49 protein-coding genes (1 of these 49 running past the window's edge) are annotated in these 57,671 nt (G+C 41.4%); 23 read left to right on the top strand and 26 right to left on the bottom strand.

Features of this window, described 5'->3' with window-relative positions; genetic code table 11:
• On the top strand, position 1 holds a 1-nt sliver of the coding sequence (locus O9316_RS08180) for an FKBP-type peptidylprolyl isomerase (protein WP_298205245.1). 1,013 nt of this gene lie to the left of the window's left edge; only 1 of the gene's 1,014 nt is visible here; its start codon lies beyond the left edge, outside the window; its stop codon straddles the left edge of the window (only 1 of its three bases is visible, at position 1).
• Between the two features lie 30 nt (positions 2 to 31).
• On the opposite strand, the gene O9316_RS08175 is transcribed toward O9316_RS08180, so the two are convergent.
• The 11 genes from O9316_RS08175 to O9316_RS08125 all read right to left on the bottom strand — a co-directional run bounded on the left by O9316_RS08175 (position 32) and on the right by O9316_RS08125 (position 9,532).
• Positions 32 to 751 (bottom strand): DUF4369 domain-containing protein, encoded by a 720-nt coding sequence (locus tag O9316_RS08175; protein WP_298205244.1) that lies wholly within the window; start codon positions 749 to 751, stop codon positions 32 to 34.
• A gap of 81 nt (positions 752 to 832) precedes the next feature.
• Entirely contained in the window at positions 833 to 2,683 is a 1,851-nt protein-coding gene (locus O9316_RS08170; protein WP_298205243.1) for a peptidase M61, read from the bottom strand.
• A gap of 42 nt (positions 2,684 to 2,725) precedes the next feature.
• Positions 2,726 to 3,661 carry an alpha/beta hydrolase gene (locus tag O9316_RS08165; RefSeq protein WP_298205242.1) on the bottom strand — a complete coding sequence of 312 codons (936 nt, stop codon included), beginning with the start codon at positions 3,659 to 3,661 and terminating at the stop codon, positions 2,726 to 2,728.
• Positions 3,662 to 3,704: 43 nt separating this feature from the next.
• On the bottom strand, positions 3,705 to 3,986 hold the full coding sequence (locus O9316_RS08160; protein WP_073365235.1) for a TIGR03643 family protein: 282 nt from the start codon (positions 3,984 to 3,986) through the stop codon (positions 3,705 to 3,707).
• Positions 3,987 to 4,081: 95 nt separating this feature from the next.
• Positions 4,082 to 4,915: a sterol desaturase family protein gene (locus O9316_RS08155; RefSeq protein WP_298205241.1), complete on the bottom strand. Its 834-nt coding sequence runs from the start codon at positions 4,913 to 4,915 to the stop codon at positions 4,082 to 4,084.
• A gap of 5 nt (positions 4,916 to 4,920) precedes the next feature.
• On the bottom strand, positions 4,921 to 5,523 hold the full coding sequence (locus O9316_RS08150) for an alpha-ketoglutarate-dependent dioxygenase AlkB (RefSeq protein ID WP_298205240.1): 603 nt from the start codon (positions 5,521 to 5,523) through the stop codon (positions 4,921 to 4,923).
• Positions 5,524 to 5,739: 216 nt separating this feature from the next.
• The gene (locus O9316_RS08145) at positions 5,740 to 5,946 is read right to left on the bottom strand and encodes a hypothetical protein (protein WP_298205239.1); all 207 of its coding nucleotides are present in this window, start codon (positions 5,944 to 5,946) and stop codon (positions 5,740 to 5,742) included.
• A 61-nt stretch (positions 5,947 to 6,007) separates the two neighbouring features.
• Positions 6,008 to 6,904 carry a DMT family transporter gene (locus O9316_RS08140; protein WP_298205237.1) on the bottom strand — a complete coding sequence of 299 codons (897 nt, stop codon included), beginning with the start codon at positions 6,902 to 6,904 and terminating at the stop codon, positions 6,008 to 6,010.
• Positions 6,905 to 6,968: 64 nt separating this feature from the next.
• Positions 6,969 to 8,135, bottom strand: coding sequence for a DUF1501 domain-containing protein (locus O9316_RS08135; protein WP_298205236.1), 1,167 nt, complete (start codon positions 8,133 to 8,135; stop codon positions 6,969 to 6,971).
• A 1-nt stretch (position 8,136) separates the two neighbouring features.
• Entirely contained in the window at positions 8,137 to 9,093 is a 957-nt protein-coding gene (locus O9316_RS08130; RefSeq protein ID WP_298205235.1) for a DUF1800 family protein, read from the bottom strand.
• The gene (locus O9316_RS08125; protein WP_298205234.1) at positions 9,050 to 9,532 is read right to left on the bottom strand and encodes a DUF1800 family protein; all 483 of its coding nucleotides are present in this window, start codon (positions 9,530 to 9,532) and stop codon (positions 9,050 to 9,052) included. The genes O9316_RS08130 and O9316_RS08125 overlap by 44 nt, the downstream gene beginning before the upstream one ends.
• Before the next feature lie 89 nt (positions 9,533 to 9,621).
• Between O9316_RS08125 and O9316_RS08120 the strand changes: the two genes are divergently transcribed.
• From O9316_RS08120 to O9316_RS08085, 8 genes are all read left to right on the top strand, one after another.
• The gene (locus O9316_RS08120) at positions 9,622 to 10,227 is read left to right on the top strand and encodes a murein L,D-transpeptidase catalytic domain-containing protein (RefSeq protein WP_298205233.1); all 606 of its coding nucleotides are present in this window, start codon (positions 9,622 to 9,624) and stop codon (positions 10,225 to 10,227) included.
• 91 nt (positions 10,228 to 10,318) lie between these two features.
• Positions 10,319 to 11,755, top strand: a complete 1,437-nt coding sequence (locus O9316_RS08115; protein ID WP_298205232.1) for an NADP-dependent isocitrate dehydrogenase — start codon at positions 10,319 to 10,321, stop codon at positions 11,753 to 11,755.
• Between the two features lie 5 nt (positions 11,756 to 11,760).
• The gene (locus O9316_RS08110; RefSeq protein ID WP_298205231.1) at positions 11,761 to 12,006 is read left to right on the top strand and encodes a hypothetical protein; all 246 of its coding nucleotides are present in this window, start codon (positions 11,761 to 11,763) and stop codon (positions 12,004 to 12,006) included.
• Positions 11,999 to 12,166 carry a hypothetical protein gene (locus tag O9316_RS08105; RefSeq protein WP_298205230.1) on the top strand — a complete coding sequence of 56 codons (168 nt, stop codon included), beginning with the start codon at positions 11,999 to 12,001 and terminating at the stop codon, positions 12,164 to 12,166. The genes O9316_RS08110 and O9316_RS08105 overlap by 8 nt, the downstream gene beginning before the upstream one ends.
• Positions 12,138 to 12,410, top strand: coding sequence for a hypothetical protein (locus tag O9316_RS08100; protein ID WP_298205229.1), 273 nt, complete (start codon positions 12,138 to 12,140; stop codon positions 12,408 to 12,410). The genes O9316_RS08105 and O9316_RS08100 overlap by 29 nt, the downstream gene beginning before the upstream one ends.
• The gene (locus O9316_RS08095; protein WP_298205228.1) at positions 12,410 to 13,252 is read left to right on the top strand and encodes a DUF6671 family protein; all 843 of its coding nucleotides are present in this window, start codon (positions 12,410 to 12,412) and stop codon (positions 13,250 to 13,252) included. Before O9316_RS08100 ends, O9316_RS08095 begins: the two co-directional genes overlap by 1 nt.
• A gap of 3 nt (positions 13,253 to 13,255) precedes the next feature.
• Positions 13,256 to 14,215 carry an L-threonylcarbamoyladenylate synthase gene (locus tag O9316_RS08090; protein WP_298205227.1) on the top strand — a complete coding sequence of 320 codons (960 nt, stop codon included), beginning with the start codon at positions 13,256 to 13,258 and terminating at the stop codon, positions 14,213 to 14,215.
• 3 nt (positions 14,216 to 14,218) lie between these two features.
• Positions 14,219 to 15,178 carry a sodium-dependent bicarbonate transport family permease gene (locus tag O9316_RS08085; RefSeq protein ID WP_298205226.1) on the top strand — a complete coding sequence of 320 codons (960 nt, stop codon included), beginning with the start codon at positions 14,219 to 14,221 and terminating at the stop codon, positions 15,176 to 15,178.
• A gap of 84 nt (positions 15,179 to 15,262) precedes the next feature.
• Here O9316_RS08085 and O9316_RS08080 read toward each other — a convergent pair whose 3' ends face one another.
• From O9316_RS08080 to htpG, 5 genes are all read right to left on the bottom strand, one after another.
• Entirely contained in the window at positions 15,263 to 16,072 is an 810-nt protein-coding gene (locus tag O9316_RS08080; protein WP_298205225.1) for a hypothetical protein, read from the bottom strand.
• 42 nt (positions 16,073 to 16,114) lie between these two features.
• A complete protein-coding gene (locus O9316_RS08075; protein ID WP_298205224.1) occupies positions 16,115 to 16,582 on the bottom strand; it encodes a hypothetical protein in 468 nt (155 codons plus the stop codon).
• The gene (locus O9316_RS08070; protein WP_298205223.1) at positions 16,582 to 16,989 is read right to left on the bottom strand and encodes a DUF2721 domain-containing protein; all 408 of its coding nucleotides are present in this window, start codon (positions 16,987 to 16,989) and stop codon (positions 16,582 to 16,584) included. Before O9316_RS08070 ends, O9316_RS08075 begins: the two co-directional genes overlap by 1 nt.
• Positions 16,990 to 17,052: 63 nt before the next feature.
• Complete coding sequence (locus tag O9316_RS08065; RefSeq protein WP_298205222.1) at positions 17,053 to 19,125, bottom strand: prolyl oligopeptidase family serine peptidase; 2,073 nt, start codon at positions 19,123 to 19,125, stop codon at positions 17,053 to 17,055.
• 97 nt (positions 19,126 to 19,222) lie between these two features.
• The gene (gene htpG / locus O9316_RS08060) at positions 19,223 to 21,103 is read right to left on the bottom strand and encodes a molecular chaperone HtpG (RefSeq protein ID WP_298205221.1); all 1,881 of its coding nucleotides are present in this window, start codon (positions 21,101 to 21,103) and stop codon (positions 19,223 to 19,225) included.
• 176 nt (positions 21,104 to 21,279) lie between these two features.
• Here htpG and O9316_RS08055 point away from each other — a divergent pair, with 176 nt between their 5' ends.
• From O9316_RS08055 to O9316_RS08040, 4 genes are all read left to right on the top strand, one after another.
• Positions 21,280 to 21,750: a lipocalin family protein gene (locus O9316_RS08055; RefSeq protein ID WP_298205220.1), complete on the top strand. Its 471-nt coding sequence runs from the start codon at positions 21,280 to 21,282 to the stop codon at positions 21,748 to 21,750.
• Between the two features lie 12 nt (positions 21,751 to 21,762).
• Complete coding sequence (locus O9316_RS08050; RefSeq protein WP_298205262.1) at positions 21,763 to 22,455, top strand: OmpA family protein; 693 nt, start codon at positions 21,763 to 21,765, stop codon at positions 22,453 to 22,455.
• Positions 22,456 to 22,574: 119 nt separating this feature from the next.
• Positions 22,575 to 23,249, top strand: a complete 675-nt coding sequence (locus tag O9316_RS08045) for a TetR/AcrR family transcriptional regulator (protein WP_298205219.1) — start codon at positions 22,575 to 22,577, stop codon at positions 23,247 to 23,249.
• Between the two features lie 3 nt (positions 23,250 to 23,252).
• The gene (locus O9316_RS08040; protein ID WP_298205218.1) at positions 23,253 to 24,563 is read left to right on the top strand and encodes an AarF/ABC1/UbiB kinase family protein; all 1,311 of its coding nucleotides are present in this window, start codon (positions 23,253 to 23,255) and stop codon (positions 24,561 to 24,563) included.
• 73 nt (positions 24,564 to 24,636) lie between these two features.
• On the opposite strand, the gene O9316_RS08035 is transcribed toward O9316_RS08040, so the two are convergent.
• Both O9316_RS08035 and O9316_RS08030 read right to left on the bottom strand, forming a co-directional pair.
• Positions 24,637 to 26,739: a hypothetical protein gene (locus O9316_RS08035; protein WP_298205217.1), complete on the bottom strand. Its 2,103-nt coding sequence runs from the start codon at positions 26,737 to 26,739 to the stop codon at positions 24,637 to 24,639.
• Positions 26,740 to 26,818: 79 nt separating this feature from the next.
• Positions 26,819 to 30,952 (bottom strand): Ig-like domain-containing protein, encoded by a 4,134-nt coding sequence (locus O9316_RS08030; protein WP_298205216.1) that lies wholly within the window; start codon positions 30,950 to 30,952, stop codon positions 26,819 to 26,821.
• A gap of 475 nt (positions 30,953 to 31,427) precedes the next feature.
• Between O9316_RS08030 and O9316_RS08025 the strand changes: the two genes are divergently transcribed.
• Positions 31,428 to 32,348 (top strand): ABC transporter ATP-binding protein, encoded by a 921-nt coding sequence (locus O9316_RS08025; protein WP_298205215.1) that lies wholly within the window; start codon positions 31,428 to 31,430, stop codon positions 32,346 to 32,348.
• A 7-nt stretch (positions 32,349 to 32,355) separates the two neighbouring features.
• Here O9316_RS08025 and O9316_RS08020 read toward each other — a convergent pair whose 3' ends face one another.
• The 3 genes from O9316_RS08020 to O9316_RS08010 all read right to left on the bottom strand — a co-directional run bounded on the left by O9316_RS08020 (position 32,356) and on the right by O9316_RS08010 (position 35,649).
• The gene (locus O9316_RS08020; RefSeq protein ID WP_297516266.1) at positions 32,356 to 32,574 is read right to left on the bottom strand and encodes a helix-turn-helix transcriptional regulator; all 219 of its coding nucleotides are present in this window, start codon (positions 32,572 to 32,574) and stop codon (positions 32,356 to 32,358) included.
• A 2-nt stretch (positions 32,575 to 32,576) separates the two neighbouring features.
• Positions 32,577 to 33,119, bottom strand: coding sequence for a DUF2975 domain-containing protein (locus tag O9316_RS08015; RefSeq protein WP_298205214.1), 543 nt, complete (start codon positions 33,117 to 33,119; stop codon positions 32,577 to 32,579).
• Between the two features lie 124 nt (positions 33,120 to 33,243).
• Positions 33,244 to 35,649 carry a prolyl oligopeptidase family serine peptidase gene (locus O9316_RS08010; protein WP_298205213.1) on the bottom strand — a complete coding sequence of 802 codons (2,406 nt, stop codon included), beginning with the start codon at positions 35,647 to 35,649 and terminating at the stop codon, positions 33,244 to 33,246.
• A 125-nt stretch (positions 35,650 to 35,774) separates the two neighbouring features.
• Between O9316_RS08010 and O9316_RS08005 the strand changes: the two genes are divergently transcribed.
• The gene (locus O9316_RS08005; protein WP_298205212.1) at positions 35,775 to 37,034 is read left to right on the top strand and encodes a T9SS type A sorting domain-containing protein; all 1,260 of its coding nucleotides are present in this window, start codon (positions 35,775 to 35,777) and stop codon (positions 37,032 to 37,034) included.
• A gap of 116 nt (positions 37,035 to 37,150) precedes the next feature.
• Complete coding sequence (locus tag O9316_RS08000; protein WP_298205211.1) at positions 37,151 to 38,158, top strand: 3-oxoacyl-ACP synthase III family protein; 1,008 nt, start codon at positions 37,151 to 37,153, stop codon at positions 38,156 to 38,158.
• Between the two features lie 96 nt (positions 38,159 to 38,254).
• Here O9316_RS08000 and O9316_RS07995 read toward each other — a convergent pair whose 3' ends face one another.
• Positions 38,255 to 42,829 carry a T9SS type B sorting domain-containing protein gene (locus O9316_RS07995; protein ID WP_298205210.1) on the bottom strand — a complete coding sequence of 1,525 codons (4,575 nt, stop codon included), beginning with the start codon at positions 42,827 to 42,829 and terminating at the stop codon, positions 38,255 to 38,257.
• A 198-nt stretch (positions 42,830 to 43,027) separates the two neighbouring features.
• Here O9316_RS07995 and argS point away from each other — a divergent pair, with 198 nt between their 5' ends.
• Entirely contained in the window at positions 43,028 to 44,800 is a 1,773-nt protein-coding gene (gene argS / locus O9316_RS07990) for an arginine--tRNA ligase (protein ID WP_298205209.1), read from the top strand.
• 30 nt (positions 44,801 to 44,830) lie between these two features.
• On the opposite strand, the gene O9316_RS07985 is transcribed toward argS, so the two are convergent.
• The 3 genes from O9316_RS07985 to O9316_RS07975 are packed head-to-tail and all read right to left on the bottom strand — an operon-like array spanning position 44,831 to position 48,824.
• A complete protein-coding gene (locus O9316_RS07985; RefSeq protein WP_298205208.1) occupies positions 44,831 to 47,314 on the bottom strand; it encodes a TonB-dependent receptor plug domain-containing protein in 2,484 nt (827 codons plus the stop codon).
• A gap of 47 nt (positions 47,315 to 47,361) precedes the next feature.
• Entirely contained in the window at positions 47,362 to 48,273 is a 912-nt protein-coding gene (locus O9316_RS07980) for a FecR family protein (RefSeq protein WP_298205207.1), read from the bottom strand.
• 38 nt (positions 48,274 to 48,311) lie between these two features.
• The gene (locus O9316_RS07975) at positions 48,312 to 48,824 is read right to left on the bottom strand and encodes a sigma-70 family RNA polymerase sigma factor (RefSeq protein WP_298205206.1); all 513 of its coding nucleotides are present in this window, start codon (positions 48,822 to 48,824) and stop codon (positions 48,312 to 48,314) included.
• Between the two features lie 89 nt (positions 48,825 to 48,913).
• Between O9316_RS07975 and O9316_RS07970 the strand changes: the two genes are divergently transcribed.
• The 6 genes from O9316_RS07970 (at position 48,914) to O9316_RS07945 (ending at position 54,282) form a co-directional block, all read left to right on the top strand.
• Positions 48,914 to 49,933 (top strand): hypothetical protein, encoded by a 1,020-nt coding sequence (locus O9316_RS07970; protein WP_298205205.1) that lies wholly within the window; start codon positions 48,914 to 48,916, stop codon positions 49,931 to 49,933.
• Between the two features lie 191 nt (positions 49,934 to 50,124).
• The gene (locus O9316_RS07965; protein ID WP_298205204.1) at positions 50,125 to 50,826 is read left to right on the top strand and encodes a hypothetical protein; all 702 of its coding nucleotides are present in this window, start codon (positions 50,125 to 50,127) and stop codon (positions 50,824 to 50,826) included.
• A 39-nt stretch (positions 50,827 to 50,865) separates the two neighbouring features.
• The gene (locus tag O9316_RS07960) at positions 50,866 to 51,327 is read left to right on the top strand and encodes a hypothetical protein (RefSeq protein ID WP_298205203.1); all 462 of its coding nucleotides are present in this window, start codon (positions 50,866 to 50,868) and stop codon (positions 51,325 to 51,327) included.
• Positions 51,328 to 51,458: 131 nt separating this feature from the next.
• The gene (gene ffh / locus O9316_RS07955) at positions 51,459 to 52,820 is read left to right on the top strand and encodes a signal recognition particle protein (protein ID WP_073363642.1); all 1,362 of its coding nucleotides are present in this window, start codon (positions 51,459 to 51,461) and stop codon (positions 52,818 to 52,820) included.
• Positions 52,821 to 52,906: 86 nt separating this feature from the next.
• Positions 52,907 to 53,794, top strand: coding sequence for a bifunctional methylenetetrahydrofolate dehydrogenase/methenyltetrahydrofolate cyclohydrolase FolD (gene folD / locus O9316_RS07950; protein ID WP_298205202.1), 888 nt, complete (start codon positions 52,907 to 52,909; stop codon positions 53,792 to 53,794).
• Complete coding sequence (locus O9316_RS07945) at positions 53,794 to 54,282, top strand: N-acetyltransferase (protein WP_298205201.1); 489 nt, start codon at positions 53,794 to 53,796, stop codon at positions 54,280 to 54,282. Before folD ends, O9316_RS07945 begins: the two co-directional genes overlap by 1 nt.
• On the opposite strand, the gene O9316_RS07940 is transcribed toward O9316_RS07945, so the two are convergent.
• On the bottom strand, positions 54,283 to 56,496 hold the full coding sequence (locus O9316_RS07940; protein ID WP_298205200.1) for a T9SS type A sorting domain-containing protein: 2,214 nt from the start codon (positions 56,494 to 56,496) through the stop codon (positions 54,283 to 54,285). It abuts the gene before it with no gap.
• Between the last annotated feature and the right edge of the window lie 1,175 nt (positions 56,497 to 57,671).

The following is a 57,671-nucleotide window of genomic DNA, read 5'->3' as shown; positions in this document are numbered from 1 at the left end:
GATACAAAAAAAACGGTCATCGACCGTTTTTTTATTGTCCTAATTTTCGGCGCTCCGCGGCATAGGTTCTTAGTTTTTTACCGTATTTCGTTTTACTAATTTTGGGACTCATTGATTTGTCGATGGTGTCCAAATATTTAAGCGAAACGTCGGGAATTTCTGCCAACGCGATATACGGTGCTATTTCATAATTACTATTATTTACAATAAAGTTGGTCGTAATCAAATAGCGTCTCTTCAAGTTTTCATCCTGTTCTTTTTGGATACTATCCAAGCGTGATACGTTATTGTCTTTTTTGGCGATTAACCCCAATTGAATTAATTCTAAATTCTTATCAATCAATCGCGACATCATAATCTTGTATTGGTCATACAACTCCTGGTTTTTCGACCCTTTTATGACGGCATCTGCGGTAAAATAATCCAAAGAAGTTTCCACCGTCATCGAACCGGGTTCTGCGAAAAAAGGAAGGTTGTTGTCAACCGAATTGCTAACACCACGGTCAATAAATAAATAGAGCATTTCGGGGTGTTTCAGGTCAATATGAGTTTTGAATTCAGAAGTTCCTGCAAACATAATGGAATCAATAGGAACGAGGAGGGAATCGTCTTTGATGCGCTGAATATACAAGGTTCCTTTTTTAAAACCTTTGATGGTTCCCGATAATTCCAATCCATCGACTGGTTTTTTCTCTTCGGCACAACTGATGAAAAGGGCAGATGCAAGTAAATAAATACTGATTTTTCGCATGATTTTATTTTTCGCAAAGATGAAAAAAAATCCTCAATTCGATAATCAAATTGAGGACTTTCGCAAAGGGTCTATTCAAGTTTATCCTTTTAGCCAGGATGTTTTTAGTTGGTTTTTTGAAGGGTCAATGGTAATATATCCTTCATTTTCGACATATGAAAACACTGCTTTTCCATTTAGTGTCAATGGTTTACCGCCACGAGTTACGGTTATGGTAACGGAATCATTTTCTTTCCATTTTTGAACGGCATCCATCAAAGGACCGATGGCATCCATCGTATACGATTTACCATCTATTCCTGTGATGATGTCGTCGGCTTTCAGTCCTATACCTTGCATAAACGGCGATAACTCCGTATCATTACGCACAACGATTTCTTTGTTGCTATTGGCAGTAATACAAGGCGTACGTTTTAAAAACAATACATTTTCAGGCTTTTGAATTTTACCTTTACCAACGCCCATTTTGGCAAAATAGCTTGCATAATCAATTGGCGTACTTCCCGATACATGGGTGCGGAGAAAAGTACCTACTTCAGGATAGGTCATCGCGGTAACTTCGTCAAATAATTCAGCATCCAAAAACGGACGAGAGGGCCCGTATTTTTCGGTGAGTTTTTGCATTAAGTCCAAAATACCTCGCGTTCCATTGCTCTTTTCACGAATAATAATGTCGATACACATCCCAATCAGCGCTCCCTTACTATAAACATTTAAGTATTGGGATTTGTAGGGTTCTGTGAGTACATTCTGACTCATTTCGGTAAAGGGCATCGTGTCATTCATTCGTTTGGCTTCACTTATTTTATTGGCCATTCGTTTGTAAAAATCTTCTTCCGAGATAAGTCCTTGATTGACTTGAAACAGGTTGGCAAAATATTCGGTAACTCCTTCATACATCCACAAATGTTGCGACATTTTGGGATTATTGAAATCAAAATAATGAATTTCATGGGAATGTACACCAAGTGGCGTAACGATATGGAAGAACTCATGCGAAACCACATCAATCAATTGCTTTCCAAGGGCTTCTGCGGGCATCATTTCGGGAAATACTACGGTAGTTGAAGTGTTGTGCTCTAAAGCACCAAATCCCCGCGCATCGGGTTTGTCGGTTTCCGATAAGTAAAGAAGGATCGTATATTTTTTATTGTTGTTGACCGGCCCCAAAAATTTCTTTTGGGCGCGAATCATCTTTTCGATGGCAGGTGATAAAACGGCAGCACTGTGTTTGGCATTGGGAGAATACACACTAAATAAAATGTCCATACCATCTACTTGAAAAGAGGTGTAGTCTGGTTTTCCATACATAATAGGATTATCTACCAATTCGTTATATCGTTCGGCGATAAATACATCAGATGTGGCTGAGGCATCGGTATCAAGTAACGAAGTTGCTCCAAACATGCTGTCGGGGTGGGTAATTTTTAACTCGTAGTTGATATCTTTTTTTCCCTCAAAATAACCCACAAAACCATGTTGGTTGATCATGAAATTTTTCCCAGCATTGATATTGGTTCCCGCGGGCGAAAAAATACCACCGCCAAAACCACCGCCGCGTTCGCTATCAAAGGTGTCGTTGACGAGATAGGTTATTTTAGCCAATTTTTGCGCCTCCTTGATTTGCCACGAATTGGTACTTAACGCTTGAACAGGTAGTTCTTTTCCTTGTGCGTCAAAGGCTTTTAATTGCTCTATTAATTTACCATAATCATCCACCGCATAAGTTCCTGGGATGATTTTGGGCAAATGGTATACAATTTCGGCTTCGGTTAAGGTTGGCGGCGTCACACTGACAGCGACTTTGTCATCGGTAATGTTGACCAAATCCAAATGTACGACCACATTGTTTTTCTTGGCTACCGTAGGGGTTGAAGCGCCACAGCCTGCTAGCATCAGCGCGGCCAAAAAGGAAAATAAAAATTGTTTCATCGAAAAATATTTATGCCATTGGTAGGCTAAATCGTTGTTTCGTTACAATTTTTTTATAAAATCCATGATAACTTCCGTCAATTTCGGTTCGATAGGTAACTTTCCGTCTGCATACGATAGCCGATTGGCTTGTTCCTCGGGGGTGTTTTTAAGCACATGATTCATGTTGGGAATAATAGCATAGACCGCATCTGGTTTGGCGGCTTTCAACAAGGCTGCATCTTCTACGGGAACTTGTAAATCTTTATCTCCGTTGATGATCAAAACGGGCAGTTGAAGTTCACGGATGATTTTGGCTGGATTGTGAACAAACCACGAGCATAAGTAGGGGAGCACAGTAGGGCGAAAAACACTTTCCATGCCAGGAATAACTACGTCACATGTCCATTTCTGGGTTGCTTTCAACGCATCGAGACATTGACGCAATGCCTCTTTTTGTTCCGGCTTGTTTCGGGTCAGTTGTTCAATCAAAATCTCATCAGCGGGGCGGCCTGCTCCTGCGAGCGAAACAAAGGCATCGGCCCCGTAAGGTGCAGCCAACATTCCTACCAAAGACCCTTCACTGTGTCCGATGAGAACAATTTTAGCGTACTTTTTCAGATTTGAAAAATGCTGTAGTATAGTTTTCGCATCGGTGACCATGTCGTCAAAACGCAGTGTTTTTTCATCCATTGTTTTTTGAATAACTTGGGCAATGATCCGTTTATCGTAACTAAAAAAAGAAATGCCTTTTTCAGCGAGACTTTGCCCTAAAAATTTATAACAATTGGTCGACATTCCGGGCTGATTTCCATTGCGGTTCGTCGGTCCCGAGCCAGCGATTAAAATGACTAAGGTATTTGAGGTGTCGGGAGAGGCGGGTGTGATTAATGTTCCTTTGAGTAAGGTATTGATTTCAATTTCTTGCGCACTGAAGTTACTTTGGGCTTGTGTCAAAAAAGTGAACAAGCATAATGCGAGGATATACCGTGTTTTCATACTATTAATTTACCTAACGAAGGTAAAAAAATATCCATTTGGTTTAGCGTTTGGAGATTTTATTTCCAGTAATTTGCCGCTGTAAAGTGCATTTAAAACGGTCAATTCCTTTCACACGACGTTGGGCATGTTTGGTAGCTCGACCTTGCACACGCGCACGCCACATACGAAAGCTAGAGGGTTTCATTTCACGACGCATGAGCGTAATTGTCTCCTGTTCAGACAATCCAAACTGATAGGTAATGGCTTCAAAAGGAGTACGGTCCTCCCAGGCCATTTCGATAATGCGGTCAATTTGCGCTTCGGTGAGTTCTTTGTTTTGCATAGTCAAAATTCGGAATACCGTTCAACATGAAACGATGAACAAGCGTTAATTTTTAGGTAAAACAATGCGGTCCCCTTTTTTTTCGATATTGAAATCTATTCCGGTTTATGGGTCGGTTTTCTGAGCGGTTGAAAAGGGATTTGCAGTAAATTTGAAAGTCTATTATGCTCCTTTGGGTCTTGATGGGTATCAATACCATATACAATTTGCTCTCGATCGAGGTGACGATAGGTGCCCAAAATTCGGTCCCAAATGGAAAAAATATTTCCATAATTGCTATCGGTGTAGGGAAGCTGGTAATGGTGATGTACTTTATGCATGTCGGGAGAAACCAAAATGTAACTCATCCAACGGTCTAATTTTTTGGGAAGGCCAATGTTAGCATGGTTAAATTGGGTCATGACTACGGATAAGGATTGGTACAAAAAAACCAACCACATCGGACAACCCATAATCAATACTCCTAAACAGGTAAAGGCAAAACGAATCACACTTTCCCCTGGGTGGTGTCGATTACCTGAAGTGGTATCCAAATATGTGTCGGTATGGTGTATCAGGTGAAAACGCCAAAGGGGATACCAACGGTGCTCGACAAAATGGGCTAAATAGGCTCCAAAAAAATCAAGCCCCAACAAGCCCACAATGAGAAACAGCCAAGAAGGCATTTCGGGCAAAAGGTTGAGCAATCCGATTTCATGGTGAACGCTATAATCCGCCGTGCGAAGCAATAAAAAGGCCAATGCAAAATTGACCAAAATGGTGGTTCCCGTAAAGAATAAGTTGATACCCGCATGTTGCCATTTGGAATAGGTAAAGCGGATAAATGGTGCGGCACTCTCAAAAAGCCAAAAAAGAGCAATTCCACCGGCCAACAATGCGGCGCGGTGTGACGAAGGAATAGTATCAAAATACGCGATGAAATTATCCATAATCATTATTTTAAGGTGCGAAAAGTGAGGTTAATCCTCGGACCCACGGGTCGTGCAGTTTTCGGAATTTGGTGTTTCCAATAATGTTGCGTGGTTCCTTGCATCAGGAGTAAACTACCCGAAGTGAGTGGAATTTTTAATTTTTCTTCTCGCAAGGTATTATGTTGCAAATGAAAAGCGCGCTCGGCCCCAAAACTGAGTGAGGCAATCACGGGATTGCGACCCAATTCTTTTTCATTATCGGCATGCCACCCGTTGCTGTCTTGTCCGTGGCGATACAAATTGAGTAATACGGTGGTAAAATGGGTGTGGGCAATTTGCTCCACTTCTTCTTTTAAAAACGTAAGCAAAGGCGTCCACGGATGGGGTTGCATGACCACATTAGCGTACGCATAGGGTTTTCCCTCATGTCCGAACAATGCCGTTAATCGCGGTTGTGGATAAGTTTTTCCATAAACGGTAATGGGATCATTGCGCCAAGGGGTTTGGGAAAGCAACACGTCATAATATTCTTGCGCTTTATCGCTGGCTATGAAGTTCGGATACAAACAAATATCTGCATCGGGGACTGAAAAATGAATCGGTTCATGTAAATCAAATAAGGACATAGCTACTCTTTGGTGCTCTCAAATTTACAAAAAGAGTTGCTCAAAATCGATATAACTAAAAGCCCAATACATTAATAAAAATTGCAATGGTAAGCGAATATATAGCAACCAAAGCGGCAGTCCTAATCGCCCATCCGAATAGGTCACCATGTAGATGTTGGCTGGAAAAATCAAAATCAATAGAAGAATGATGAAAACTGCTGCGAGACTTGTAAATCACGGGATACACAAGGCGATACCCAACACAATTTCTAAAAATCCCGTCATCTCATTGATGAATTTTTTATTGGTAAAAAAAGGGGGAATGATTTTGTAATACAGATTTGGTTTTCTAAAATGGTTAATTCCAGCCACAATATACAATAGGGCCATACCATATAAATGCCAAGGTTGGGTCATGTTGGGTTGTTTTAGATTTGTCAAAATAATAAAATTTTAACAGTTTTAACAACTATTTTGCCCAGAAAATTACGGTAGTGGTTTGTTATGTCTTCTTTTTAAATGAAATATTCATAAAAATGATGGCTAAAAGGATGAGCAGTATCCCCAACCATTGCAGTCCTACCACACTTTCATCAAGAATATAAAAGGCCATCAATACGGATACAGGTAATTCCAATGCCGAAACAATACTTCCTAAACCAATTCCGGTGATAGGAAATCCAGCGTTCATTAATAGTGGCGGAATGATGGTTCCAAAAAGGGCTAAAACAACACCCCATTTAAGAAAGATACCCCACTGAAAAGGAGTATTCTGGGTGACTAAGGCAAATCCAATCACGATTATTGCGCCCCCGAGAAGCATGTACAAACTGCGTTGCGCCGATGAAATGCCCAATGCTACTCGATTGGCGGTAAACATAGTAGTCGTAAAAGAGGCAGCAGCCAACATTCCGAATAATATCCCGCGCCAATCCAAGGTAAATTCACTATTCATGATATTGGTCGCCCCCAGCGTTCCTAACAATACCATTCCCACCGAAAGGTTTTTTTGTAAAGATGGTCTTCGTTTTTCAATAATCCATTCCAAAAGCACACCCATCCATACGGTTTGCATTAACAGTACAATGGCAATAGAAACATTGATGTATTTGACACATAGATAATAAAAAACGCTGGTCATACCCAATGAAGTTCCCGCCAGCATGAGTTGAAAAATGTTTTTTGGAGTGGCTTTATCGACAGGTTTACGGGACTTGTATTTTTGAAAAGCATTGAGGAGTAGTATCCCAAAGATACCATACCCAAATTGCGAAAGGGTAACTTCGGCCGTGGTGTAATGTTCGCGGTACGCTAATTTTACAAAAGTGGCCAGCATCCCATAACTGGAGGCTCCTAAACCTACTAAAAAAACACCTTTAAGTATTGATTTTCCTGTCATTTTTTTAATTAAAAAGCCGACAAAGATACTCGATTATAGGATATCCCTACAAAAACATTTTTGCTTACCTAAAGATTCCCGAAAGCGGGGCTTGGGTGATGCCAATCGATGTGGGCGGGTGCTGTAATTTTTGCTGTAATAACGTAGCATACACCGATCGAAAGTCCGTTTCAAATTTTAAATCTCCCTGGTCTAAGTCGTCGAGGTTGGGATTGGTGCCCACAATTCTCCCCGTGGTGTTTCCGCCAATCACAAAAACAGGTGCTGCAGTTCCATGATCGGTTCCATTACCGTTGTCCCGTACCCGCCGACCAAATTCCGAAAACACGACCAAGGTGACTTGCTGAAGCAATCCTGCTCGCTTGATTTCGGTGTAAAAAGCATATACCGCTTCATCCAATTCTTTGAGTTTATTGTGGTGAATGGTTTTTTGATTGTCGTGCGTGTCATACCCATTTTGGGAAGTATAGTACACATGCGTGTGTAAATTTCCTTTGATCAAACGTGCAATCCATTCCAGATTTTTCCCTAATGCCGTGGTAGGATAACTAACCTCTGTTTGGGAAGCTGCTATGGCTCGACGGATATCATCGGCACCTTCAACCACTGAGGAAGCAATTTTTCGAACAAAGTCGAGTTGCGGGTTGGTGGAGAGTTGGCTCGCTTCGCCTGCAGCATGACTTCGAAAACGCGCAGGGTCTTTCACGGTAATGCTGTTGGGCTCTTTGCCGCGAAGGGCCAAATTATCAATACTATCAATGTTGACTCCTCCGGTAGGTTGCGTTGTAGTACATTGTAAATCCAAATACCGACCCAACCACCCTTCCGTGAGGTATTCTTGAGCGCCTGAAGCGGTTTGCCAAATTTCTTGACTGCGAAAATGGGATCGGTTGGGTGAAGGATAGCCAACGTTCTGAATGACGGTTAAGTCGCCATTTTGCTGTATAGTATTCCAGTTTTTCAGAGCCGGATGCCATCCCATTCCGTTATTTTTCCCGACAATATCATTTTTGGCAATAGCAATATGAGGCCGTAAGTCATAATAGCCAAGATGATCAAAAGGGATATAGGTGTTTAACCCATCGTTTCCTCCATTGAGTTGGAGAAACACGACACACGAATCTTTCTGATTTTGAGAGGGTTGCGTTCCTAATGCATGGAGAAAATCGGGAAGAACCAATAATCCTCCTGTAAAGGTTCCTGTAAGACTTAAAAAGTTTCTTCTATTCATATTAAATGAGTTGAAATTCAGGGGATTTGACTAGCGTTAAAAACAACCGCATTACGGCTTCTTGAGCGTTGGGATCATGGGCGTTAAAATCATATTTGAGTACCGCATCTACCTGTTTTTGAAGTTCTTCATCCACTTGAAACACCAAGCGTTGGGCCATTTTGCGTTTAATTTCGCCTGCGGAGTCGTTGGGATTAAAGGCCACTTTTGGGATGTATTCTTGCGGTGATTTCGTTTTTGAAAGCGTATCAGGAAGTTCTTTCAATACCCTACGGTTAAGTTCTTTTCCGCGACAAAGCAAGTCGCAAGCGTTCTGACGTTGTAAATAAATTTGGGATGTGAGCCAATTTTTTCCGCCTGTCCATCCTTTTACATTGGGTTGATTGCATAAATCCATGCCCTGTTGCCGTAAGAAAAACACGAGCAGGTTTTCATTGGGATTTGCAATGTGTAATTCGTCATGAAGGTGCAAAATAAACTCCAACGGATTTTTTATCTTGCTTCCAGCCGTGGGTTTGCCAAATTCCTCTACCACGATTTTTTGAAGGAGCGGTTGTATTTCAAATTGAACACTCCGAAAATAGTCCCCATAATACGTTACCAGCTCCTCGGGAGGGGAGTCGTATATAAACCATTGCAATAGTTTTCGGGTAATCAAATAGGGAACGGCGGGTTGTTCAAAAATACGATCCACCAAATCTTCTACTTTAAACGGGCCTGTTTTTCCCAAATACGTAATCGTATCGGGGTCTTCCAATCGGGGACGATACTGGGCTTTGTTTTCGCCGAGATGCAAACCGGCAAGCGCTTTGGCTCCCATTTTCACATCATTTTCCGTGTAATGGCCAATGCCTAACGTAAAAAGTTCGAGGAGTTCGCGGCTGAGATTTTCATTGATAGCCCCTCTTTGGTTATCAACATTGTCCAAATACCGCACCATAGCATTTGTTTGTAGCACGGCTTTGGTTAAGGTTTTTAAAATTTCCAAAAGCCATTTCCCGCAAAAGTTGATTGTGTTGGTAAATCCACCAATTCACCTTTACTTTTTGTTGGGTAGCTACAAAATGATTGTGCCAAAACAGCACCATTTTTTCTCGCAAGGGGAAGGGGGTGTTTTGTATTTCGTTGATCCACCATGCCTTAAAAGCGATACCATTTTGAATTTGTTTTTTGAGAATGGCTTTGGTATCGGGATCTTCTGCATTTTTGATTTGTTGTCGAATTTGACGTAATTCAGCCAACGACTTGGGTTCGCTGGCCAAAAAATCGGGTTGCTTTTGAGTAAAAGGCGCCTTAATAGATGTTTGGAGAAAATCGGCAATTCCATTTTTTTGGATGCTTTCAGCCTGCTGGGCGCTAAATCCCAAACGTAACGACCAAAGAAGGGCGGGTTCCATAGTTAAGTTTTACAAATTAGACTTTATTTAACAGTCAAGGTTTAAATAAAATACGAAAAATGGTGTTACTAAATTATAAATTCAGCGAAATGAAAGGCATTGTTTTTATTCTCGCCATTTTTTTGATTCAGTGTGTAAAAAAAGAGGAAATCGAACCCGTTCAAACGAAGGCAACGTATGCTTCTTATCATCAAGAAGCCTTGTTGTTTTGTCAAAATAAGGGCATGAGTACCCATTTTTACTACCTTTTAGACTTACGAATTCCTTCGGGTAAGAATCGTTTTTTTGTGTATGATTTTGCCAATGATGCGATTACGCATGCCCAATTGGTAACCCATGGAAGTTGCGATGTTTTTGCTCCCAATCCAGAACGATGGGAACAGGCAAAATTTGATAAACGGGTCAACAGCCATTGTAGTATGGTAGGGAAATACAAAATTGGTCGTAGGGATACCAGTGCATGGGGGATTAAAATTAAATATTGGCTGCATGGTCTCGAGTCCTCCAATGCTACGGCCGTCGAACGGGTAGTGGTGCTTCATTCCTGGAATGCCGTTTCCGATGCTGAAATTCATCCTGAAGTGAGTCCTTTAAGTTGGGGTTGTCCTGCGGTTTCCAATGATTTTATGCGCATTTTGGATGCCCAATTGCAGGCCGAACCCAAGCCAGTCTTGTTATGGATAATCGGAAATTAAGCATATAAAATAATTTATACATATTATTTAAAACATAAATAAAAATATATAAACTTTCTTTTTCACCTTTGCCTCGTTAAACAAACTTACTATGACACGAATTACGATTGCAAAAGGTGACGGAATTGGTCCCGAAATTATGGATGCCACTTTGGCGGTATTGAAAGCAGCTGGAGCCGCTTTAGAGTACGATGAGATTGAAGTGGGAGAGAAAGTTTATTTGTCTGGAAACACTTCAGGGATTGCAGCTTCCTCTTGGGATATCATCCGACGTAACAAAGTATTTTTGAAAGCTCCAATCACCACTCCCCAAGGAGGAGGATACAAGAGTTTGAATGTAACTACCCGTAAATTTTTAGGGTTGTATTCAAACGTACGTCCATGTTTGTCTTTGAGTCCTTATGTAGCGACCAAACACCCTCAAATGGACGTGGTTATTATTCGTGAAAATGAAGAAGATTTATATGCAGGTATCGAGCACCAGCAAACCGATGAGGTGATTCAATGTTTGAAATTGATTAGCCGTCCTGGTTGTGAGAAGATTGTTCGTTATGCCTTTGAATATGCGCGTGCTTTTGGACGTAAAAAGGTAACTTGTTTCACCAAAGACAACATTATGAAGCAAACCGATGGATTGTTTCACAAAGTTTTTGATGAAATTGCAGTGGAATATCCAGAAATTGAAAACGAACACTGGATTATCGATATTGGAGCTGCAAAATTGGCCGATACACCCGAGGCTTTTGATGTCATTGTAACCTTAAACTTGTATGGTGACGTTCTTTCAGATGTTGCAGCACAAATTGCAGGTTCGGTAGGTATGGCAGGTTCGGCCAATATTGGAGAATCCTGTGCAATGTTTGAAGCTATTCATGGGTCAGCACCACGTCGTGCGGGTCAAGATGTGGCGAACCCTTCGGGATTGTTACAAGGTGCTATCATGATGTTGCAACATTTGGGTCAGAATTCCATCGCAGAAAAAATTCAAAATGCTTGGTTAAAAACCATTGAAGATGGTATTCATACCTATGATATTTTCAAAGAAGGCGTAAGTGCGCAAAAAGTAGGAACACAAGCGTTTGCTGAAGCGATCATTGCCCGATTGGGTCAGAAACCTTCAGTATTGAAAGCCGTAGAATACCGTGATGGAGCACCGATGAATTTGCCTTCATACAAGCGTCCTGCGCCACAAGTAAAAACGCTTCATGGAGTAGACTTATTTGTACACTGGGCGGGAACTTCAGCCGATACGTTGGCCGAGTCGATTCAAAAATTAAATGATGGTGGACTTCAGTTAAGCATGATTACCAACCGTGGGATTAAAGTTTGGCCTGAAGGATTTGCAGAAACTTTTTGTACCGACCATTGGCGTTGTCGATTCAAAATGAAAGACGGAAGCGAGTTGTCAAAAGCGCATATCATTGGGTTATTGCAACAAGCAGAGACGCACGGTATCGATGTGGTGAAAACAGAGAACTTGTATCATTTTGACGGTACACCTGCATACTCTTTAGGTCAAGGACAATAAGTGTTATGGAACTCCAATTAATCGACGGAAAGTTTGATCCCCAAGAAGCGATTGCTTTGTTACGGGAATTGGTAGACGTGAAAATCAAGTTTCACGAAAAGAAAATTGCCGCAAGTATGTCGGAAGAGGATATCAAGTTTCGCGAACAACGAATCAAAGCGTTGCAAACCGCAGCGCATGAGATGACGGTTGCCCTCCGCGAACAATCGGGATCGGTTCGTATTCACACCCATTTCGGATTTGATGCGTAGCCTTTGGTATCTCATTCTCAGTGGCCTTTTGTTAGCGGCTATCTCTTGGTGGCTTCAAGATATTTTGTGGTCGTCATTGGCTGAGGCGGGAAGTGTATTGATTGGTTTGGTTTTATGTAAAAAAATAGCGCATGGATTTGACACAAGTGACCTTAATTGATGGTGTTTTTCAACCGGATGAAGCCCGCGAGCTATTGACCAAGTTGATTAATCACAAGATTCAGTATCATCAAGTGGATGCGTTTAGTAAAGATATTCGCAACATTGAAGATAGTGCGCACAGCACACAGCGAATCAAAGCCTTAGAAGATGCTTTGGCGACGTTGCAGCAAACGGTAAAAGAAGCCGAAGCCCACCACAAGCGTATTGTCATCAAAAGTGATATCGCTTTAACTTTTGAATAATGAAATTATTTGCGGGTCGAACGGTTGCTATAGCTACTGCCCATCACAAAGAGCGTGTGATGGCTCCCATTCTTGAGCGGGAATTGGGAGTTTCCTGTACCGTTCCGACCGCATTGAACACCGATAGTTTAGGCACCTTTTCTGGAGAAATTCCCCGGGTAAAGGATGTGATAAGTACCCTTCGTGACAAGTGCAACTTGGCTATGAAAAAGAACAATTATGATCTTGTAGTTGCCAGCGAAGGGTCTTTCGGTGCTCATCCCTCGAGTCCATTTCTTCCTGCTAATTATGAAACCGTTTTGCTCATTGATTTTCAAAACAACCGAGAATACACGGGGCGGTATTGGACAAGCGACACGAATTTTACAGGCGCATTTGTAAAGGATGAGGAAGATTTAGACGCGTTTGTTACTCGAGTAGGTTTTCCCCAACATGCGGTTATTGTACGAAAGGACGATCAATCGTATGCCCCTATATACAAAGGGGTTCAAGATTACGATGTATTGGTAGAGCATTTTCAAAGTTTGAAACAGGAATTTGGAAGTTGTTACGTGGAAACCGATATGCGGGCCCACTTCAACCCAAAGCGGATGACTGCCATAGCTAAAGCGACACAAAATTTAGTAGATACATTGTTATCGCTATGCCCGCAATGCCAAGCCCCCGGATTTTCAGTGCAACACATGGAATCGGGATTACCTTGTGGCTGGTGCAATCAACCCACGCGTTCGCCGTTGTATGCGCTTTATCATTGCGATACTTGTTCGTTTGAAGAAAAACGATTTTATCCCCTGCAAAAAGAAGTAGAGGACCCTCAATTTTGTGATTATTGTAACCCATAACCCATGCACACACCCGATATTCAAATAGCTCAATTACTGCTTGAAAGCGGAAATGTAGTCGCGATTCCAACCGAGACGGTGTATGGTTTGGCAGCCAATATTTACCATCAAGAAGCGATTGAAAAAATTTACACGTTAAAAAATCGTCCGCGTACCAGTCCTTTGATAGTGCATGTAGATTCGGTGGCACGGTGTGAAACGCTGGTGGCTTATCTTCCCGATAAAGCGAAACAATTGATGGATCATTTTTGGCCAGGACCACTTACGGTTTTGCTTCCTAAAAGTGATCAAGTGCCTGACTGGATTACCGGTGAAAGCAATCGCGTAGGGATTCGGATGCCACAACATCCTTTGACTTTAGCATTGATAAAAAATTGTGATTTTCCCTTGGCAGCTCCTAGCGCCAATCCTTTTTCCAAAATCAGTCCCACTTCAGCCGAAATGGTTCGCCATTATTTTGAAGATCAGGACGTTTTTGTATTGGATGGCGGCCCGAGTCAAGCCGGATTGGAGTCAACCATTGTTGGATTTGAAGATGAAAAAGCCATTGTGTATCGTTTGGGGGCCCTTTCATTGGAAGATATAGAAGCGGTAATTGGCCCGGTAGACTATGCCGATAAACCCAACAAGGTATTTTTTACTCCAGGACGTTTTCCAAAACATTATGCGCCCAATACACCTGTCATTCTAACGGATGCGCCCGAGGCTACAGCAAAACAATGGGTTGCGGAGCATGCTGGAAAAGCGGCGGTTTTGTCGCCCACATTCTCCTTTGTACATGAACGTTTACACCCCATTCAATGGCCCGAAAGTGAGGCATTAGATCGAGTAGCTTCGCATTTATACCGAACCCTTTTTGAATTGGATCAACAAGGATTTGATTGTTTAATTATTACCCCTTTTCCTGAGGAAGGTTTGGGGAAAACCATGAACGACCGTCTAAAACGTGCGGCGACAAAATAACCTATGGATTTACATCTACTTGCAGACAATTTGACCAATCCAGCGCTCTTGTTTTTTTTACTAGGAGTCTTAGCGGTACAATTGAAAAGTGACCTTCGAATTCCTCAAAATTCGTCGAAGTTCATTTCGATTTACCTCTTGTTCTCCATTGGATTTAAAGGAGGTCAAGAATTGTCACACAGTACGTTTAATGCTGAAATTATGGGCGCCGTTGCACTCGGATTGCTCACGGCAGTTGCCATTCCCTTGTACACATTTTTTATTCTTAAACGCAATTTTTCGATTTATGATGCTGGTGCGATTGCCGCCGCTTACGGTTCGGTAAGTGCGGTTACGTTTGTTACGGCAGGTAGTTTTTTGGAAATGCTCGATTATAAATTTAATGGGTATATGGTTGCTGTTATGGCATTGATGGAGGCGCCTGCTATTGTGGTAGGTGTGATTTTGATTCGCTTTTTTACAACCGAACGCGAGGGCCCCAAAATTGGAAGCATTATCAAACACTCGCTTACAAACGGGAGTGTTTTGTTGATTCTTGGGAGTTTGTGTATTGGGTATTTAGCCAATGAAGAGCAAGCCCAAGGAATTAAACCCTTCACCAATGATTTGTTTAAAGGATTCTTAGCGGTATTTCTGCTCGATATGGGGATTAGTAGTGGAGAAAAGTTGAATGATTTTATCAAACATGGAAAGTTTGCCTTATTGTTTTCGCTTTTTATCCCATTGCTCAATGGATGTGCGGTGGCCTGGTTGTCGGATTATTTTGTAGCCGAAGTAGGGAATCGTTTTATGTTGGCGATTCTGGCAGCAAGTGCCTCGTATATTGCCGTACCCGCTGCGATGAAAATTGCTGTTCCCAAAGCCAATCCAGGCTTGTTTTTACCCATGGCATTGGCGGTAACGTTCCCATTTAACATTACCATCGGTATGCCTGTTTTTCTTACTATTATTGAAAGTACTTAGTTTTTTCTATACTTTGTTAGGTTGGTGAGCACTTGCACTGCTCAAAAAATCCCGCTCAAAAGGCGGGATTTTTCATTTAAACTTTTATCGTCTTCGACCCGTTTGGGTTCGGTTTTTTCGAATAACTGTAGTCCCTCGCGGTGAAGTCGTGCGCACCACTCGCGTTCCTCTTCGGTTATTGACAATAACGGTGGTGTGCCGTCGATTGGGGCGATACACCCGATGCGCTACTACAACCGTTCGTGTGGGTACCCGCCGATAGACTAGTCGATGGGGTGCACAACGGGTTGTAAATACGCTAAAGGTGACCACACGCCACGGACGCCATCCTTGTGGATATATGCGCCAACGCCAAGGCGAACGCCACACGACATAACCCGGGCGGTACATAAAGCGAACGGCAGGCCAGAACCAAACATTGACAGCCAAAGCTTTGGCATCGTAAACAACTCCATTGGGACCTTTACCTTTGATTGTTTCGGAAACGTCTTGGGGTTCTACAATGGTGTTGGGAGCATACAGCGCTTCATCCCCTTCGATTTGTAATTGGGCACTATCGGGTCCTGTTTTTTCTATACCAATCACCGCGACATCTTGTTTTTCTTGATCACTCAAATAAATGCTCAACACCAAGGCATGTGTATCGCCTTCATGAAAATCGGTAACGGTAATGTAATCTACTTGCCCGTCATTGTTTAAATCCAAGTTGTTAACCCCATTGTCTTCGGCATTAATTGCTTGTTCAAAAGCTTCAATAGATTGGGATTTTTGGAAAAGAGCAAGGGCACCCTCCAAACTGAAATTTTCTCCCATAAATTCGGGATTTTCTTGCTCTTGTGCCTTACCTACAGCAAGGCTAAAGAGCGTAACGGTAAAAAGAAGTAGGCGTTTCATAGGTTATCATTTTCGTATTGGATGTTTTTTTAGTGCAAAGGTTTAATCCACAATAAAATCGGCCGTAAGTTTTAACTTATACAACAAATTCGAAAACTGAAGGGCAATATTGCGTTCGGCGAGGGCATTCAAACTCCCATGGTATTGCTTTTGCATGCGTAGGTCTTCTATTTTTTCATCAATATTTTTAAAAAGCCAAGCACAATCCCTTCCAATGTATTTTTGGTTTCTGGGATTAAAAACATGCTTCGCTTTTACTTCCCCTGATTTAATAGTGGAAAATGTAAATCGTTGCTTTCGAGCGGCTTGTATTTGCTCGTTGTGCAATAACTCCAAAAGTTTGTCATAATCCATAGCCTTACTCTTTTGGGCAGTTTCAAACGCTTTTAAATTCAAACGTAGCTCCCGAATAAGTTGATCCTTAAGCACTCGATTGCTTTTGATAAGACCGCTTAATTGTCCTAAAATTTGCGGAAGGTCATGGATTAAATTCAGCCAATCTAATGCCATTATACTTTGTTTTTGGTTTCTTCAAATAGATCTTTTAAGTGAACTCGTAGTGCAGTTACCGAAATGCTAACTTCCCAAAACGAGATGCCCAACGAAATCAGTAAACTCAGTAAACTGGCGCCAAAAAGATAAATTCCCACCAGCTTCCATTCGAGGTACAAAAGCAGCATGGCAAATACCGACAGGAACAGGGAGAGTACCCCAAAAAGTTGCATTGCCCGAATTAACGTAAGTCGTAAATTCAAGTTTTTTATTTCAATCAAAATACTCTTGTTGTGATTTTCATCGTAATTTTTTTTCAAACTACGAACGATTTGCGCAATGGTTAGAAAGCGGTTGGTATAGGCTAACAAAATCAGTGAAGTTGCTGAAAAAAGTAGCGCTGGCGTTTCAATTTGTAAATTCATAATGATCCTTTGCGTAAAGTTCGACATTTTTTAACGATAAAAAAAAAGGCCCGAAGGCACTTTTTAGGATTTTAATTTTTTCAAAAGATAGGTGTATTGCAAGGCATTCCAACGAGCTCTTTGGTCATTGGTCGACGAGCCTCCGTGTCCCCCTTCTGTATTTTCGTAATAATAAATGGGGTACCCAAGGTCAAGCATTTTAGCCGCCATTTTTCGAGCATGACCGGGATGAACTCGATCATCGCGCGTGGAGGTCATAAAAAATACTTCAGGGTATTTCACGCCACTTTTGACATTGTGATAGGGCGAGTACTTTTGAATGTAAGCCCATTCTTCAGGAATATCGGGATTTCCGTATTCTCCCATCCAGCTTGCTCCCGCCAATAGTTTGTTGTAGCGTTTCATGTCCAATAGCGGCACCTGACATACTACGGCGTTGTACAACTCAGGATGTTGTGTAAAAGCCACTCCCATTAGCAAACCGCCATTACTTCCTCCCATGATTCCTAGATGCTTGGGACTCGTAATTTTGCGTTTGATTACATCGCGACTGATGGCTGTAAAATCATCATAAATGAGTTGGCGTTTTTCTTTTAACCCTGCTTGATGCCACGAAGGTCCGTACTCAGCTCCTCCGCGAATATTCGCCAACACATAAACGCCGCCATTTTCGAGCCACAATGCCCCCATGGTTCCGCTGTAAAATGGTTGCATCGCCACTTCAAACCCGCCATAACCGTAGAGTAGCGTTGGATTCTTACCATTCAAAACCACATTTTTTGCGGCGATTACAAAATAAGGTACATTTTTACCATCGGTTCCTTTGACAAAAAATTGTTCTACCTTGTATTTATCGGCAGGGAAATAAGGAGGTAGCCCCTGAACTTTCGTTGATTTCCGATTTTTTAAATTGTAGACAAAAAGTGTTGTGGGTTCGAGGAAATTCTCAAAACTATAATAGAAATCGTCGCTCTCCCGGTTGGCACTAACAATCGAAATGGTGCCGTAAGCTGGGGCATCTATTCGGGTTTGATACCATTTTTCTTTCCCATTTGACAACAGATACAATTCGCTTTTTACATCGTTTAGGACGTTAAGCAATAGCTGATTTTTGGTCATCGCTACCGATTCTAAACTTTGATTCGCTGTGGGTTTGAACAAAAGTTCAACCTGGTGCTTGCCTTCAAGTAATGCTTTGAAATCTAGTGCAATCAAACTTCCTTGGTTGTACGTTTTGGCATTAACCAACCAGTCCGATTTGAGTTCTACAATCGCTTTCCCAAATTTGATTCCAAGTAAAGAAGCGTCATCAGGAATATTTAGTAGGAGATTTTGTCCATTTTGATGAATGTATGATTTACGGGTATAGAAGGAAAGACTTTTGTTTAGGAGTAGGTATGGTGTTTCCCCATCGCGCAAAACAGAACCACTGTTGTAAACGTCTGATGGATCTCCTGAAAGCAAGGTTTTGGCTTCCGAAAGCGGTGTGCCTCGTTTCCACCATTTTACGATTTTGGGATACCCTGATTCGGTCAATGATCCCGGACCAAAGTCGGTAGCAACGATAAAGTTGTTTTCATCCCAATATTGAATACTACTTTTGGCTTCGGGTAAGAAAATACCGTTGGACACAAACTGTTTGGTACGTACATCAAATTCTCGCGTTTCATGGGCATCACCACCGCCATTGGAAAGGTTAACCAAATACAAACCATTCCCAGGATACAAAGGAGTGGCGCCATGAAAAACCCATTTTTTTTGCTCTTTTTCCGACAAGGCATCCAAGTCTAGAAGAATGTCCCAATTGGATTTTCCAGCATTGTAATCGGCTGTGGTCATGCGTCGCCAAATACCACGCACATGGGTAGCATCTTGCCAAAAATTATACACATAATCGCCCGTAATCGAGGGATAGACAATGCGATCCTTGGCATTTAAAATGGTAAGTGCATTTTGATAGAGCGAGGGATAATCTTTTTCCGCCTCTAATACGGAGAAGGTTTTTTGATTTTGAGTATTGACAAACTCAAGGGCTTTTTTTCCATCAATTTCTTCCAAATCAAGGTAGGAATCTTCTTGGGCAGTGGTAGAAAGCGAAGCCATTATCATGAGCAAAAGGGTTATATTTTTTTTCATGTACAAAGTATTACTGGGTTAAATATAGCCGAAGTCGTGCAATAAAAAAAGCTGCCATTACGCGTGACAGCTTTTTTTAACGCTTTTTTTGGAGTTTTTAGGCCAATTGTTCAAAACTACGTTTCACAAAAGCCGTCAATTCTTCACCTTTTAAAAGACCTTGGGCAATTTTAGCCAAATCCAAGGCTTGTTTGATGAGTTTTTCTTGTGTTTCCCCTTCTGTTTCCAACAAACGAGTCGCCAATTCGGCATTGGTATTGACTACCACATTGTACATTTCAGGGAAATTGCCAAAGCCCATCATTCCGCCTCCGGTTTGACTCATTTCTTTCATTCGACGCATGAATTCGGGTTGGGTCAAAATAAAAGGAGCAGCGGTACTGTCCATGGCCTCCAATTGCAAAGTGTAGTTGGCTTTCGGAATCACATTTTCTAAAATGCCTTTTAACTTTTCTTGTTCCTCTTCCGAGAGTTTTGAAGGAGTGGTGTCCTCTTTTTGAATTAATTTATCGATATGATCGGCATCTACGCGCGCGAACGTGAGGTTCTCATTGTCGGTTTCCAATTTTTGAATCAAATGCGACACGATAGGCGAGTCCATCACAAGTACTTGATAGCCTTTTTCTTGGGCAATGTCGATGTAGCTGTGTTGTTGTTCTTTGTTGGAAGTATACAAAACCACCAATTTTCCATTTTTGTCCGTATGGGTATCTTTAAGTGTTTCTTTCAACTCGGCCAAGGTGTAGTAAGTATCATTCACTGTGGGATACAAAACAAAATCGCCTGCTTTTTCATAAAATTTAGGTTCAGTAAGCATCCCGTATTCCAATACGATTTTGATATCGTTCCATTTTTTTTCAAAGTCCTCACGATTTTCAGTAAAAAGGGCTTTGAGTTTATCGGAAACTTTACGGGTAATGTAATTGGAAATCTTTTTTACATTGCCATCGGCTTGTAAATACGAGCGCGATACATTTAATGGAATGTCTGGTGAGTCAATGACTCCACGCAACATGCCCAAAAATTCAGGAACAATACCTTCTACGTTGTCGGTAACAAACACCTGATTTTGGTACAACTGAATTTTATCTTTTTGCATTTGAACTTCCTGCGACATTTTGGGGAAGTACAAAATTCCAGTAAGGTTGAAAGGATAATCAACATTTAAGTGGATATGAAAAAGGGGGTCTTCAAATTGCATCGGGTACAATTCTCGGTAGAAGTTTTGGTAATCTTCGTCCTTCAAATCTGTAGGTTGCTTAGTCCATGCTGGAGAAGGATTGTTGATGATATGGTCTACGTCGATGTATTCTGTTTTATAATCGTCACCGGTATCTTCAGGTTTGGGTAACGCTTCCTTACGGGTGCCGAATTTAATCGGAATCGGCATAAACTTGTTGTATTTACGCAACAATTCACGAATGCGGTTTTCTTCCAAAAATTCGGTGGAATCTTCGGCGATGTGTAAAATGATTTCCGTACCACGTTCAGTTTTGTCGTGGGGTACCAAGGTAAACTCGGGACTTCCGTCACAGGTCCAATGCGCTGCAGGTTCGTCTTTATACGATTTGGTAATAATTTCTACTTTTTCAGCCACCATAAATGCCGAGTAAAAGCCCAATCCAAAATGACCGATGATCCCGGCATCTTTGGCGGAATCTTTGTATTTTTCCAAAAACTCCTCAGCTCCCGAAAAGGCAACCTGATTGATGTATTTTTCAACCTCTTCGGCAGTCATCCCCAATCCTTGGTCGATGATGTGTAATTTTTTACCTTCTTTGTCAATTTTAACTTCAATTTGAGGCGTACCATACTCCACGTTGGCTTCTCCAATACCGGTAAGATGTTTTAATTTTAAAGTGGCATCGGTGGCATTGGACACCAATTCGCGTAAAAAGATTTCATGGTCGCTGTATAAAAACTTTTTTATGAGCGGGAAAATGTTTTCGACGGAAACATTAATTTTTCCAGTTGACATAGTACACAATTTTTGAGTTACACAATTTGTGTTTTTCTAAGCAAAGAAAATACCAACGCCTGTAAAACTGACAAATTGTCGTAGTATTAGTTGCCATTAACATTACGTTAAATTCTACATAATTTTAAGGGGAGCGTTGTATTTTTGCAGGAGTTTTTAACCCTAAAAAGCAACCCATGAAAAAAATGATGTATGCCTTGGTGTTGTTGGTGCTGTTTAGTGCTTGCAAATCCAAATCGGCAACGAATACCCGATTAGACAACAGAACCGAAGTTGCCTTAAAAGGCAATTGGACGTTGACAAAAGTCTCGTATCCTGGCGCGGAGGTTATTAAAATCACTTCGTTTGATTTGGCAGATTCCCAATGCTTTGTGGGAAGTCAATGGCGTTTTATTTCGAACAACAACAAAGGTGAATTTTCGTTAAACAATGCTTCGTGTACGGCATTTACTTCGCCCATCACTTGGTTTGTCAACAAAGAAGGACAATTTGTAATGAAAATTCTAAATGAAACTAAAGCGCGTAAAGTCACTGAGGGCTATGTGCTTCAGGTGGGAACCGTTACAGATGCGACTTTTGAACTAACCGATCGTGTGAATGTAGGCGGTAAAACGGTCACTGTAGTGTATCAATTTTCAAGAAACTAAAATCTAAACATGATGAAAAAAGGAATAGCAATAGTACTCGTGGGACTACTAACTTTTGGTCCTTTGGCCGGTTGTGAGGCTGTTAAAAATACAAACAATACCCAGCGTGGTGCGGCTATAGGTGCAGCAGCGGGTGCTGTTTTGGGAGGTGTCATTGGAAATAATGCTGGAAAAGGCGGTAACGGTGCTTTGGGCGCAGTGCTTGGGGGCGTTGTTGGTGGTGTTGCCGGTGGTGTTATTGGAAATAAAATGGACAAACAAGCCCGTGAAATCCAAACGGCTTTACCCGGCGCACAAGTGGAACGGGTAGGGGAAGGGATCAAATTGGTTTTGGGCGAAAATGCGGTGCGTTTCGATTTTAACAAAGCCACTTTGACTGCAGCGGCGCGTGCCAATTTGGATAAGTTAGTTCCTGTGTTTAGAGAATATGCCGATACCGATATCAAAATTTTTGGCTACACTGATTCTAAAGGGGCCGACGCTTACAATCTCGATTTATCTGAAAAGCGGGCCTTGGCTGTAGAACGTTATTTAGAATCCAAAGGGTTAAACATGTCGCGTTTTCAAATCGTTGGGATGGGTGAAGCTGATCCGATTGGCGATAACGAAACAGAAGCGGGTCGCGCTATGAATCGACGGGTTGAATTTTCGATTGTCGCTAATGAAAAAATGAAACAAGAAGCCCAACGCGAGGCGGGTCGCTAAATAAAAAACAACGTTCGGTAGCCCCGGACGTTTTTTTTGCCCAAAAAATTAACAAAATATTTTGTTTAACAATTTGGTTTAAACATTAAACACTACTTATCTTTACCAAAAATTAGAACATGGAAACTACAACGCCCAAAAAAGGAAGAAAAAAGATCGTTGACGATCAATCCATTATTTCGTTGTTTATGGATTCGGTGTTGAAAAACGACACTGAACCCAAGAATGTTTACCAATTTTGCCACGAAGCGGGGATTAAGGAGTCTGATTTTTATATTCATTTTGGGTCCATAGAGGCGTTGAAGGAAGCCATTTGGACACAGTTTTTTGAGCATGCTGTGGCGACCATGCAAAAGGATGATGCTTACAATTCTTACGTAGACCGGGATAAGTTGTTAACGCTTTACTTCACTTTGTTTGAATTGCTTTCCTTGAATAGAAGTTATGTTCTGTTTCAATTGGAGGGCCATAAACAAGGGCTCAAGAATTTGAAATCCTTACGTGGGATGCGAAACCATTTTAAAGATTTTATCGTAGATAATGTTCAGTTCACCCAGGATACCGCTTGGAATGAGAAATGGGCTAAAATTTCAAAATCAGTCACGGCAGAAGCCGCCTGGGTGAATTTTTTAGTGGTTCTTAAATTTTGGATTGATGATACTTCCAAAGGATTTGAGAAAACAGACATTTTGATTGAAAAAACCGTCAACACCGCTTTTGATTTGATGCAAACGCAACCGCTGGAGCGTATGATTGATTTGGGTATATTTTTATGGAAAGAAAATCAAAAGTAACCGATGAAGACCTTAGACAAAATACCGACGGGTAAAATAGAACGTGCCGGTCAATTGGTTAAAACGGGTCTCAAAGTAGGCACCAATTATGTGGCTTACTATGGTGAAAAATTGGTGAATCCCAGTGTGTCGCGTGATAAATTGAATGAGAATAATGCTGAGGATATTTATGACGGACTCAAAAATTTGAAAGGCAGTGCTTTGAAAGTAGCTCAAATGCTGAGCATGGACAAAAGCATTATGCCCCAGCAATATGTGGACAAGTTTTCGCTGTCACAATTCAGCGTTCCCCCATTGTCTGCCCCTTTAGTTAGAAAAACGTTCAAAAAATATCTCGGTCAATATCCTGAGAACTTATACGATACGTTTACACCCGACGCCACTAATGCTGCGAGTATCGGTCAGGTACACAAAGCAACGAAAGATGGGAAAAATTTAGCTGTGAAAATACAATACCCGGGTGTAGCAGAGAGTATAAGTTCGGATTTGGCTTTGGTCAAACCCTTTGCCATTCGAATGTTTAATTTGAAAGGTAAAGATTCGGAAAAGTATTTTAAGGAAGTGGAAGACAAATTGTTGGAGGAGACCGACTACGATTTGGAACTTCGTCAAAGTATCGAAATGACGCAATTGTGTAGTCATATTGAACATTTGCGCTTCCCGAAATACTATAAAGAATATTCCTCTGCGAAGATTTTAACGATGGAATGGATCGATGGGTTGCATTTGTCGGAATTTGCCAAGCAGAATACCGATCGTGCTTTGGGGGATCGTATAGGACAGGCTTTGTGGGACTTTTATATGTACCAAATGCATGCGTTAAAGCAGGTGCATGCGGATCCGCATCCTGGCAATTTTCTTGTAGACAAACAAGGAAACTTGGTCGCTATTGATTTTGGGTGTATCAAAAAAGTTCCTATGGAATTTTACACTCCCTATTTTGAATTGGCCAACAAGGAAAGTATCAATAATCCAACGATTTTTAATCAAAAACTCTATGAGTTAGAGATTTTACGCCAGGATGATACCCCACAAGAGATTGTTTATTTTACGAAAATTTTCCATGAATTATTGCAACTCTTTACACAACCATTTCACGCCGATTATTTTGATTTTTCGGATGAGGAATTTTTCGGAAGAATTGCAGTGATGGGAGAGGAGTTTGCCAAAGACACCCAGTTGCGCAAAATGAATGGAAATCGCGGTTCGAAACATTTTTTATACATCAACCGCACTTTTTTTGGATTATACAACTTGTTACACGATATCAAAGCGCGCGTAGACACACGCCACTTTGAAAAATACTTGCGATAGGAGCAAGTTACTGTTTGTTTATTTATTGGTTAGGTTGATAAGAGCAATACGTCTATGTATTGCTCTTATTGTTTTACCTAACTTGTTGTATTTCAAAAAAATTTTTGCCTGAAAAACCATCGATAGAAACGCCTGCTTGGTAATTTTCGACATAAATTTCGACATAACCTCCCACAGCCAAATTAACCAAACAGGTTACCGTGCGACTTACCGGACCATTAGCGATGTGGTTTCCTGAATTTTGCTGGTAAAGTACGCCGTTAACATACACGCCAATCGAATAGAACTGACCGTTGCTTTGATTGTCGGTGTGAAACCCCGCATTAATCTCATAAATACCTGCCCGCGTAGCCGTAAAACGATTGGCTGCAAATTCGTTATTACTATCAAAAACTTCAGTAGCAAAAGGAATGATTTGCCATCCCGAGGTGCCTAATGCTGCATTACCGCTTAAATTCGTGCGCACCGCCGAAAGTTGGTTGGTGCCCGAAGGAGAAACCCACGATAATACACCACTACCGTCGGTGGCTAAATACTGATTGGCCGTTCCGCGAGCAACGGGAAAAACATATCCTGTGCCGGCAGGATTACCGATTTGGAAGGTACTATTGGTACGTAAAATGGGTGTTGGACTAAACTCACCATAAATCAAAGATGTTGTTGGGGTTGTATTGGCGTTGGTAATATACAATTTATTGGAGCCTGTTTCGAAAAATCCAGCCTGGTTCCCCAAAGCAACATTGCCACTTCCTGTGTTATTATTAAAAAGAGCGTTGAATCCCAGCGCAGTATTGTTGGTGGCAATATTTTGCGTGAGTGCACTCATTCCTATAGCAACGTTATTGGCACTGGCTCCTGTTGCAATCAAGGCATTATTCCCCACCGCTGTATTGTTTGCTCCTGTAGTGCCTGCTCCTGCTTGAAATCCAACAAAAGTACCTCCTCCAGTGGCATTACTGGCGAACTGACCTGCACGAAAACCAATTAAAGTATTGCCACTTCCCACAGCAGCAAACCCAGCTTCTGTCCCCACGGCCGTGTTATTGTCCCCCGTTGCATTATTGTTCAAAACACTAAATCCGACACCAGTATTGCCCGTTCCACCGCCTATTTGTCCTTGTAGTGCATTGTAACCGACTGCCGTTGCATTGGAGGCCGTATTTTGAAACAAAGCATTAGCCCCTATGGCGACAACATTGGATACATTTCCAGTTCCCGCAAACATCGCTTGGAATCCCAGCGCGGTATTGAATCGCGATGCATTGTTGTTGATCCCTTGCAAAGCACTATGACCGAAAGCGGTATTTTCACTTCCAATATTGTTATTCAACGCAATATGTCCCATGGCGGTGTTGCGACTTCCAGCAGTATTGGCGCGAGCTGCTTGAAATCCAACCGCTGTGTTTTCTGAACCGATGGTATTGCTTATCATCGTTTGAAAACCGATAGCAGTGTTGTTACTTGCAGAAGAATTATTAGATAATGCTTGAAATCCAACCGCCGTACCATTATTTCCCGACGAATTGTTGCGCATCGCTTCAAAACCAATCGCAGTTGAGGCATTTCCTGTATTTAGCGATAAAGCAGCATTTCCTACCCCAGTATTTTGAATTCCTGTGGTATTCGCTGCCAACGTTCCGTTTCCAACAGCCACATTATTGACTCCTGTGGTTAGTCGTAAGGCATTGGTTCCAAAGGCAGTGCTGTTTGAACTCGCTCCATTGGTTAGTGCGCCAACCCCAAAGGAAGTACTAGTGGCTCCGATTTTTCCTGCCGCAATATTGTTTCGTCTAAAAGCGACGTCCACATTGGTGGAAGCATCAGTTCCCAAATAATTGACTCCATCTACGATCCCACTGTTTCCTGTGATTTGCCAACCCGAAGCTCCGGTAGCAATTCGAATCCAAGGTCCCGTTGGAGAACTCAAGTAATAAAAGCCGGGGGTTACATCGCCACTGGTAGCGGTGTTGTAGACAAGCTCGGAAGTGACACCCGTGAGAACTGTCACGGTTGTGGTATTTACCAAAGCTACGCGTGGAATAACTAAACCCTCATCGGTAGCTGTAATGTCTAATGCTCCTTCTGGATTGGTAGTGCCAATTCCAACTTGAGCCATTAATTGGTGCCCAAGAATGGAGAAAAAGAATACGAAAAGTAAAGTATGTAAATGTTTCATTAACGCTGTAATATGAGGAGAGAATTGTAAAAAAAGCCCCTCCGAAGAGAGGCTATTTTCAGTATTAAGATGGATTGAATTATCGTTTTACTATACGAAGTGTTTTTACTTGAGTTCCTTGGATCAGGATAACATTGTACACCCCTGTTGGATAAGATGCACCCACTTCGGTGGTTTCGATAGCATCAGCGTCAACGGTACGCGTTTCGATCGCACGACCCATCATGTCATACACGTGAATGGTGAACGACGCTTGGCTAGCCGTAGCTACTTTGAAGTAGAATTGCTCCGCATATGGATTTGGATATACTTGGGCATCGAAAGCAACACTCGTTACGGATGTGTCTTCAATCGTACGTGCAATCGAAGGAACGACCAAAGTACATGTTTTGCTATACGGACCGAAATCAGGTTGATTTGGCATACGAACAGCGACTTGTACCGAGTAGTTTTCACCAGCAACTAATCCCGGGAAATCACTCAAACGGAAATTGTTTAAAGCACGGTCCACTTGGAAGTTATAGGCCTGTGCGTCATTGAACAAACGGAAGCGGTATTGAGCTGCAAACTGAACCGCGTCTGCAAAAATACGCTCACTGTAGCTGGTTGCTGCATAATCGTTACACTGTGTACCACGAACTTGTGTCGTTGGGTGTTTCGGTGCTTGGATCGTACAATTTGGACCGTAGGGTAAGAAGCTACCATCCGTATTACGCACGGCACACGATACACTGTAATTCGCATCGTAGCGGAAATCCGTTACGGCTGCAAAGGTAAAGTTACGGATACCCGAAGTGATTTCTTGAACAGGCCCCACAGGCTGTAAAGCATTGTCTAATCGTTGCACTCGATAACGGTACCCGTTGCTTCGTTGTACAATAGTACTGAAGATTTGTGTGTTGATTCCCGTTACTTGTGAACCACAACCAAGCATAGTACTTACGGGTGTTGGCGTTAACAAGAAACATGGGGCGCTGTACGTTGGTTGCCATACGTTGTTGAAACGTACTGCCACTTCTACTTTAAACTTCGCGTTGTACTTATAGTTAGACAAGTTATGCAAGTATAAATTACGCAATACCATATCCACAATTACTTGTGTTCCTGGGATTTCAGAATCATCCGCAGGGTTTACTTCGGTCACTCGGAAACGATACCCTTGAGCACCGGTGACCCAGCTTGAGTAAACAATACCACCAAAAGCAACTTCAGTACCACAAGTGGCAGAAGGAATCGTACTGACGATTGGCGTACAACCTCCAGGCTGACCGATGTTGTCAATCACGCCATTACAGTCATTGTCTAAACCGTCGAAACAAACCTCAGGCGCACCCGGACGAACCGATGCACGGGTATCATCACAATCGTTGTCATTCATTACGGCACCGATTTGTTCTCCGATTACTGGTGAAGCCGGATTTCCAAATCCATCACCATCCGCGTCCATGTAGTACGTATCGTTACTGAAGTAAATGTTATCCAAATAGATTTGTAGCGGTCCGGGTTGGTTTTGCTCAAATTTAAATCCATAAACATTGGATAAGTTAGCCCCCGAAAATTCATTCAAGTCAATGGTAATTGAATTCCAACCGGGTTGTAAGTCTACGATGTCTCTTCGTTGATCTCCGTCGGTTAATAACCAGAAGAATAAATTAGAGAAAGCCGTATTCACATAAACATCCAAATGCAAGTGTGTCATGCCCACAACGCTGAAACGTACGGGTTCTGTACTTGTCACATAGCCCAAAAAGCCTAAATTATCAACACGTAAACAAGTATTCGTTCCATTCGGAATTTCAGTCAATGTAGTCGCTGCTGTCCAAGGCGCGCGAATCATGGTGTATCCTACTGGATTTGCATAGGTAGAAGGTGTTCCAGTGTACATCGAAATCACCGTATCAGGATCACGAGCAGGGGGAATAGGCGATGGGCCTGGAGGAGGGAAGTTTACCACAAATAGAGCGGTGGAACTGCTTGGTCCATACGTTCCGTCTTGGGCTTGTGAGGCTGTAATAGTTGTTGTTCCTCCCGATACAATTTGAATTTGATTTCCGTTTACAATAGTAGCTACATTGGTATTGCTACTGGTGTAAGTGAACGGATTAGAGTTGTTAGAAGAGGGTGGAGTAATCGTGAAAGTAGCATCGCCCACATTTTTTGAGGGAACGCTAAAAGATCCCACCGTTGGCGGCAATAAAGTGGCTGGTCGGTAGAAATAGATATTGTCGACATAAACCGTTTTTCCAGGGCCATTCAAACTTTCAAACTTCAATTGGATGATGTTGGCTAAGTTTAATCCATTATTGGCATAGGTAGAAAGTGGAATATCAACACTAAACCATGTATTTAACGTAGGGAAAAATTGCGCATTGCGATCGCCGTTGTTTAATAACCAAATATTAAAACCAGTACAATCGGTAGTATAAATATCCATATGAAGCGTTGTCATTTGCGAAACATTAGTTCCTGCAAAGTTGACCAACTCAATCAAAAAGTTACTCATTTTTTTAGTGTCGTTACCCTGTAAAACTTCATCAGATAGTGCAGACACTCCTTGCCAAGACACGGATGGCAAATTACTATATGCATTGCTGTACAATGAAACAACATCCCACGGATTACGTGCCGGAGGTGTAGGAGCTGCTGTGGTTAATGGCGGAGCTGCCACCACTAATGGCGCAGTTATCGTACCGGCATCATAAATCCCATTGGCGGCTTGCGTTGCCGTGATGGTTGCTGTTCCAATACCGGTAATTGTTATCGTGTTACCTGAAACGGTAGCTACACTTGGATTGTTACTGCTGTAGGTAAATGCTCCGCCACTATTGGATGTGGGTGGCGTGATGGTGAATGGAGCATCTCCAAATACCTTCTCAGGCATAGTGAAATCTGTGATAGTAGGTTCGGTACCACCATTGTAAAAATAGATGTTATCTAAATAAATCTGTCGTAATCCTGGCTGATTGTGTTCAAATTTAAAACCATAAATACTGGCTAAATTCGCATTAGGATAATTGGAAAGATTGATGTCTAATGAGTTCCAACCAGCTACCAACGGCCCTGTATTGTATAATTGATCTCCATTGGATAAAAGGAAAACAAACATATTGGCAATGGGTGTGTTTAAGTAAATATCAACATGCAGTCTTGTCATTCCTACGACACTGAAACGAACCGGTTCTGCGCTACTTACAAAACCAAAAAAGCCAAAATTATCTAGTCGAATACAAGTATTAGTTCCGTTAGGAAAATTCAAATCAGAAGTTATCGAACCCGCTGTCCATGGCGCACGAATCATATTAAAACCTACCGGATTCGGGTAAGAAGCTTCAATGGGATTACCCGTATACATTGAAATCACACTTCCCGGATTTCTTAATGGAGGTGTGGGTGAAGGACCTGGAGCAGGGAAGCTAACCGTTAAGGTGGCAGGGGTGCTACTAGGGCCATAGATTCCATCCGACACTTGAAGAGCGGTGATGGTTGAGGTTCCAGCTCCAACTACAGTTACTGTATTTCCTGAAATGGTGGCTACCGCAGTATTGCTACTGGTATACGTAAACGGACTCGTATTGTTGGAGGTGGGAGGGGTAAGTGTAAATGGAGCCGCTCCAACAGCTTGTGCGGGCACTGTAAATGTACCCACCGTAGGCGGTTGTAACGTTGCAGGTCTCCAAAAGAATAAATTATCAACAATTAAGTTTTGAATATTCCCAGCACCAGCGGGTTGGTCGTATTTTAATTGACGGAAATTGGGACGAATTGCGGCAAACGAAGGTCCTGAAATATCAATATCAAATACATTCCATTGCCCGGGAACCAAAGGCAAAGTGGTTGGGATTTCAACCGTTCCAGCGGTTATCTTAATTAATGATAAACGTATCGATGTCAGGGTAGAGGAATAAATTTCAATGTGAAATCGCGTCATAGCTGAAACATTCACATCGCTTTGTGTCTCTGTCCCTTGATAACTGCCCGTATTTTGGTATTGTCTTACTTCATCACCGCCATAGGAAGGCGTTGTCATGTTATTGGGGTGATTGTTTGTTTGTCCCCAAAATGGGTTAAAATTGGTTCCGGGAAGATCAGAGTAAGCTCCTGAAAACAAGGAAATAACATCCCAGGAGTTTCTTCCGGGATCACCAGGTGCAGCCCCTTGTGATCGTCCTAATGCAAATGACAAAAGGAAAATTAGTAATAATAATTTTTTCATGATTTATTGTTTGATTTTGTTGATTCTCAAATTTATAAGGCAATGACACACAAAAAGTTTTCCCTTAGTGTATAAAAACTATACAAGGTTTGTTTTCTTTTTTAAACACCCACGATTCTTAGTAACCATCCCTAGTGTTGAAGAAAATGTGACAATGCGTTTCTCTTTATATAAGGGTAGGGCAACATTATCCAAAAGCAGGAATGTTGTAATGATGTATAGGTAAAATCAATGTATTTAGTAGGATAAGGCCGCTTAGGTTGTAGATATTCAAATATTTTAAATTAAATAATTGATGTATTTTAAAATTTTAAGTAAAAAAATAGTAAAAATAAAATTTATGATTTCGTAATTTTTGACGGAATGAACATCAATTTAGCAATCCGTGCTGTGATTCTTCAATTTTGTATCTTTGGCAGCTATAAATTGATAGTTGAGGGTATTGATGACTTTCGGTTTATTGTACCTTTGTGTCATGTTGAAAGTTTCTTCTATTTCCTTTTCGTATCAAAACGAACCTACACTGAAAACCATTGATTTTTCAGTTTCTCAAGGAAGTTGTCAGGCCATTATCGGTGAAAGTGGTTGTGGAAAAAGTACCCTTTTACAAGCGATTTACGGGTTGTATGATCTTGATGAAGGTCACATTTTTTGGAATGAAATCGAAATTCTGGGACCCAAGTACCATTTGATTCCTGGGATGGAATTTATGAAATATTTGGCCCAAGATTTTGATTTGATGCCCTACATCACCGTAGCTGAGAATGTGGGAAAGTATTTGTCCAATTTTTACCCTGATCAAAAAAAAGAGCGCATATTCGAACTTTTAGATATTGTAGAAATGACGGAATATGCCCATGTAAAAGCCAAAAATTTAAGTGGTGGACAAATGCAACGGGTTGCTTTGGCTCGTGTTTTGGCCAAAGAACCCGAAGTTTTATTATTGGATGAACCCTTTAGTCATATTGATAATTTTCGCAAAAATAGTTTGCGTAGGAAATTGTTTCATTACCTAAAAAAGCAAGGCATCACTACCCTTATTGCTACGCACGATACTACGGATGTTTTGTCGTATGCCGATGCTGTTTTGGTGATGAAAGCCGGAAACGCCATTGCCCAAGGAACCCCCAAGGAGTTGTACCACACTTCGGATTTATATGTAGCGTCACTTTTTGAGGAAGTATCGCTTTTGAATATTGAAGGTCATATTCATCACGTATACCCGCATCACGTACAAATTTCCTCAAAAGGGATGCCTGCTCAGGTAGAACATTGTTATTTTAAAGGAAGTCATTATTTACTGGCGTTACGCATGGGTTCGGCATTGGTGTATGGGGTTCATTATGAACCTATCGCTGAAGGTTCCCAAGTTTTCATCCAGATAATGTCCCGATAACCACAATTTATTCTGTCTTTTTTTCAGGAGCATATTCCAAAATATCACCCGGTTGACAGTCCAATACCTTACAAATGGCCTCCAACGTTGAAAAACGAATGGCTTTGGCTTTTCCTGTTTTTAATATCGATAGATTGGAAAGTGTCAAATCTACTTTCTCGGAGAGCTCGTTCAATGACATTTTTCGTTTCGCCATCATGACGTCTAAGTTTACAATAATAGCCATCGTTATATCGTAAGTTCGTTTTCTTGTTGCATTTCAATACCGCGTTTTACGACAAGGGACAAAACCAAGAGTATGATGCCCAATAACAGCCAAACATCGGCGCCACCCATAAACAGGCTTTCATTGTCGGGAAGATCAATTTTCATAGCCGTTAGCTGTTTTAAATAACGCGTTCCCCAAGCAGCAAAAAAACTAATCCCAACCGAAAGATAGGCCATATTGGTTAAAAGTTTTTGCAAATGGATGTTAAAAGGTTTCGCTATTTCAAAGCGTTTTTCAGTAAACAATTTTAAAACAATGTAAAATAAAAGCGCCTTAAGTACTGCAACAATTAACATGTGAATCATTAAAACGATAAAATCGCCGGGCGCTACATCGATTAACTGATCAAGAAAAAAATACTGAGCCGCTTTGGGTTGATAACTCACCGCGTACAGTACATTGAATAAAATAGTCCCTGCTTGAATGCATAAGCCAATAAATACAATCCATGTGAGTCCTTTAAAAAGGTGTAAAAGCGTTTGTGTTGAAATTTTTATTTCCATGAGTTAGGTTTTATATTTGGTGTAAAAATAATAAAAATTTATTGATAAACAATAAATAAATAGTTTTTAACATAAAAAAGCCCGATAGATAAACTTCGGGCTTGGCTCTTGTAAATGGGTTAAATTAGTTCTTCAGGTACTTTTCTAAAAATTGATCCTGCTCCCAAAGTAAATGCAAAATGTTTTCCTTGGCAGCATATCCGTGGGATTCTTTGGGGAGTAAAACCAGTCGAGCAGGCGCTCCTAAGCCTTTCAATGCTTGAAAATACCGTTCCGATTGCAAGGTAAATGTCCCCGGATTGTTATCGGCATCGCCATGGACCAACAATAAGGGGGTTTTCATTTTTTCAGCATTCATAAACGGCGACATGGTGTTGTACACGCTAGGAACATCCCAATAATTGCGTTGTTCGCTTTGGAATCCAAAAGGAGTTAATGTTCGGTTGTAGGCCCCACTTCGCGCAATACCACAAGCAAATAAGTTAGAGTGCGTTAGTAAATTAGCGGTCATAAATGCCCCGTATGAATGTCCTCCTACACCCACTTTTTTCGGATTGATATAGCCCAAATCGTTAACGGCATTAATCGCTGCTTCGGCATTGGCCACCAATTGCGGAATGAAAGTATCGTTGGGTTCGTTAGTTCCTTCCCCTATAATCGGGAACGATGCGTCATCAAGTACCGCATAACCTCGGGTTACCCAATACACAAATGAACCGTAGTTGGGGAAAGTAAATTCGTTGGGATTCTTGTCGCTTTGCCCAGCTGAATTTTTGTCTTTAAACTCGGCAGGATAGGCCCAAATTAACAACGGTAACTTTTCTTTTTTAGCTACTCGGTCATAATTGGCGGGCAAATACAAGGTGCCTGAAAGTTCTACTCCATCATTGCGTTTGTATTTAATCACCTCTTTATACACATTTTTAATACTTTCAAAAGGATTTTTAAATTGGGTAATGGGGGTTAATTTCCCCGATTTTAAATTGCGGAAGTAATAATTAGGAAATTCGTTTTTGGATTGAATCATGACAAGCAGTTCTCCTTTTTTGAAGTCTTCAATCGAAAGTAAATCCTCTTTTTTGTCTTTCAATTTAGATTGATACAATCGTTTGGTTTTTAATGTTTTAAGGCTAAATTCATCCACGAAAGGAAATTGCCCTTCTTTGGTGAATCCATCGCCCAGAAGGTATAAATTGTCGTTTTCAATGGCCAAAACATTTCGATTGTATGCATTGCGTTTGGTTTCAAAATTACCCGGATCGGCATAAATGTCTTGTGAGTTTACATCCCAAACAATTTTTGGATTTGTATTATTGATCGAAGGATTGATGAAGTACGTTTTTTGATTTCGGGTATCATACCAATCATCATACACAAAGGCCACTGTTTCATTTCCCCAAGCAATTCCTGCAAAACGTTGTTGGGTTCGCATAAATTCACGGGGTGCTGCTGTAAATGGTGCTTCCCAAACCCATAGTGCGTCGCGGTGTGTTACCGTTTTTCCGGCATCACCTTCATCCAAAGCCTCCACATAAAACAAAGTTGCAGGTTGATCGGGTCGCCAAGTCATGTTTCGTTTTCCCTTGCGAACGGAAGAAAAACCTTTGGGCATAATCTCAGTCAACGGGACTTCGTTTACTCGTTGTACCAAAGTGCCATCGGTTCGATACACCAAGGAGCGTTGTGGAAAACGACTCATGGGTACGATATACGAATAAGGGCGCTCAATTTGCGTAAGCATCAAATAGTTTCCATCAGGTGAAAAGCTCATGCCTGCATAAATGGCAGCCGGTTTAAATAAGGTTTTTTTGCCATCAAGTCCAATCCAATACAACTCCGATTGCACTAAGGCATCAAAGTTGGCCTCGTCGGTTTTGTTTTTTAAAAGGTCTTGGTACGTTCGGTTTTGCGACTTTTTCCCCTCACTCACCGAAACCGTAGGACCCGTAGGCAAGTCCTTTTTTTGGTCAACCAATGCCGCACGTTGGGAGGGCAATTGTAATACCAATAATTGTGAATTGTCGTTTTTCCATAGGAAGGGCGAACCCAAATTGGCATTCAAAACGGCCTCTGTAAGGCGCTTGGCCGAAGCGGTTGCCACATCAATCACCCACAATTCAACGCCCGTGGCCGTCGTATGCGTAAAGGCTATTTTTTGTTCATCAGGCGACCATGTGATAAAGGCAATCTTCGGATTTTCGGGCAATCCTTTGACTTGCATTTCTTGCGTATCTTTTACTTTACGCAGTTTTAAATTGTTTACATAATTGGTCGTACTCGCAATATTAGTGATTGGGTTAATACGTAAACCTGCCAAACGCATTTCCTCTTGATTCAAGTCATCGAGGGATTTGTAGGTATTTCGATACAAGAGCAACATATAGTTTTTCTTGCTATCCATCGAAACCGAAGGAGCGCGTTGGTAATCGGCCAAGGCCATAATTTCGGCGGGTGGTTTTTGGTACGTAACATTTTCCTGAGCCCAAGTGGAGGCCGTTAACAGGAATAAAAAGATAGCTTTTAATTTCATGGTTTTCGGTTTGTTGATTGTCAATTTAAACGAAATGTCTTCACGGAGTTAAAACTCTTATTTTTATTTGAATCGAACGACTAATAAAACGTTAATTTTTTTACTTTTGGTCAAATTCCAACCCGATGAAAACAATGCGATTCCTTCTTTTGTGCTTTTGTTTCCCAATGTATGCACAGTTAACGTGGGCGCCTCTTCCCAACATTACCGTGAATACCAACGGACAACGTTTTGATGATGTGTTTTTTTTAAATGAAACTACCGGTTGGGCTGCCAATGGGTATTATGCCGCGGTGTACAAAACCACGGATGGCGGGCAAAATTGGGTGTTGCAAACCGATAATGCTCTTTTGGGAAGTGATCACTATTTTCGAAATATCGAATTTATAGATGAAAATATTGGATTTTTAGGCACCTTAAATGGTAAGTTTTACCGCACAACCGATGGCGGTATTACGTGGAATTTAGTTTCTATTTCACCCAATCCACAAGCTATTTGCGGCCTTGATGCTGTAGGAACAACGGTGTATGGCTGCGGCGCTTATTTTTCTCCTGCCTACATGATTAAGTCAACCGATAGTGGCCAAACCTGGCAATATACCGATATGGCAACCTATGCCAATGCGTTGGTAGAAGTACTTTTTTTGGATGCACAAACGGGTTTCGCCTGCGGAAATAACGCCGCTGGAGCTTTAATTTTAAAAACCACCGATGGCGGACAATCATGGTCGGTGTTGTACAACGGTACGATTCCCGGCGAATACGTCTGGAAATTACAAGTTTTACCCAATAATCCCAATCAAATCTTTGGCGCAGTGCAATCGTTTGGTCCCCAAAGTGGAAAATTGATTACCTCCAGTGATGGGGGACAAACGTGGACAACGAAAACAGCCCCTGAGACCGGCATTCAAGCGGTGGGTTTTCTCGATGCCAATCACGGTTGGATGGGGGGCTACTCGGCTGGGATTTATGAAACCACCGACGGAGGCGATACCTGGGTGAATACCAATGTGGGTGGAAATTTGAACCGCATTTTTATGGTGAATTCGACCTTAGCTTTTGCTTGCGGCACCACTATTTATAAGCTCTCAGGGAATTTGAGTACTACTACATTGGAAGACCACGAACGGATGCCGTTACAAGTTACTGTGGCTCCCAATCCTATTCGCGATAAGTTGCATCTCACTATCGAATATTTGGGGACCGATCATTTGAACTTAGGATTGTATGATGCCCAAGGCAAATGGTTGAAAACATTGATAGTCGACACGATTCAACACAAAGGACCCAAAGCGTATGTATTTGATTTCCCCTATCCTTCAGGAGTGTATTATATAAATCTGCATACCAATACCGGCCGACAGTCGGTGAAAATTGTAAAATAGGTCATGGATTTAGGGACTTAAATTTTGTCAAAAGCACTATTTTTTGACTGATATTCGGGCCAGTTTTTAACAATTCACTAAATTTGTGGACTTAATTTTGTAAAAAAACGAAGTCTATGTATCGTTCCAAAATAAAAGGCTTAGGCTTTTATGTACCCGATAATGTTGTTACTAATGATGATTTGTCCCAGCGCATGGATACCAACGACGCTTGGATTCAAGAGCGAACAGGGATTCAAGAGCGTCGCCATGTAATTCGTGGCGAAGATACGACCACCTCAATGGGGGTTAAGGCTGCCAAAATAGCGATTGAACGCGCTCAAATTTCAAAAGACGCTATCGATTTTATCATCTTTGCTACTCTTAGTCCCGATTATTACTTTCCAGGACCTGGCGTGCTGGTGCAACGTGATTTGGGACTAAAAACGGTGGGTGCCCTGGATATTCGCAACCAATGTTCTGGATTTGTATATGCCCTTTCCATTGCCGATCAGTACATCAAAACAGGGATGTACCAAAACATTTTAATCATCGGTTCCGAATTGCATTCCCATGGGTTAGACATGACCACACGCGGGCGCGGTGTTTCTGTGATTTTTGGGGATGGGGCAGGAGCGGCAATCATCAGTCGTGAAACCGATATGCAAAAAGGAATTCTTTCGACCCATTTGCATTCAGAGGGACAACACGCCGAAGAGTTGGCCTTGATTGCACCCGGAATGGGACAGCGTTGGGTGACCGATATCATTCGCGATAATGATCCCAATGATGAATCGTATTTCCCGTATATGAATGGCCAATTTGTGTTTAAAAATGCCGTAGTACGTTTTACAGAGGTCATAAACGAAGGTTTGGAAGCCAATGATTTGCAGGTTTCCGACATCAATATGTTGATTCCACATCAAGCGAATTTGCGCATTGCTCAGTTTATACAACAAAAGTTTCGCTTACAAGACGATCAAGTTTATAACAACATCATGAAGTATGGCAATACCACCGCTGCTTCGATTCCAATTGCATTGACGGAAGCTTGGGAGCAAGGAAAAATCAAAGAGGGTGATTTAGTTGTTTTGGCTGCTTTTGGTAGTGGTTTTACTTGGGGAAGTGCCATTATTCGATGGTAATTTTTTTCAATTTTATAAAAAAAAAGCCCGACTTTATATCGGGCTTTTTCATGTACAAACGTAATTACTTTCCTTTTTATTTGGGGCAAAAAGGAGTTATCGTTTCAAAGCAAAATGCGCTCTAAATTCTTTTTCTTGGCCATCTTTCTGATAGGTTATAGAGAACCAATAATCATCTGAAGGCATAAGCGTATTGTTATACGTACCATCCCATCCCGATCCCGATGGTCTGATTTTAGTAAGTACTTTTCCATAACGGTCATAAATGTAGATGTAAGCTACTTCTTGATCCCGTAAGTCACGAATATTCCATGTTTCATTGGCACCGTCACCGTTGGGGGTAAAGAAATGCGGGTAGTTGACAACTACAATTTGCGATACAGTAAGACCACAGCCGTTTTTGTCGCGAACGGTCAAGGTGTGGAAGCCACTCATTACATTGTAAAATATCGGGCTGTCTTGAAATTCACCGTTATTCAATTGGTACTCATATTCACCGCTACCTTGCGCATTAACCGTCAATGTTTGCGAATCTGCAAAATCTTCACTTACCGTATAGGTTACAATCGCCGGTTCAGACGGTGTTACCGTAACCATGACTTCCTCTGAAGCACATCCTGTGGCATTGTTTGTAGCAATAACACTATATACACCGGGAGCAAGAACGGTATACATGGCACCTGTTCCCACTTGATTGCCCGCTTCATTATACCAACGAATGGTGTGTGTGGAAGCCGATAATCCACTGTTTAAGGTGTACGATTGGATAAGCTGGTTGGTTGTGGTGTTATAGCAAATGATACCATCTTGTGGGGTTGGTTCTGGGAGCTTATTGATGATAAATTGAAGCGCACGAACAGCAAAACAATCGGGGGCTAAGGTGTTGCTTACGCGAACATACACAAGGGGAGCGGCGCTTTGCGTTAAAGGAGCCGTATTGCTTTGTGCATCAATCAAAGAGGCGTGATACGTAACCACAAATTCAGGACCGCTTTGGTTCCCCAAAACTGTCGTATTGAATTGCGTTAAATCAAGGCTGAAAACACCATCGTTTGTTCCATCAGTATCACAAAAAGTACGTTGCGTAACTGGAACCACTTGCGCTGTAGGCGCTGGAACGATGGTTACCGTAAACGATGTTTCATCGGTACAATTTGGAGTGTATCCCGATTGACCAAACACATAAATCGTTTGACTTTGCGTAACCACACTGCCCACAGCAATTTGTCCTCCTGTACCGTTGGGACCGTTGAAATAGTTCCCCGTAGGTAATGCAGGTAAAACGTAGCTAGAACAAGACACTACATTGTTCAATTGCGGAACATTATAAATCGTGATAGAAAAACTAGTTTCAGCAAAACAATTGGGTGTTGTGCCTGTTTCAGCATATACATACAAGGTTTGGTTTGTAGTAATTACTGTGCCAGCGGCTACAATATCTCCTCCTTTGTTGGGTTGTGTGTAATAGTTTCCAACGGTTAGCGCTGGCAACGTATACGATTCACAAACAAAAACCGAAGGAATAGTTGGGATTACAGGGGTTTGATTCACCGTAACCACAAAACTACTTTCATTGGTACAATTGATGCGTTCTCCTGATTCTACATAGATATAGATCGTTTGGGAGCTAGTGATGGCAGTGCCGGGCGCTAACTCTTGCCCAGTTCCGTGTTGTCCTCCCGTTTGGGTAAAATATTTGTTGTTACCGGGTAACGCGGGAAGAACATAGGCATCACAAACGGTTACATCGTTTAACTCATGGGCATCAATGGTGAAGATATTGATTGTAAAGCTTGTTTCGCTAGTACATCCATTGCTTTCTGCATAGATGTATAGGGTTTGTGTAGTTTGGATAACATCCCCACCTTGTAATTGTGTGCCCGTTCCATTTGGACCTGTATAGTAATTTCCATGTTCCAAATTGGTAAGTACATAGGCATGACATGCATCAATATCCGAACGTGAGTCAACTTCTGGAAATGGATGAATGGTAACAGGGAAACTTACGTCATTGACACATCCGCCCTCACCATCAAGGTATATGTACATGGTGCGGCTTGTAGTTACTAAGTCTCCAGCAAACATAATATCTCCAGTACCGCCAGGTCCTGTAAAATAATTCCCGTAAGGAAGTTGAGGTAATTCATAGCTTCCACATCCTGCCGCATTTTGGGGTGGATTTAAAGGTGGTAAACTAATCGTAATTGTAAAGTTGTAATTGTCAGTACAGTTGGGTTGGTTTTGGGTTACTGCATAGACATAGATGGTTTGTGTTGTATTAATAACGGTTCCAGCAGGAATTTGTGTTCCTGTACCCATCGGACCGGTATAATAATTTCCAGCCTCCAAAGCAGGTAATGTAAACGAAACACATTCATTAACCGAAGTAGGGAAGTTCATCCCAATCACTACTTGGAAAGAGGACTGACTGGTACAAGTTCCATTGCTAGCATAAATGAATACCGTTTGCGTACTTGTAAGTACTGTACCAGGCGCTAATTGTGTTCCTTGGCCGCCGGGTTCCGTGTAATAGGCACCAAAAGACAAGGGAGGCAAGGTATACGAGGTACAATCATACACATTATCCATCGTGGGTACATCCCCAAAAGGAATAATGGTTACATTAAAAGGCATATCGATTTGACAAAACGGCGGTTCTGTCATCATATAATAGTAATAAATAGTCTGCGAGGTGGTAATAATAGATCCTCCAGGCAGTAATGTCCCACCCCCATTGGGCGCAGTATGATAATTTCCGCGTACCAAAGCCGGTAAGGTGTAACTGTTACAATGCTCCTCATCGGGAATTGATTCATCCGGACGAAGGATAGTAATTGTAAAAAACGTTTGATTCGGACACAAAGGCGGTGTTGGATTACTATTGAAGATGTAAATGGTCGAGTTTTGGTCAATCACATCCCCAGGAAACAATTGCGTTCCTTGTCCATTGGCTTCTGTAAAATATTGCCCATTGGTTAATGCAGGAAGGGTATAATCATCACATGTAATCACATCTTCAAAATCATCGACAGGAGGAATAGGTAATACCACCATATTTACAGGTACAATCGCAAAACATGTGGGGTCGGTAAATACGAATACACGAACATAGCAAGTACCTCCTAATGAACTGACAACACCATTAGCCACAAGATTGGTGTTGTTGGTGGCATCAGTCAAGGTACGGTACACGGCAACACCATAAATGTTTGGATTCTGTCCTCCCAAAACTTGGCTCGAAACTGCTTGACGAATGTTGAAGTTAACAGGACTTCCATTCGGACGGGCACACATTTGAACATCATTGGGCGTGTTGGCTACCGGTGGCGCTGTTAAGAGTAATTGGAATGATTTTACCATGCCACAGCCAGTAACTGGACTCGTTACGCGAACGAATACCGTTTCGTTTCCAGCGCTAACATAACTCGGGCCAATAGGGTTCACATTATTTTGTGCATCGGCTTGCGTGGCAAAATAGGCTACAGTATGCCCTGGAGCTATACCATTGGTAACCCGACTTGTATTGTAATTTAAATTAAAAGTATAAGGACTACTTCCTGTATTGCATTTATACAAATTCACGGGATTCGGGAATACAAAGTTAGCATGAAATTCTACTGTGATTTCATCGGTAACTTCTTGACAAGGGAATGCAATATTAGTATACGTAAGCGCATACGTACCGGGCTGTGTTACCGTTAATGATGGACCAGTTTGTCCTGGGATTACCACACCATTACGACGCCATTGGAATGTGTATTGAGCTGGATTGAGTCCCGAAGTAATGACGGTTGAACCACCCTGACAAACTGCTGTACCACTAGCAACGGTTCGGTTTGGACCCAATACATCTTGTCCAATATTGAAACTATTGGAAGCAATAAAAATAGCCGAATCCGAATTAAAGTCGCCGCGGTCTGCTATGACTAATTTAATTCGATAATTACGTCCAGGTACTAAAGTCGCCGCTGCATTCAACACCGTTGTCTGACCGTTATAGTTAATCGGTGCTGATGCTGCATTGTTACCACCATTGAAACGTCCGAAATATTGCGCATTTACTGAGGGACACCCCGAGTTGTATAGAAAGTCACGAATGGTAACGACCGAAATAGGCGTATTGGTGTTTGGAACAACCGCCAAATTCTGAGTAGTACCCGTTGTTAAATCCGTCAACAAAAAAGCAAAAGCATCTGAAAATTGACACTGGAAATTCCCATACTCTTCAGAAGCAAATAAGAAATCAAAATCGAAATAAGGAGATATAGCCGAAAATTCAAATTCTAACACTGTAGCATTCGTCGAATTCATCGAAATCCCCGACGCAGCCAAAATGGCTTCCAAGTCTGAATCACCCGTCCATGCCACATTTCCTGAGTTTAACAAAACAGTATTAGGACCCGCTGCTTCAACAGCACTTCCTGTAGATAATACAATACCGCTCTGCATCGGGAAATTCGGATTCGTGTTCACAAAATATCCAATACCGTTAACAGATCCAAAATTGGAACCCGTGCGCCAGGAGATATTCTGTGTGGAAATACAAGGAGAATTGATCAAAATGTTATTGACCAATTGCGGTACGGTATACGTACTCGCATCAACAGTGATGGGCTGCGATAAGCCGGCGACACTGATGCACAGTAGCAAAAGGGTTAGTAGTTTTTTCATAGGGGCTTGATTTTGACACAACAAATATGCATTATAATATCGATAAAAAACAAATAAAATCGATGAAATGAATAAAATAATATTAAAAGTAAGAAAAATATTATAATAATTGATTGTTTTGTAAACTTTGTATTCGTAAGTATTGTATTACAATTACTATTCTTTTTATGTGGTATATTTGCCAGCAAAAAAATACCAATGACGATTCAACAACTTTTAACCGCTCCCATTCAACAAGCCTTAGCGCTCCATTTTGACGTAACTCTTGATAAAATTGAATTTCAAGAGACGCGTAAAGAGTTTGAAGGAGACATTACCGTTGTTATTTTTCCTTTTTTAAAACATATCAAGGGCAATCCCGTTCAAATCGGTACGCTCTTGGGGGAATATTTAGTGGCCAATTCACCCGAGGTAACCGCGTTTAATGTGGTTTCTGGTTTTTTGAATTTGTCCATTGCCGATTCCTTTTATACCCAATCCTTTCAAGAAATACGGGAAGACGCCACTTTTGGATTTTCTACCCCCAAAGCGACAGAGGCTGTGATGGTCGAATATTCTTCCCCAAACACCAATAAACCGTTACACCTCGGTCATATTCGCAATAATTTATTAGGTTATGCGGTGGCTGAAATATTGAAAGCTTCGGGAAAAAAAGTATACAAAACCCAAATTATCAATGATCGCGGAATCCATATTTGTAAGTCAATGGTGGCTTGGCAAAAATTTGGAAATGGCGAGACACCCGAAACAACCGGTATTAAAGGCGATAAACTCGTGGGCAACTATTATGTCGCTTTTGATAAAGCGTACAAATCTGAAATTGAAAAGGCAGTAGCGCAAGGTGTTGCTGAAGAGGAAGCCAAAAAAACAGCGCCAATCTTACTTGAAGCTCAAGAAATGCTGCGCCAATGGGAAGCGGGTAATCCCGAAGTAGTCGCTCTTTGGAAGACGATGAATAAGTGGGTTTATGATGGTTTTAATACCACTTATACCAATTTAGGGGTTGATTTCGATAGTTATTATTATGAAAGTAATACCTATTTGCTCGGAAAGGAAGTGGTGCAATTAGGTTTGGACAAAGGAATCTTCGAACGCGATCCCGATGGTTCTGTATGGATTGATTTGACCGCCGATGGCCTCGATCGAAAGATTGTTTTGCGCTCCGACGGTACGGCTGTTTATATGACACAAGATATTGGTACGGCCATTCAACGGGTAAAGGATTACCCCGATGTAAAGGGCATGGTCTATACCGTAGGCAATGAACAGGATTATCATTTTAAAGTGTTGTTTTTAATCCTTAAAAAATTGGGCTTCGCATGGGCCGAACACTTGTATCATTTATCCTATGGAATGGTAGAATTGCCTTCCGGTAAAATGAAATCCCGCGAAGGAACTGTTGTTGACGCCGATGATTTAATGCACGATATGACCCAAACCGCGGGTAAAATTGCGGCTGAATTGGGAAAACTTGACGGATATTCAGAAGCCGAAAAGCAAGAGTTGTATCGAATTATCGGATTAGGAGCTTTGAAGTATTATATTTTAAAAGTCGATCCAAAGAAACAAATTCTATTCAATCCTGAAGAATCGGTTGACTTTAATGGCAATACGGGTCCCTTTATTCAATATACCTATGCGCGAATACAGTCGATTTTACGAAAAGCCGATTTTGACTACAAAAATCCAGTTCTCGTGGCCTTGCATCCCAAAGAAAAAGCGTTGTTGAAGCAGCTTTTCCAATTTCCCGCGGTCATTCAAGATGCTGCGCGTAACCACAGTCCAGCTTTAGTGGCCAATTATACCTACGAGTTGGTCAAAGAATACAATTCGTTTTACCAATCGGTTTCTATTTTGGGAGAAGAGGAGGAAGATAAAAAAGTGTTTCGCGTGCAACTCTCTGCCAAAGTTGCCCAAACCATTCAAAACGCATTTCAACTCCTGGGAATTCAAGTTCCGGAACGTATGTAAAAAAAGAAATCCGATGTATGTCGGATTTTTTTATAGCGTATAGCGCACAAAAACATTGACCGTTCGTGCCAAGGAAAAGGTATCAATTTGCTCCAACGATTGTGCATTGGTATTGATTCTGAAAAATTGGTTGATACGATTTTGTGTATTCGTCAAATTAATCACCGAAGCGCCTAGTGTTAGTATATGTTTTTGAAACGTAAAGGCATAACTCCCCGATGCATTCAACTGAAAAAACTCGGGCAAGCGGTCGCTATTGGGCGATTGAAAATTGACAAAACTGTTCCCCGCTTGGGGGTCAAAAAGAATGCTTGGTTGGCTGGGTAAAGTAGTCGGACGGCCGCTAAACCATTTTCCCCCGAGTGTGATTTTGAGCGATTTGTTAACATACCCAATACCCGAAGCGATATGATGACGAATTTCATTGTTGTTTGGGAACTCACTTTCAGGGCGTAATCCCTTAAAAGTGTAAGTGTTGTGATTATAGCTGTAGGTAATCCAACTCACCCAATTTTCCCATTTTTTTTGTAAAAGGATTTCCGCACCATACACCAAAAAATCGCCATTAAAGTCCAAATTTTCATATTGATTTTGGAAATCTTGACTACGGCCTGTAATGCCAGTTACTTTTTTAGCAAAAAGTTCCGTGCCCCAAAGCCATCCGTTGCTTTTAAAGGTAATTCCAGTAGACAGTTGTCGACTTTGTAATATCGGCCGGTCCTCGTTATTACTGAAAATCCATCGCCGGCGCTCAATGCCCAAAAAATCTTGCTGACGGTCGACAATCTTACTCACCGTTTGACTTTTCATTTCCCCTGCCCATTCCCATTCCCACGCAGGATGAAATTGCCAAGTTGCTTTAAAACGCGGCTCAGTCAGCCAAACACCCCAACGTTCATAAAAGTTTTGTCGTAGGCCGCCACTCAACTTAAAAGCATTTCGTTGCCAATTAACATTTGCAATCAAGGCATGATTTTGCAATACATTCACTTCATTGCGATCCACAAACGGACTGTTTACACGGCTGATGTTTTGATTACTGATAGCGTCCCATTGATAGCCAGCGTCCAACGTAATTTCGGGTGTCCATGTGTAGGTTTGACGCCATTCAAGTCCCAAATGGTTAATATCGTTTCGTATAAAAGTGGTTTGATTAGAAAACAGCGCCTCATTGGATGCATAGAGTTCGTGTCGGGTAAAAAAGGCTTTGATTGCACTGTTTGTTTTTGCATTCCAAGCCACAGTACCATTGATCACGCCCCCAAAAGTTTCTTGATCCAAACCGTTATCCTTTTCAATAAGAAGGGTGTTTTCTTGACGTGATTGTTTAAAATTAAGTTGATTGGACATGGTGATAAAATCAAACGTTAAGGTCGTTTTAGTCCCTATTTTTTGTGCATATTGCCCCGTAAAATCAAAAAAGTAAAAGTTGGATTCCGTGGTGTAATTCGTGGTAGCCACTTGCCCCAAATCGGTTACAACTGTATTTTGAAATACCCTATCATAGTAGTTTTGATACGTTGGGGTATTCAATACGTCGGTAATGGCGCGACGTGCACTTAAGGCCAAACGTGCTTTTTTGGAGAATCGGTGGCGAAAGGTTGCATCGACATTGATGAGGTTGGCTCCCAATTCCAAAGGAGGTGATTTCTCCGTGTCATCCAAGGTGGAAAGACTCACAACGCCTGAAACACTTTCCCCAAAAAAAGGTGAGGTGCCATTTTTAGCAATAGTGATTTTGTGCGTTAGATTTGGATTAATTGCAGAAAGTAATCCAAAAAAATGACTCACTTGATACAACCGCATTCCATTCCATTGAAACAGTATTTGATCTTGGGTTCCCCCGCGAATCGTCAAGTTAGAAAGTGTCTCATCGGCGCTAATTACGCCCGGAATTTGTTTCACCGATTCAAATACATCAGCCTCGGTAAGTCCAGGCAAAAGTCCAAATTGTTTTGGCTTAATTTCATAGCCTGTATCCCATTTTTTTGTCACCCCTTTGGTAAAATAAAATTGGGTGGCAACCTCTTGCAATTGCGTGGGTTTTACGTTGAGGTAAAAAACGGTGCCATGCAATTGGTTTACCTCGGTTAAACGAACGGGGGCATGATTCAAATGTTCAATGGTAATTGCGGTGATCTGTTTTTCTGTCGAATAGACATACCCTTGTTCATCAGAGTAGACAACACTTTCGCTAGGAAAAATCGTAATCCGTGCATTTTCAATGGGTTTTTTCCATTCGTTATCTTTTAAAAACAATTGAAATCTAACTTTTTTCTGGGGATTGTCCGATACCGAAATGTACCGATTGTTCACCTTTGTAAAAGCCAAAAGGGTTTGCCGCGTAATGGCAACGAGTTTGGCATCAAGGGAAAAGGAAGCCGGTGGGGGAACTACTTTTAGTAGGTTAATGTCACTTTCGATGTAACTGAATTCAACACGGTGTTGATTTTCGATATCTTTTAATACGGTGGCCAATAAAGCCGGATCTCCTGACTGAGCAAAAGTGCCCAAACAGGAGATATAGCAAAGTAACAAACATGAAAAGTATCGTAATCGCATTAAGGAGTAGCGTCTAAGGAATAGGTACGGTCATTAATTTTGACCACTTTGAAATGATAAGAATGGGCCAGTAATTGTAAGGCAGCTTCCGAATTATCACCGGGTAATTTTCCAGTAAACAATTCGTTTTTCGGAAACGCTCCAGCTTTGATTGTAAGGTCAAAGTGGCGCTCTAGTTCTGCCAGAACTTCTTGTGGTCTTTCTTTTTCAAAGGCTAATTCCTTAGCAATCCAAGCGGGTTGCAGTGCATTCGTAGTGTGGAAAAATAGGCGCTTTTGTTGGTCATAAGCCAAAGTTTTTCCGGGAGTAAGTATAATTTTTTCGGAGGGAGTAGCCACTTGAACTTTTCCTTCAAAGCAAGTCACTTCCAATCGGTTTCCTCTCACTTTTACATTGAATTGTGTTCCCAAAACCGAAACAGTTCCTTGCGATGTTTTCACCTCAAATCGTTTGCCTTTAGCGACTTTAAAGTACGCTTCGCCTTCAAGAGAAACAAGACGATTGGAATCCCAGTTCCAAGTTTTGTAACTGAGTTCAGAGCCGGCATGCAATTGCACTTCTGAGGCATCGGGTAGTTGAAATGATACGCTTTCTCCTGAACCGGTCATTTCACTTTCTGTACGGGTCATCATATACCCCAAGCTTATACCCAAGAATACGAGCAATAAAGCGGCCCATTGAAGGGTTTGTTTGACGAAAAAGCGACGGACTTTCCCTTTTTGCCGTTGTTGGTTTTGAATGCGAAGTAATAGCGCATCTTCCTCAAATTCAGGAGTGCGCAAGGCGGCGGTGTAGGATTTGATTTTTTCCATCACAGCATAATCCGGATCCTGACGCAATTGCTCCAGTTCCGCATCAGAAACTTGGTCGTCCAACCAAGCTGCCCATTGATATTTTTCTTCTTCTTTCATACTAATTCAAGGATAAAACCGTTATCGTTTAAAAAACCCTACCTAAAATTTGAAATTTTTTTTCGTAATTCTTCCAAGGCCAAATGAATTCGCTTTTCGACGGCTTTGACACTGATATTTAATTCTTCTGCGATTTCGTGGTATTTTTTTCCATCAATGCGATGCATTAAAAAGGCAACCCGTTGCGTTTCGTTTAAATTTTCTATAGCGGATAAGAGTCGGGTTTTAAATTCTTCTTCTTCCATTAAATACTGCGGCGATTCGGAGGTAGCCGAGGAGACATTTGCTTTTTGTGCGTAAGTTAGTACAACTTTCTGATGCGCAATTTGATTCAAATTCAAATTATTGGCCACCGTATATAAAAATGATTTTGCTTTTTCTGGAGTAACTTGCCCACAGTTTTGCCATAATTTGATAAAAGCTTCTTGGGTGCAATCATCTGCTTGCTCAGTATTTCCAAATTTATACAGCAGAAAATTGCGCAAGGCCTTAACATGAGCACGGTAAAAACGTTCAAAAAGGGATTCGTTACAAAGGTTGGCATGCTCCATGAGAAAAAACGATTTGCGGTTAAAAATAAAAAAAATAAAGTATAGGTAGGGAAAATGCAATTATATTTGTTATACCCTAAATTAATTTCATGTTTAAAAAATTACTTTTTTTCGGAATGGTGCTGGCGATGATGAGTTGCGAAAAGGAATCGTTGACTGAAACGACTTCGAATTCCAACTTAACGCAATCGTCCTTATTGACCGGGTTGTTAAAAAGAATCGCTCAAAATCCTACTGCGTTTGACAATGTATTAGACGGTTGTAGCGGTTTCAGTGTCGTATTGCCTGTGACTGTTACCGTTAACGGTACTACGCTTACTGTGGCTTCAGAAAGTGATTTTCAAACCGTACAGAATATTAAAAATGCCTATCCCAACGATAATGATGAGGTGTTTTTTACATATCCTATTCAACTTCGTTTAAAAAATCATCAACTTGTAAGCGTTGGCAGTTACAACCAGTTTGAAGATTTGTATGAGGATTACAGCTCTGATGATTTGTCGGAAATACGTTGTGTGAACATGCAGTTCCCTATCACAATTAATACGTACAATACTGCCAACCAACAAACTCAAGCCTATACTTTGACCAATGATGCTTCTTTATATCAGTTCTTGGCCAGTTTGACCCCCAACCTTCAATACAGCTTAAGTTATCCCCTAACAGTCACCGATGCCAATAACAATCCCCAAACCATAACTTCTAATGTTGGGTTTGAATCGCTAATCGATGCCAACCTTTCGCAATGTGATGTTCCCGTAGGCAACACGCCCCTGTCGTTTACCACCCTACTCACCGACAATATTTGGTATGTATCGAGTTATATCGATGATGATGGTGATGACGAAACGGATGATTTTGAGGAATATACCTTTGATTTTCTTAGTAATTTCGATATTCAAGTTTTTGAAGGCAGTTTGTTTGCCAATGGGTCATGGAATTATTACACCTCAGGTAATATCCAAAAACTAAATTTAAATTTTAGCAATTCCAATTTACAAGATCTAGATCAAGATTGGACCATAGTCGAATATTCCAGCGGGGTGATACGACTTCGGTACATTGACAGCGATAATGACGTAGAATATCTTGTGCTGCGCAAGCTATAGCGAATCTATAAATAAAAAGTGAAGCCTGAATTTGTTCAGGCTTTTTTTTGAATAGCGCCTAAAGAAGCTGATTTGTATTGGCCTTGTTTTTTTTAGAATGAACAAATGTTAAAATAGATGTTTTTTAGTAGGGTAAACGGGAGGTAATTTGTTTTAGTAATAAATCAAATAACTCTTTAAAAAACATTCTTATGAAAACAAGATTTTATGCTTTCTTCGCGATTTTAGTTTTAGTATTACTCGCTTCATGTAGTAATGACAATGAAGGTAAAAGTGATAATCTAGTCCTCAAAGCACGCAGTATTTACAACCAAGGAAAGGTAACTGCAGCCAGTCCAAATGCGGTGGTAAGCCTCACTTCTTTTACCTTTAATTTTAAGGAAATCGAATTTGAATTTGCAGAGAACACCTCCAACGATGATGATGGTTTTTTTGATGATGACGATGAAATCGAATTGAAAGGTCCTTTTGTAGTAAATGTTTTAAACAATACTATAGATATAGCCGCTTTTAATGTGCCTGCAGGGGTTTATGAGGAAGTTGAATTCACCATGAGTCGCAACAAGCAAGTGAACAGTCCTATGTATAATAAATCCGTGCAAATCGAAGGAACAATCAACGGTACTCCTTTTATTTTCTGGCATAATATTGAAGAAGATTTTGAGATTGACTATGAAGATACTGCGCAAAACTTGATCATCGACAATACTACCTCTACGTTGTACCTCAATTTTGACCTGAATGCGGTAGTCAATAGTATCGACTTTAGCGTAGCGACCGATAACGATGGTGATGGGGTGATCGAAATTAATCCCAACGATCAAGATGGCAACCAAAGTTTGGCCAATTTAATCAAAGATCGTATCAAAGATACCATTGAATTAGACGACTAGCGTGTTGTCTACTCACAAGTAACCTAACTATAAATAAATATGAAAAAACTAAAAATCCTTTTGCTGTTGTACCTTGTTTTTCTGGTCAACGTAGCTTCCATGTGTAGTAACGATGATGATAATTCCTCATCCTCTGTAAATCAAACCACGGTAGTCAACACCGTTTCATCAGGCACATGGCGCATTACCTTGTACAACGATTCGGGAACCATCAAAACCAATCAATTTACAGGATACAATTTTACCTTTGGTCCCTCCAATGTGTTGACAGCGACAAATGGAACGCTAACCCACACGGGGATTTGGTCGGTAACCGATTCCAATAGTAATGATGACAGTATGGATGATTTGGATTTTAATATCGCGTTCACGACGCCAGCCAATTTCTTGGAACTCACCGATGATTGGGATATTCAATCCCGAACCGACACCAAAATTGAACTCATCGATGTTAGCGGTGGTAACGGCGGAACCGATTATCTAACCTTTGAAAAAAATTAAGTAGATTACCTACTAATGTGTGTTTTTGTTAGAAACCACTCTCTTCTTTGAGGGTGGTTTTTTGTTTGTTTTCGGCTTGAATGGCATAGGGTTAATTTGTATCTTTGCCATCATTTTTTTAGCAGCAAACTATGTTTCAAAATTTAAGCGACAAACTCGATAAAGCCTTTCATATTTTAAAAGGACACGGTAAAATTACCGAGATCAACGTAGCCGAAACGCTCAAGGAAGTTCGACGTGCACTTCTTGATGCCGACGTGAACTTTAAAATTGCCAAAGACTTTACCACACGAGTCAAAGAAAAAGCATTGGGACAAGACGTATTAACGACCCTGCAACCGGGACAGTTAATGGTCAAAATTGTAAAAGATGAATTAACCGAATTGATGGGCGGTGAGGCTACCGGGATTAACTTGTCGGGTGCGCCTACCGTGATTTTAATGTCGGGTTTACAAGGGTCGGGGAAAACCACGTTCTCTGGGAAGTTGGCCCATTATCTGAAAACGAAAAAAAATAAGAAACCGTTATTGGTGGCGTGTGATATTTACCGTCCTGCGGCAATCAACCAGTTGCATGTGGTGGGGGAACAAATTGGCGTTGAAGTATACTCCGAACCCGAGAATAAAAACCCTGTCGATATTGCTCAAAAAGCCATTCAACACGCCAAATCCAATGGTTACAATGTCGTAATTGTCGATACCGCCGGTCGTTTGGCCATTGATGAGCAAATGATGAATGAGATTGCGCAAGTGCATCAAGCCATCAAACCCCAAGAAACCCTTTTTGTAGTCGATGCGATGACGGGACAAGACGCGGTAAACACCGCCAAGGCCTTCAATGATCGTTTAGATTTTGACGGTGTAATCTTAACCAAACTCGATGGCGATACCCGAGGGGGTGCCGCGTTAACCATTAAATCGGTGGTCAACAAACCCATCAAGTTTATCGGTACGGGCGAAAAAATGGAAGCCCTCGATGTGTTCTATCCTTCGCGGATGGCTGATCGTATTCTAGGAATGGGGGACGTGGTTTCTTTGGTAGAACGCGCCCAAGAACAATATAACGAAGAAGAGGCTCGAAAACTCCAGAAGAAAATAGCCAAAAACGAATTTGGTTTCGATGATTTCTTGGCTCAAATTCAACAAATTAAAAAAATGGGAAGCATGAAAGATCTAGTCGGAATGATTCCCGGTGCTGGAAAAGCCATGAAAGATGTTGAAATTGAAGACGATGCCTTCAAACATATCGAAGCTATAATTTATTCGATGACCCCAAAAGAACGCAGCAAGCCCGCCATCATCGATATGAAACGCAAAACACGAATCGCTAAAGGATCGGGACGAAAAGTCGAAGAAGTCAATCAATTGCTCAAACAGTTTGAACAAATGAGTAAAATGATGAAAATGATGCAAGGTCCCGGAGGGAAAAATCTCATGCGCATGATGGGAGGGATGAAAGGAATGCCCGGAATGCCCGGCGGCGGAATGCGATAACACTTAGCAAGGGTTTGGAGTTCGGAAACGAAACCAAACCCTTTGTCTTTATAACCAATACGAAATACTACTAAACCACAACACCCATGATTATTTTAGACGGAAAAAAAGTTTCTGAAGACATTAAAAATGAAATTACCGCCGAAGTACAAAAGATGCGGGACAACCACGAAAAAGTACCTCATTTGGCGGCGATTATCGTTGGTAATGATGGCGCTAGTTTAACCTATGTCAATAGCAAAGTTAAAGCTTGTGAGCGCGTTGGATTTGAATCTACCCTCATCCGTATGCCCAGCACCACGTCGGAAACTGAGTTGCTGAAAAAAATCAAACAACTGAATGAAGATGAGGCAATCGACGGGTTTATTGTTCAATTGCCATTGCCCAAACAAATTGACACGCAACATATTTTGATGTCTATCGATCCCAGTAAAGATGTTGATGGATTCCACCCTGAAAACTTTGGTAAAATGGCGCTAGATATGACCACTTTCATTCCGGCGACACCTTATGGAATTTTAGAATTGTTAGAACGTTACGACGTACAAACCAAAGGGAAACATACCGTGGTTATCGGACGAAGTCATATTGTAGGTCGTCCTATGAGTATCTTGATGGGACGGAATCATTTTCCGGGCAATTCTACCGTTACCTTGACCCATAGCCACACCAAAAATATCAGTCAAATTACCACGCAAGCCGATATTATCATCACGGCATTGGGCGTACCTAATTTTCTCAAGGCCGAAATGGTTAAAGACGATGTCGTAGTGATTGACGTGGGAATCACCCGTATTCCCGACGACTCTTCACCCAAAGGCTATCGCATTGTAGGCGATGTCGATTTTGAAAATGTTTCCAAAAAAGCCTCCTACATCACGCCTGTTCCTGGCGGGGTGGGCCCCATGACCATTGCCATGTTGTTAAAAAACACCTTGCTGGCACGGGAACAGAAACGGATGAAGTTAGCCTAATGGTACGACCCCCATTACCCAATGATTGTATAGTTATTCAGGCGTTAGCACACGAAATCTGGCCGGAAGCCTATGCCTCCATTTTATCACCAGCGCAGCTCGCCTATATGTTGGATAAATTTTATGCCCTTGAAGCGTTGCAACAGCAAATGGTTGGTGGACAACAGTTTCTACTGTTAGAGGAAGATCATGTAGCCCAAGGGTTTGCAGCCTATCAACTGGATTATACTCCCGGAGTTACCCAATTGCATAAGTTGTATGTTCGTACCGCTCAACAACATAAGGGCTGGGGGAGTACCTTGTTGGAAGCCATCGAACAACGCGCAATCCAATCTGGGCAACATACGCTCCGACTCAATGTGAACCGATTTAACAACGCGCAATTTTTTTACCAAAAAAAAGGATTTCAAACCGTTGAAACCATTGATATTTCCATTGGCGAAGGCTATTTCATGGAAGATTTTGTAATGGAAAAACAGCTTTTGTAATTAGTAGCTCTTGCAAAAACGAACCGTAGCGGTAGTTTCACCCTCCAAACGTAACAAATACGTTCCATTGGCAAGAGCTGTAGTATCAATTTGACGATTCACCACCGGAAGCACCGCCAATTGACGTCCCGCAAAATCAAAAACCGTAGCGGTGGTAAACTGATCATCATTCAAAAACAATACCCCTTTCGTTGGATTCGGGTATAGCGAAGGCAAAGCGTTTGCAGTTGGAAGACTCAGTGCTTGTACTGTAGTTATGAACGTATTTGTAATGATTGGCGCATTGTAATCAAAATAAATCGCTGCGGTATTACTGAATACATCTCCCAAAGTTAGGGTCGGTTGGGTTTTGATTTTAAATAATATATAACCATCATTCGAGGCATCGTCAAAAGGTAAATTGATGTTTTCAAATATAAAATCAACCGTTTGATTGGGATACACGCGCATTTCATATGGATGGCTTGCATCAAGCGCAACAATACTACTGAGGTTCAATTTGGAAGCATCAATCGCATCATGAATGACGACATGCCGGGCATTTGCCGTTCCTAAGTTTTCAAACCGAATCAAATAATGAATGTAATCGCCCACTTTATCGGGTGTGATGCTCGTTCCCTCTAAACAAATTTTATTATTGGGGTCCATCGAATTGACCACAGTCTGCTTCAAGGTAAACGTATTGTCCAAGGGCGCTGCATCGGTAAAGCCACTTACTTGTGCTGTAAACGCCAACACATCGCCCGAAACTAGCGGCGGATTATCCAAGGGAGAATTCAGGGCAAGCGTAACAGTGTAACTTGAACTTATTCCCGGTGCAATGGCATCAAAGGACCATAGAAGTTGGCCACTAACTTCGGTGTTGGCTTCAGGAAAACTTGAAATCACGTGACTAATATTGGTGTCGTAATTCCAAACTACACTACCCGAAATAGCGGTCGTTCCTTTGTTTTTACAGGTAATCTTATACCGACTCGAATATCCGGCAAAAGCCTCATCCAATGGGGTGATAAACACTTCCATATCGGCATGATTGCCATTGGGCGTCACACAAAAATCAGTCGTGAATGGGGAAACGTTCGTCGGAAAATGAACTTGTACATTCGTTGGATTCACCGAAAAATAATGGGGATTTTCCAACACAGGGGCATACGAATAACTCCCCGCAACCAAGCCTATGTTGTAGCCTCCCGAAACTGAAGGCTGTACCCATTGCGTGTTCCCCGACCCGGTGAGGGCTATTTTGTAAGAGGTAAAGGATGCATCCGTAGGTTGACATCCGTCATTTTGCGTATCCAATCGCAACGTGCCTTTTAAGGCATACGACATTCCACCGGGAATAAATGTACAATAACTGTTTACTTCACAGCTTGTGCTGCCCGAGTTGAGGGCTACTTGATACAGTGCCGATGCGCGTTCCAACGTAGATTCGTCAGTACATATGTAGTGCAACTGTGGGGTGTTGTTCAATTGCAAACCACTTTCGAAACTGCCGTTTTTTAAATTAACTTGGATAAGTAATAGATTGTGACTCACATCCAAAAACACCAAATTGCGATACGTCGACACGTCCAAATTCGTTAAAAAAGTATGCGAAAGCGTCAATTGCGAAAGTGCAGAAGCTCCATTTAAGGACAGCGAAGTTAAGGGGTTGTTCCGTAAATTCACCCAGGAGAGAGCTGCCAACCCATAGCCAGAAACTTCCGTCAGTTGATTGAAGGAAGCGTCTATAAATACAAGCGGTGCATTGGAGGGCAACGACAACGACTGCAATTGGGTATTGCGACAATCCAACCATTGTAATTGTAACGCCGTGGCTAACGATAAATTTTCTAAGGGATTGTTGCGGCATCCCAATTGGGTGAGTAAGGCCATCGACGCTTCCGGTATAACGGTAATGGCATTGTCTTGGCAGAATAAAACCCGGAGTTGACTAAAGGAATCCAATCCCTCAAGCGACATAATTTTGGATGAAAAAGGACTGTTGGTATTATTGATATCCAACTGATATACTGCTGCGGCTTCACTAACTTCAATCGCACCGTTATGGTTGGTGTCGATAGTTATAGCCACCCCGTTTTGATTTTTTGCAATACTGTTTTGTGGAGAAGCTTGGAGTAATTTAGATTTAAAATTGACGTCAGGAATAACTAGGGTCTGAGCCCAGACCACAACAGGAAGCAGTGTTAGAAAAGCAAGGTATGCTCTTTTCATCCGTACTAAAGGGTGTTATTCTTGTTTCGTCGTATTTCAAAAGTAGCATTTATTTTTCAATTATACATTTATTTCGTTAAAAACGAAGGAATTAATCGAGCAAATACTTCATTTGGCGCTAAAATAATAAACCCCGAAAGGATCGGGGTTCACATTACACTGCAATTTATAAAGGTTGGATAAGGAACAATAGTAAACCGATTCGGGTCCAGCCGCCCCCGCTTTCCTCAGCGAAGGGGACAAAATGTACGCGCAGTTGCGACTAAACCATCGTTGAATCAGTAGTCAGAACAATACAATACCTTATTTTCATGTTTGTTTTGTATCGTTTTTTCTAAAGGCGAATAATTAGATGAATAACACAGTACGAATGTACATAAAAAGAAATTCTACACCAAGCGCTACTGAGTACACACCCCAAACCCCCGATTAAAAACCCCTTTTCCACGAGGATTGCAATTCATAACCAATCTAAATCGGTTGGTTGTTTTTGATGAACGATTGTCGATTTTGAAAAGTTACTGTATACCTTGTATTATAGACTAATTCCCAATCCTTCTGAGTTTGATAGGCATCAAAGTGATTGGACATGTTTAGGCAAGTTATCTATATCAAATTACCATCATTATTTTATAGTTTCATTTATAGCCACTAAACAGTCCATTTTTCTACCTTTTAACATTCATACTTTCTTCATACTTTATCCATGCTTTTGCCTAGCCTTTGCTATTTAGGAGCGGTGTGGTTATATTATTTTTTTTCTTTACAAAATAAACGTCACACCACCAAACAAAAACCAAGGTATTTTTCCTGAAGAACGTAGGTATTTTTCCTTAGTCAAAATAGGATTTTTCCTTTTCTAAAAATTTTGTGAAATGATTTCCCTGTTTTAGTTTTGAAAAAGCAATTCGAAATAACATATCGGTAGTTTATTTGGTACATGCCTTGGGATGATTTGTTGTAGACTTGTGAAAACTTAACAAAATGTACACTTTTTGTATACCTACGGGGAATGTTGAAGTAGTACTTTTAGGTCAAGGAAAAGCGCGTGTGTAGATGTAAAGGATTTCCTTCAAGCCTACGATTTTGGATTAACCCTTTAGTTCTATAGTTATGCGCACACTCTTTTGGTTCGGCCTTTGTGTCGGCTGTATGCTTTTTGCTCCTGGGATTCA

This window comes from Flavobacterium sp., from assembly GCF_027533505.1.
In the GTDB taxonomy this organism is placed as follows: Bacteria; Bacteroidota; Bacteroidia; order Flavobacteriales; family Flavobacteriaceae; genus Flavobacterium.
The sequence above is the reverse complement of the archived record's forward strand: the minus strand, read 5'-3'. Positions and strand labels throughout refer to the sequence as shown.

Excerpts from the sequence above, each read along its gene's own strand:
- O9316_RS08005 (WP_298205212.1), top strand. The coding sequence starts at position 35,775 with ATGAAAACAATGCGATTCCTTCTTTTGTGCTTTTGTTTCCCAATGTAT.
- O9316_RS08155 (WP_298205241.1), bottom strand. The coding sequence starts at position 4,915 with ATGGATAATTTCATCGCGTATTTTGATACTATTCCTTCGTCACACCGC.
- O9316_RS08115 (WP_298205232.1), top strand. The coding sequence starts at position 10,319 with ATGACACGAATTACGATTGCAAAAGGTGACGGAATTGGTCCCGAAATT.
- O9316_RS08135 (WP_298205236.1), bottom strand. The coding sequence starts at position 8,135 with ATGAATAGAAGAAACTTTTTAAGTCTTACAGGAACCTTTACAGGAGGA.
- O9316_RS08050 (WP_298205262.1), top strand. The coding sequence starts at position 21,763 with ATGAAAAAAGGAATAGCAATAGTACTCGTGGGACTACTAACTTTTGGT.
- O9316_RS08100 (WP_298205229.1), top strand. The coding sequence starts at position 12,138 with ATGGATTTGACACAAGTGACCTTAATTGATGGTGTTTTTCAACCGGAT.
- O9316_RS08125 (WP_298205234.1), bottom strand. The coding sequence starts at position 9,532 with ATGGAACCCGCCCTTCTTTGGTCGTTACGTTTGGGATTTAGCGCCCAG.
- htpG (WP_298205221.1), bottom strand. The coding sequence starts at position 21,103 with ATGTCAACTGGAAAAATTAATGTTTCCGTCGAAAACATTTTCCCGCTC.
- O9316_RS08105 (WP_298205230.1), top strand. The coding sequence starts at position 11,999 with ATGCGTAGCCTTTGGTATCTCATTCTCAGTGGCCTTTTGTTAGCGGCT.
- O9316_RS08065 (WP_298205222.1), bottom strand. The coding sequence starts at position 19,125 with ATGAAAAAAAATATAACCCTTTTGCTCATGATAATGGCTTCGCTTTCT.
- O9316_RS08150 (WP_298205240.1), bottom strand. The coding sequence starts at position 5,523 with ATGTCCTTATTTGATTTACATGAACCGATTCATTTTTCAGTCCCCGAT.
- O9316_RS08110 (WP_298205231.1), top strand. The coding sequence starts at position 11,761 with ATGGAACTCCAATTAATCGACGGAAAGTTTGATCCCCAAGAAGCGATT.
- O9316_RS08085 (WP_298205226.1), top strand. The coding sequence starts at position 14,219 with ATGGATTTACATCTACTTGCAGACAATTTGACCAATCCAGCGCTCTTG.
- O9316_RS08010 (WP_298205213.1), bottom strand. The coding sequence starts at position 35,649 with ATGAAATTAAAAGCTATCTTTTTATTCCTGTTAACGGCCTCCACTTGG.
- O9316_RS07975 (WP_298205206.1), bottom strand. The coding sequence starts at position 48,824 with ATGGAGCATGCCAACCTTTGTAACGAATCCCTTTTTGAACGTTTTTAC.
- O9316_RS08165 (WP_298205242.1), bottom strand. The coding sequence starts at position 3,661 with ATGAAAACACGGTATATCCTCGCATTATGCTTGTTCACTTTTTTGACA.
- O9316_RS08080 (WP_298205225.1), bottom strand. The coding sequence starts at position 16,072 with ATGAAACGCCTACTTCTTTTTACCGTTACGCTCTTTAGCCTTGCTGTA.
- O9316_RS08095 (WP_298205228.1), top strand. The coding sequence starts at position 12,410 with ATGAAATTATTTGCGGGTCGAACGGTTGCTATAGCTACTGCCCATCAC.
- argS (WP_298205209.1), top strand. The coding sequence starts at position 43,028 with ATGACGATTCAACAACTTTTAACCGCTCCCATTCAACAAGCCTTAGCG.
- O9316_RS08090 (WP_298205227.1), top strand. The coding sequence starts at position 13,256 with ATGCACACACCCGATATTCAAATAGCTCAATTACTGCTTGAAAGCGGA.
- O9316_RS08070 (WP_298205223.1), bottom strand. The coding sequence starts at position 16,989 with ATGAATTTACAAATTGAAACGCCAGCGCTACTTTTTTCAGCAACTTCA.
- O9316_RS07965 (WP_298205204.1), top strand. The coding sequence starts at position 50,125 with ATGAAAACAAGATTTTATGCTTTCTTCGCGATTTTAGTTTTAGTATTA.
- O9316_RS08030 (WP_298205216.1), bottom strand. The coding sequence starts at position 30,952 with ATGAAAAAATTATTATTACTAATTTTCCTTTTGTCATTTGCATTAGGA.
- O9316_RS08040 (WP_298205218.1), top strand. The coding sequence starts at position 23,253 with ATGAAGACCTTAGACAAAATACCGACGGGTAAAATAGAACGTGCCGGT.
- O9316_RS07960 (WP_298205203.1), top strand. The coding sequence starts at position 50,866 with ATGAAAAAACTAAAAATCCTTTTGCTGTTGTACCTTGTTTTTCTGGTC.
- O9316_RS07995 (WP_298205210.1), bottom strand. The coding sequence starts at position 42,829 with ATGAAAAAACTACTAACCCTTTTGCTACTGTGCATCAGTGTCGCCGGC.
- O9316_RS08045 (WP_298205219.1), top strand. The coding sequence starts at position 22,575 with ATGGAAACTACAACGCCCAAAAAAGGAAGAAAAAAGATCGTTGACGAT.
- O9316_RS08055 (WP_298205220.1), top strand. The coding sequence starts at position 21,280 with ATGAAAAAAATGATGTATGCCTTGGTGTTGTTGGTGCTGTTTAGTGCT.
- O9316_RS08170 (WP_298205243.1), bottom strand. The coding sequence starts at position 2,683 with ATGAAACAATTTTTATTTTCCTTTTTGGCCGCGCTGATGCTAGCAGGC.
- O9316_RS08175 (WP_298205244.1), bottom strand. The coding sequence starts at position 751 with ATGCGAAAAATCAGTATTTATTTACTTGCATCTGCCCTTTTCATCAGT.
- O9316_RS08015 (WP_298205214.1), bottom strand. The coding sequence starts at position 33,119 with ATGGAAATAAAAATTTCAACACAAACGCTTTTACACCTTTTTAAAGGA.
- O9316_RS07980 (WP_298205207.1), bottom strand. The coding sequence starts at position 48,273 with ATGAAAGAAGAAGAAAAATATCAATGGGCAGCTTGGTTGGACGACCAA.
- O9316_RS08000 (WP_298205211.1), top strand. The coding sequence starts at position 37,151 with ATGTATCGTTCCAAAATAAAAGGCTTAGGCTTTTATGTACCCGATAAT.
- O9316_RS08120 (WP_298205233.1), top strand. The coding sequence starts at position 9,622 with ATGAAAGGCATTGTTTTTATTCTCGCCATTTTTTTGATTCAGTGTGTA.
- folD (WP_298205202.1), top strand. The coding sequence starts at position 52,907 with ATGATTATTTTAGACGGAAAAAAAGTTTCTGAAGACATTAAAAATGAA.
- O9316_RS07945 (WP_298205201.1), top strand. The coding sequence starts at position 53,794 with ATGGTACGACCCCCATTACCCAATGATTGTATAGTTATTCAGGCGTTA.
- ffh (WP_073363642.1), top strand. The coding sequence starts at position 51,459 with ATGTTTCAAAATTTAAGCGACAAACTCGATAAAGCCTTTCATATTTTA.
- O9316_RS07940 (WP_298205200.1), bottom strand. The coding sequence starts at position 56,496 with ATGAAAAGAGCATACCTTGCTTTTCTAACACTGCTTCCTGTTGTGGTC.
- O9316_RS08160 (WP_073365235.1), bottom strand. The coding sequence starts at position 3,986 with ATGCAAAACAAAGAACTCACCGAAGCGCAAATTGACCGCATTATCGAA.
- O9316_RS08140 (WP_298205237.1), bottom strand. The coding sequence starts at position 6,904 with ATGACAGGAAAATCAATACTTAAAGGTGTTTTTTTAGTAGGTTTAGGA.
- O9316_RS07970 (WP_298205205.1), top strand. The coding sequence starts at position 48,914 with ATGTTTAAAAAATTACTTTTTTTCGGAATGGTGCTGGCGATGATGAGT.
- O9316_RS08020 (WP_297516266.1), bottom strand. The coding sequence starts at position 32,574 with ATGGCTATTATTGTAAACTTAGACGTCATGATGGCGAAACGAAAAATG.
- O9316_RS08075 (WP_298205224.1), bottom strand. The coding sequence starts at position 16,582 with ATGGCATTAGATTGGCTGAATTTAATCCATGACCTTCCGCAAATTTTA.
- O9316_RS08035 (WP_298205217.1), bottom strand. The coding sequence starts at position 26,739 with ATGAAACATTTACATACTTTACTTTTCGTATTCTTTTTCTCCATTCTT.
- O9316_RS08025 (WP_298205215.1), top strand. The coding sequence starts at position 31,428 with ATGTTGAAAGTTTCTTCTATTTCCTTTTCGTATCAAAACGAACCTACA.